This window comes from Streptomyces sp. SX-6, from assembly GCF_059089585.1.
This window is the reverse complement of sequence record NZ_JBTHHU010000034.1, coordinates 1-54445: the sequence shown is the minus strand read 5'-3', so window position 1 is coordinate 54445 and position 54445 is coordinate 1. Positions and strand designations below refer to the sequence as shown.

57 protein-coding genes and 2 pseudogenes (1 of these 59 cut by a window edge) are annotated in these 54445 nt (G+C 71.0%); 34 read left to right on the top strand and 25 right to left on the bottom strand.

Features of this window, described 5'->3' with window-relative positions; genetic code table 11:
• A protein-coding gene (gene msrA, locus ACV530_RS30110; RefSeq protein ID WP_494335811.1) for a peptide-methionine (S)-S-oxide reductase MsrA crosses the window boundary here: on the top strand, positions 1-521 show its 3' portion. 178 nt of this gene lie to the left of the window's left edge; only the last 521 of its 699 coding nucleotides appear in the window; its start codon lies off the left edge, out of view; it ends in the stop codon at positions 519-521.
• 117 nt (positions 522-638) lie between these two features.
• Positions 639-992, top strand: coding sequence for a DUF6247 family protein (locus tag ACV530_RS30105; RefSeq protein WP_494335810.1), 354 nt, complete (start codon positions 639-641; stop codon positions 990-992).
• Positions 993-1130: 138 nt separating this feature from the next.
• Here the strand turns inward: ACV530_RS30105 and ACV530_RS30100 are convergent.
• Together ACV530_RS30100 and ACV530_RS30095 are read right to left on the bottom strand one after the other, a co-directional pair.
• Positions 1131-1253, bottom strand: a pseudogene (locus ACV530_RS30100) (DNA-binding protein); the annotation flags it as partial.
• Between the two features lie 145 nt (positions 1254-1398).
• On the bottom strand, positions 1399-2154 hold the full coding sequence (locus ACV530_RS30095) for a GbsR/MarR family transcriptional regulator (protein ID WP_494335809.1): 756 nt from the start codon (positions 2152-2154) through the stop codon (positions 1399-1401).
• Between the two features lie 262 nt (positions 2155-2416).
• On the opposite strand from ACV530_RS30095, the gene ACV530_RS30090 reads away from it, so the two are divergent.
• The 4 genes and pseudogenes from ACV530_RS30090 (at position 2417) to ACV530_RS30075 (ending at position 5124) form a co-directional block, all read left to right on the top strand.
• A complete protein-coding gene (locus tag ACV530_RS30090; protein WP_494335808.1) occupies positions 2417-3079 on the top strand; it encodes a DUF4097 family beta strand repeat-containing protein in 663 nt (220 codons plus the stop codon).
• 48 nt (positions 3080-3127) lie between these two features.
• Positions 3128-4096, top strand: a pseudogene (locus tag ACV530_RS30085) (serine hydrolase domain-containing protein); the annotation flags it as partial.
• 129 nt (positions 4097-4225) lie between these two features.
• Positions 4226-4729, top strand: a complete 504-nt coding sequence (locus tag ACV530_RS30080; RefSeq protein WP_494335840.1) for a cupin domain-containing protein — start codon at positions 4226-4228, stop codon at positions 4727-4729.
• A complete protein-coding gene (locus ACV530_RS30075; RefSeq protein ID WP_494335807.1) occupies positions 4726-5124 on the top strand; it encodes a VOC family protein in 399 nt (132 codons plus the stop codon). Before ACV530_RS30080 ends, ACV530_RS30075 begins: the two co-directional genes overlap by 4 nt.
• Before the next feature lie 640 nt (positions 5125-5764).
• On the opposite strand, the gene ACV530_RS30070 is transcribed toward ACV530_RS30075, so the two are convergent.
• Positions 5765-7432: an FAD-binding oxidoreductase gene (locus ACV530_RS30070; protein ID WP_494335806.1), complete on the bottom strand. Its 1668-nt coding sequence runs from the start codon at positions 7430-7432 to the stop codon at positions 5765-5767.
• Positions 7433-7517: 85 nt separating this feature from the next.
• Here ACV530_RS30070 and ACV530_RS30065 point away from each other — a divergent pair, with 85 nt between their 5' ends.
• On the top strand, positions 7518-8072 hold the full coding sequence (locus ACV530_RS30065; protein ID WP_494335805.1) for a nitroreductase family protein: 555 nt from the start codon (positions 7518-7520) through the stop codon (positions 8070-8072).
• Entirely contained in the window at positions 8069-8746 is a 678-nt protein-coding gene (locus ACV530_RS30060; RefSeq protein ID WP_494335804.1) for a hypothetical protein, read from the top strand. Before ACV530_RS30065 ends, ACV530_RS30060 begins: the two co-directional genes overlap by 4 nt.
• Here the strand turns inward: ACV530_RS30060 and ACV530_RS30055 are convergent.
• The 3 genes from ACV530_RS30055 to ACV530_RS30045 all read right to left on the bottom strand — a co-directional run bounded on the left by ACV530_RS30055 (position 8703) and on the right by ACV530_RS30045 (position 10934).
• Entirely contained in the window at positions 8703-9365 is a 663-nt protein-coding gene (locus ACV530_RS30055) for a hypothetical protein (RefSeq protein ID WP_494335803.1), read from the bottom strand. The two genes, ACV530_RS30060 and ACV530_RS30055, sit on opposite strands and share 44 nt — an antisense overlap.
• A 166-nt stretch (positions 9366-9531) precedes the next feature.
• Complete coding sequence (locus tag ACV530_RS30050) at positions 9532-9855, bottom strand: nuclear transport factor 2-like protein (RefSeq protein WP_494335802.1); 324 nt, start codon at positions 9853-9855, stop codon at positions 9532-9534.
• Between the two features lie 35 nt (positions 9856-9890).
• A complete protein-coding gene (locus ACV530_RS30045) occupies positions 9891-10934 on the bottom strand; it encodes a glycoside hydrolase family 113 protein (protein WP_494335801.1) in 1044 nt (347 codons plus the stop codon).
• 58 nt (positions 10935-10992) lie between these two features.
• Between ACV530_RS30045 and ACV530_RS30040 the strand changes: the two genes are divergently transcribed.
• Positions 10993-11601 (top strand): TetR/AcrR family transcriptional regulator, encoded by a 609-nt coding sequence (locus ACV530_RS30040; RefSeq protein ID WP_494335800.1) that lies wholly within the window; start codon positions 10993-10995, stop codon positions 11599-11601.
• An 11-nt stretch (positions 11602-11612) separates the two neighbouring features.
• On the opposite strand, the gene ACV530_RS30035 is transcribed toward ACV530_RS30040, so the two are convergent.
• The gene (locus tag ACV530_RS30035) at positions 11613-12170 is read right to left on the bottom strand and encodes a hypothetical protein (RefSeq protein ID WP_494335799.1); all 558 of its coding nucleotides are present in this window, start codon (positions 12168-12170) and stop codon (positions 11613-11615) included.
• A gap of 247 nt (positions 12171-12417) precedes the next feature.
• Here ACV530_RS30035 and ACV530_RS30030 point away from each other — a divergent pair, with 247 nt between their 5' ends.
• Positions 12418-13128 (top strand): hypothetical protein, encoded by a 711-nt coding sequence (locus ACV530_RS30030; protein ID WP_494335798.1) that lies wholly within the window; start codon positions 12418-12420, stop codon positions 13126-13128.
• 60 nt (positions 13129-13188) lie between these two features.
• Here ACV530_RS30030 and ACV530_RS30025 read toward each other — a convergent pair whose 3' ends face one another.
• Positions 13189-13608, bottom strand: coding sequence for a hypothetical protein (locus ACV530_RS30025; protein WP_494335797.1), 420 nt, complete (start codon positions 13606-13608; stop codon positions 13189-13191).
• Positions 13609-13798: 190 nt separating this feature from the next.
• Between ACV530_RS30025 and ACV530_RS30020 the strand changes: the two genes are divergently transcribed.
• The gene (locus tag ACV530_RS30020; RefSeq protein ID WP_494335796.1) at positions 13799-14212 is read left to right on the top strand and encodes a hypothetical protein; all 414 of its coding nucleotides are present in this window, start codon (positions 13799-13801) and stop codon (positions 14210-14212) included.
• Between the two features lie 62 nt (positions 14213-14274).
• The gene (locus ACV530_RS30015; protein ID WP_494335795.1) at positions 14275-14580 is read left to right on the top strand and encodes a cupin domain-containing protein; all 306 of its coding nucleotides are present in this window, start codon (positions 14275-14277) and stop codon (positions 14578-14580) included.
• 5 nt (positions 14581-14585) lie between these two features.
• Here the strand turns inward: ACV530_RS30015 and ACV530_RS30010 are convergent, their stop codons facing one another.
• Together ACV530_RS30010 and ACV530_RS30005 are read right to left on the bottom strand one after the other, a co-directional pair.
• A complete protein-coding gene (locus ACV530_RS30010) occupies positions 14586-15770 on the bottom strand; it encodes a DUF2786 domain-containing protein (RefSeq protein WP_494335794.1) in 1185 nt (394 codons plus the stop codon).
• An 83-nt stretch (positions 15771-15853) separates the two neighbouring features.
• Positions 15854-17119 (bottom strand): L,D-transpeptidase, encoded by a 1266-nt coding sequence (locus tag ACV530_RS30005; RefSeq protein ID WP_494335793.1) that lies wholly within the window; start codon positions 17117-17119, stop codon positions 15854-15856.
• Positions 17120-17378: 259 nt separating this feature from the next.
• Between ACV530_RS30005 and ACV530_RS30000 the strand changes: the two genes are divergently transcribed.
• On the top strand, positions 17379-17657 hold the full coding sequence (locus ACV530_RS30000) for a hypothetical protein (protein ID WP_494335792.1): 279 nt from the start codon (positions 17379-17381) through the stop codon (positions 17655-17657).
• 21 nt (positions 17658-17678) lie between these two features.
• Here ACV530_RS30000 and hutH read toward each other — a convergent pair whose 3' ends face one another.
• The 5 genes from hutH to ACV530_RS29975 form a co-directional block, all read right to left on the bottom strand.
• Entirely contained in the window at positions 17679-19223 is a 1545-nt protein-coding gene (gene hutH, locus ACV530_RS29995; protein WP_494335791.1) for a histidine ammonia-lyase, read from the bottom strand.
• Positions 19224-19578: 355 nt separating this feature from the next.
• Positions 19579-20676 (bottom strand): diguanylate cyclase domain-containing protein, encoded by a 1098-nt coding sequence (locus ACV530_RS29990; protein ID WP_494335839.1) that lies wholly within the window; start codon positions 20674-20676, stop codon positions 19579-19581.
• A 157-nt stretch (positions 20677-20833) separates the two neighbouring features.
• Positions 20834-21628 carry an enoyl-CoA hydratase/isomerase family protein gene (locus ACV530_RS29985; protein WP_494335790.1) on the bottom strand — a complete coding sequence of 265 codons (795 nt, stop codon included), beginning with the start codon at positions 21626-21628 and terminating at the stop codon, positions 20834-20836.
• A 93-nt stretch (positions 21629-21721) separates the two neighbouring features.
• Entirely contained in the window at positions 21722-22786 is a 1065-nt protein-coding gene (locus ACV530_RS29980) for an adenylate/guanylate cyclase domain-containing protein (RefSeq protein ID WP_494335838.1), read from the bottom strand.
• A 136-nt stretch (positions 22787-22922) separates the two neighbouring features.
• A complete protein-coding gene (locus tag ACV530_RS29975) occupies positions 22923-23780 on the bottom strand; it encodes a biotin--[acetyl-CoA-carboxylase] ligase (protein WP_494335789.1) in 858 nt (285 codons plus the stop codon).
• A 143-nt stretch (positions 23781-23923) separates the two neighbouring features.
• Here ACV530_RS29975 and ACV530_RS29970 point away from each other — a divergent pair, with 143 nt between their 5' ends.
• From ACV530_RS29970 to ACV530_RS29950, 5 genes are all read left to right on the top strand, one after another.
• Entirely contained in the window at positions 23924-25522 is a 1599-nt protein-coding gene (locus ACV530_RS29970) for an acyl-CoA carboxylase subunit beta (RefSeq protein ID WP_494335788.1), read from the top strand.
• Positions 25523-25555: 33 nt separating this feature from the next.
• Entirely contained in the window at positions 25556-25762 is a 207-nt protein-coding gene (locus tag ACV530_RS29965) for an acyl-CoA carboxylase epsilon subunit (RefSeq protein ID WP_494335837.1), read from the top strand.
• A 78-nt stretch (positions 25763-25840) separates the two neighbouring features.
• Complete coding sequence (gene mmpB / locus ACV530_RS29960; RefSeq protein WP_494335787.1) at positions 25841-25969, top strand: morphogenic membrane protein MmpB; 129 nt, start codon at positions 25841-25843, stop codon at positions 25967-25969.
• Between the two features lie 102 nt (positions 25970-26071).
• On the top strand, positions 26072-27523 hold the full coding sequence (locus ACV530_RS29955; RefSeq protein WP_494335786.1) for a peptidoglycan D,D-transpeptidase FtsI family protein: 1452 nt from the start codon (positions 26072-26074) through the stop codon (positions 27521-27523).
• Between the two features lie 40 nt (positions 27524-27563).
• Entirely contained in the window at positions 27564-28172 is a 609-nt protein-coding gene (locus ACV530_RS29950) for a nucleoside triphosphate pyrophosphatase (RefSeq protein ID WP_494335785.1), read from the top strand.
• A 6-nt stretch (positions 28173-28178) separates the two neighbouring features.
• Here the strand turns inward: ACV530_RS29950 and ACV530_RS29945 are convergent, their stop codons facing one another.
• Positions 28179-28496, bottom strand: coding sequence for a hypothetical protein (locus tag ACV530_RS29945; RefSeq protein ID WP_494335784.1), 318 nt, complete (start codon positions 28494-28496; stop codon positions 28179-28181).
• Positions 28497-28584: 88 nt separating this feature from the next.
• Here ACV530_RS29945 and ACV530_RS29940 point away from each other — a divergent pair, with 88 nt between their 5' ends.
• The 3 genes from ACV530_RS29940 (at position 28585) to ACV530_RS29930 (ending at position 32147) form a co-directional block, all read left to right on the top strand.
• Positions 28585-29346 carry an IclR family transcriptional regulator gene (locus ACV530_RS29940; RefSeq protein ID WP_494335783.1) on the top strand — a complete coding sequence of 254 codons (762 nt, stop codon included), beginning with the start codon at positions 28585-28587 and terminating at the stop codon, positions 29344-29346.
• Positions 29347-29700: 354 nt separating this feature from the next.
• Positions 29701-31452 (top strand): acetyl/propionyl/methylcrotonyl-CoA carboxylase subunit alpha, encoded by a 1752-nt coding sequence (locus ACV530_RS29935; protein ID WP_494335782.1) that lies wholly within the window; start codon positions 29701-29703, stop codon positions 31450-31452.
• Between the two features lie 104 nt (positions 31453-31556).
• Positions 31557-32147 carry a TetR/AcrR family transcriptional regulator gene (locus ACV530_RS29930; RefSeq protein WP_494335781.1) on the top strand — a complete coding sequence of 197 codons (591 nt, stop codon included), beginning with the start codon at positions 31557-31559 and terminating at the stop codon, positions 32145-32147.
• A gap of 1 nt (position 32148) precedes the next feature.
• Here the strand turns inward: ACV530_RS29930 and ACV530_RS29925 are convergent, their stop codons facing one another.
• Both ACV530_RS29925 and ACV530_RS29920 read right to left on the bottom strand, forming a co-directional pair.
• Positions 32149-33135, bottom strand: a complete 987-nt coding sequence (locus ACV530_RS29925; RefSeq protein WP_494335836.1) for a DeoR/GlpR family DNA-binding transcription regulator — start codon at positions 33133-33135, stop codon at positions 32149-32151.
• 169 nt (positions 33136-33304) lie between these two features.
• Positions 33305-34738, bottom strand: a complete 1434-nt coding sequence (locus ACV530_RS29920; protein WP_494335780.1) for an NAD(P)H-quinone dehydrogenase — start codon at positions 34736-34738, stop codon at positions 33305-33307.
• Positions 34739-34832: 94 nt separating this feature from the next.
• On the opposite strand from ACV530_RS29920, the gene ACV530_RS29915 reads away from it, so the two are divergent.
• The 3 genes from ACV530_RS29915 to ACV530_RS29905 all read left to right on the top strand — a co-directional run bounded on the left by ACV530_RS29915 (position 34833) and on the right by ACV530_RS29905 (position 38137).
• On the top strand, positions 34833-35270 hold the full coding sequence (locus ACV530_RS29915) for a gamma-glutamylcyclotransferase family protein (protein ID WP_494335779.1): 438 nt from the start codon (positions 34833-34835) through the stop codon (positions 35268-35270).
• 90 nt (positions 35271-35360) lie between these two features.
• Positions 35361-36176 carry a purine-nucleoside phosphorylase gene (locus ACV530_RS29910; RefSeq protein WP_494335778.1) on the top strand — a complete coding sequence of 272 codons (816 nt, stop codon included), beginning with the start codon at positions 35361-35363 and terminating at the stop codon, positions 36174-36176.
• 284 nt (positions 36177-36460) lie between these two features.
• Positions 36461-38137: a phospho-sugar mutase gene (locus ACV530_RS29905; protein WP_494335777.1), complete on the top strand. Its 1677-nt coding sequence runs from the start codon at positions 36461-36463 to the stop codon at positions 38135-38137.
• Between the two features lie 40 nt (positions 38138-38177).
• On the opposite strand, the gene ACV530_RS29900 is transcribed toward ACV530_RS29905, so the two are convergent.
• Positions 38178-38807: a PH domain-containing protein gene (locus ACV530_RS29900; RefSeq protein ID WP_494335776.1), complete on the bottom strand. Its 630-nt coding sequence runs from the start codon at positions 38805-38807 to the stop codon at positions 38178-38180.
• A gap of 64 nt (positions 38808-38871) precedes the next feature.
• On the bottom strand, positions 38872-39792 hold the full coding sequence (locus ACV530_RS29895) for a hypothetical protein (protein ID WP_494335775.1): 921 nt from the start codon (positions 39790-39792) through the stop codon (positions 38872-38874).
• A 217-nt stretch (positions 39793-40009) separates the two neighbouring features.
• Between ACV530_RS29895 and deoC the strand changes: the two genes are divergently transcribed.
• From deoC to ACV530_RS29880, 3 genes are read left to right on the top strand one after another with little or no spacing between them, the layout of a single operon-like run.
• Entirely contained in the window at positions 40010-40993 is a 984-nt protein-coding gene (deoC, locus tag ACV530_RS29890) for a deoxyribose-phosphate aldolase (RefSeq protein ID WP_494335835.1), read from the top strand.
• Complete coding sequence (locus ACV530_RS29885; protein WP_494335834.1) at positions 40990-42426, top strand: aldehyde dehydrogenase family protein; 1437 nt, start codon at positions 40990-40992, stop codon at positions 42424-42426. Before deoC ends, ACV530_RS29885 begins: the two co-directional genes overlap by 4 nt.
• Positions 42419-43327 carry an aldehyde dehydrogenase family protein gene (locus ACV530_RS29880; RefSeq protein WP_494335774.1) on the top strand — a complete coding sequence of 303 codons (909 nt, stop codon included), beginning with the start codon at positions 42419-42421 and terminating at the stop codon, positions 43325-43327. The genes ACV530_RS29885 and ACV530_RS29880 overlap by 8 nt, the downstream gene beginning before the upstream one ends.
• 36 nt (positions 43328-43363) lie before the next feature.
• Here ACV530_RS29880 and ACV530_RS29875 read toward each other — a convergent pair whose 3' ends face one another.
• Positions 43364-43780 (bottom strand): hypothetical protein, encoded by a 417-nt coding sequence (locus tag ACV530_RS29875; protein WP_494335773.1) that lies wholly within the window; start codon positions 43778-43780, stop codon positions 43364-43366.
• A 106-nt stretch (positions 43781-43886) separates the two neighbouring features.
• Between ACV530_RS29875 and ACV530_RS29870 the strand changes: the two genes are divergently transcribed.
• Entirely contained in the window at positions 43887-44552 is a 666-nt protein-coding gene (locus tag ACV530_RS29870) for a uridine kinase family protein (protein WP_494335772.1), read from the top strand.
• Positions 44553-44652: 100 nt separating this feature from the next.
• Here the strand turns inward: ACV530_RS29870 and ACV530_RS29865 are convergent, their stop codons facing one another.
• Complete coding sequence (locus tag ACV530_RS29865) at positions 44653-45390, bottom strand: SigE family RNA polymerase sigma factor (protein WP_494335771.1); 738 nt, start codon at positions 45388-45390, stop codon at positions 44653-44655.
• 230 nt (positions 45391-45620) lie between these two features.
• Here ACV530_RS29865 and afsQ1 point away from each other — a divergent pair, with 230 nt between their 5' ends.
• The 4 genes from afsQ1 to ACV530_RS29845 all read left to right on the top strand — a co-directional run bounded on the left by afsQ1 (position 45621) and on the right by ACV530_RS29845 (position 49107).
• The gene (afsQ1, locus tag ACV530_RS29860) at positions 45621-46298 is read left to right on the top strand and encodes a two-component system response regulator AfsQ1 (RefSeq protein WP_494335833.1); all 678 of its coding nucleotides are present in this window, start codon (positions 45621-45623) and stop codon (positions 46296-46298) included.
• Positions 46299-46398: 100 nt separating this feature from the next.
• Positions 46399-47880 carry an ATP-binding protein gene (locus ACV530_RS29855; protein WP_494335770.1) on the top strand — a complete coding sequence of 494 codons (1482 nt, stop codon included), beginning with the start codon at positions 46399-46401 and terminating at the stop codon, positions 47878-47880.
• Between the two features lie 41 nt (positions 47881-47921).
• A complete protein-coding gene (locus ACV530_RS29850) occupies positions 47922-48476 on the top strand; it encodes a hypothetical protein (protein ID WP_494335832.1) in 555 nt (184 codons plus the stop codon).
• A 130-nt stretch (positions 48477-48606) separates the two neighbouring features.
• A complete protein-coding gene (locus ACV530_RS29845) occupies positions 48607-49107 on the top strand; it encodes a VanZ family protein (RefSeq protein ID WP_494335769.1) in 501 nt (166 codons plus the stop codon).
• Between the two features lie 97 nt (positions 49108-49204).
• Here ACV530_RS29845 and ACV530_RS29840 read toward each other — a convergent pair whose 3' ends face one another.
• Together ACV530_RS29840 and ACV530_RS29835 are read right to left on the bottom strand one after the other, a co-directional pair.
• Positions 49205-49750 carry a hypothetical protein gene (locus ACV530_RS29840; RefSeq protein WP_494335768.1) on the bottom strand — a complete coding sequence of 182 codons (546 nt, stop codon included), beginning with the start codon at positions 49748-49750 and terminating at the stop codon, positions 49205-49207.
• A gap of 158 nt (positions 49751-49908) precedes the next feature.
• A complete protein-coding gene (locus ACV530_RS29835; protein WP_494335767.1) occupies positions 49909-51075 on the bottom strand; it encodes an adenosine deaminase in 1167 nt (388 codons plus the stop codon).
• Between the two features lie 104 nt (positions 51076-51179).
• On the opposite strand from ACV530_RS29835, the gene ACV530_RS29830 reads away from it, so the two are divergent.
• The gene (locus tag ACV530_RS29830; protein ID WP_494335766.1) at positions 51180-51932 is read left to right on the top strand and encodes an alpha/beta hydrolase; all 753 of its coding nucleotides are present in this window, start codon (positions 51180-51182) and stop codon (positions 51930-51932) included.
• Here ACV530_RS29830 and ACV530_RS29825 read toward each other — a convergent pair.
• Positions 51918-52913 (bottom strand): LysR family transcriptional regulator, encoded by a 996-nt coding sequence (locus ACV530_RS29825; RefSeq protein WP_494335765.1) that lies wholly within the window; start codon positions 52911-52913, stop codon positions 51918-51920. The genes ACV530_RS29830 and ACV530_RS29825 overlap by 15 nt on opposite strands.
• Before the next feature lie 63 nt (positions 52914-52976).
• Here ACV530_RS29825 and ACV530_RS29820 point away from each other — a divergent pair, with 63 nt between their 5' ends.
• Entirely contained in the window at positions 52977-54263 is a 1287-nt protein-coding gene (locus ACV530_RS29820) for an MFS transporter (protein WP_494335764.1), read from the top strand.
• Positions 54264-54445 lie beyond the last annotated feature (182 nt).

The window sequence follows — 54445 nt, the reverse complement described above, 5'->3', positions numbered from 1 at the left end:
TCTGGCAGGCCCCGGGCGTATGGACGACCCTCGTCGGCTACCAGGGCGGCCACACCCCCAACCCCACCTACGAAGAGGTGTGCAGCGGCCTCACCGGCCACACCGAGGTCGTCCGCGTCGTCTTCGACCCGGCGGTCGTCTCCTACGACGCCCTCCTCAAGCTCTTCTGGGAATCCCACAACCCCACCCAGGGCAACCGCCAGGGCAACGACCGTGGCACGCAGTACCGTTCGGCTGTCTACACCCACTCCACCCAGCAGCAGTCGGCGGCCGAGGCATCGCGGGACGCGTACCAGTCCGTACTGCGCGCCTCGGGCTACGGCGACATCACCACGGAAATCGCCCCGGCGGGACCGCTGTTCGCCGCGGAGGCGTATCACCAGCAGTACCTCGACAAGAACCCCGGCGGGTACTGCGGGATCGGGGGGACAGGGGTCAAGCTGAGTGCCCCGTTCGAGACCAACTGGGGAGCGTCTTGCCCGACTGGCGTCGCGCCCGCCCCGGATGTCACGGACAAGTAGACCGCTCCAGGCGCCGGGTAGCCGTATCGCTTCTCCCTCACTCGTTCGAGCGGTGGGAAAGCACCCATGCCCGATACGCTGATGCATGGGATCAGAATCGCGCCCATGGGAGTAGTCATGACCACCTCCGCCGCCGGGCAACCGCTCATCCCCCAGCCCCCTGCCACGGTTGCCGCGCTGCGGCAGGCCATCAGGCAGATCGCGCCTGCCGCACTACCGGCCTTCACCCGGGAACTGGACCAAGCGGCCGACCAGTCCCGGCAGGGCTCCGACCTGGCGCCGCTCCAGCGGTTCATCGCCCAGTGGGCCGTCTATGTCCACATCCAGCGCCAGCCCGACCTGGCAGCAGACCTCCGCCGCTGGGAGGACACCGCCGAGTCGGGCGACGCACCCCAGGCGCGGCAGGCCGCCTCACAGATCGGGCGGATCCTGGACGAGGCCCACGCAGCCATCGGCCTCCCGACCCGGTGAGCACGGACTGGCACTGGGAGTACGACCCCGACCACGACCATGTGGCAGGCGGCATCCCCGTTCAACCACAGATGCCCTTGGCTGTCATCAGCCCAAGCGCGGCCCGCATCGCCAAGGCGGACGGCTGACGAACTCGTATCACAGCTCTCTGATGATGACGCGACTGCCGCACAGCTTCGACCAGTCGTCGCGGTCGGAGGTCAGGACGACGACGGGAGCCGAGGCGCGGAGGGCCAGTGCAGCGACGAGGGCATCACCAGCTTCGCAGAACTCATGCGCTCCGCTCGGCCCGTCCTCCTCGACCTCGCGGACCTTCACGGCGCTGCCCGGGACTGGCAGCACCGCGTCGACATCCGCATGAAGGATGCGGGCGGGTACCACTGGCTGTGGCCGTCGAGGGGGCTGTCTACGCGCGATCCGAACGTGGCGTGGCAGTGCCGTCCGGGGTCGTTTCGGTTCTGGCGTAGAGGACTTCGCGACCCTGCTCAGCGGCACGGATCAGCCCTTCGCTGACGAAGTCGAGGAAGCGGGCGGCACTCTCCAGACGGGTGGCGGCCGGGGTGCCGCGGCCGAGGACGCCGATGCCCTGCCGTGCGGTCTCGATGAACTGGTCGTTGGCGCGGGCGCTGCGGATCATCGACCGGTACCAGAGGTCGTCATCGACGACGTAGCGCTCGCGGCGGCGCTGGTCGCGTTCCCGGCGGACCAGGTCCAGGCTCTCCAGGAACGTGATCGCCTTGGAGACGGACGCCGGGCTGACCTGGAGGTGCTGGGCGAGTTCGGAGGCGGTGAAGCTGCCGGCGTCGGTGGTGTAGAGGGCGCCCAGCACCCGGGCCATCATCTTGGGCAGCCCCGAGGTCATGAAGACGGTGGTGAGGGTCTCCTCGTAGTCGCGCACGGCCTCGGCGTCGCGTCCGTAGGGCTGCGGGAGCGCCTGCGGCCCCTGGGGCGTGGCCTGCCCGCGCCGGCGAGTGCGTTGTTGGGTGGCGCGCTGGGCCAGGTCGGCGCGGTAGCCGGTGGGGCCGCCGTTGCGCATCACCTCACGCGTGATCGTCGAGGTCGGACGGTCGAGACGGCGGGCGATCTCCGCGTAGGCGAGGTCGTCGGCCAGTCCGGCCGCGATCTGCTGGCGCTCCTGCTGGGTGAGCCTGCCTCCCGGCATCACGACCCCATTCCTGCCCCACGGGTGCCCCATGGTGCTGCTCTGCGTTCCCTGACGCCTCCACCATAGCGTTCACCTTCAGTGCATTGCAATGATCAATCGCTCCGTCGTTGCATTAATCGAGAGATTGTTGCAACGATTCACCTGCTTTCACCTGCGTAAATGTCGCCACAAGGCAAAGATCTTGTTGCCCAACTATGGAAAGCAACGTAGCGTTTCCATCGTTCGAAAGCGAGAAGCCGAAAGCACAAGGGAGAGCACGATGTACACGTTCGACACCCCCGCCCCGATCTCCGCCGTCCTGGACATCCCCGCGGGGCGCGTCCAGTTCATCGCCGCGGACCGGGCCGACACCTCGGTCGAGATCCTGCCGGTGAACACCTCGAAGGGCCGCGATGTGAAGGCGGCGGAGCAGACCGCGGTCCGGTACGCCGACGGGGTCCTGCGGATCGAGAACTCGGCGAAGACCCAGTACCTCGGCCCTTCCGGCTCCATCGAGGTGACGGTCAAGCTGCCCGCCGGTTCCCGCGTCGAGGCCAAGGCGGTCGGCGCCGAGCTCCGGACCGTCGGCCGCCTCGGCGATGTCGCTTTCGAGGGCGCGTACCACCGGATCAAGCTGGACGAGGCCACGAGCCTCCGTCTCACCGCAGTCGACGGCGACATCGAGGTCGGCCGACTGGGCGGGGCCGCGGAGATCAGCACCGCACGGGGCGACATCCGGATCGCCGAGGCCACGGGCGGCGTGGTCCGGCTCAGCACCCAGTCCGGCGACATCACGGTCGCCGCGGCCGCCGGAGTGTCGGCCGCCCTGGATGCCGGCACCGGCTACGGCCGCATCAGCAACGCCCTCAAGAACGACGGCAGCGCCGCTCTCGACATCCGCACCACCACCTCCTACGGCGACATCACCGCCCGCAGCCTCTGACCGCCACACCCCCAGCCATCGCCCACGCATCCCAGAAGGAGCACAACCATGTCCCTCCCCCTCACCGAGCAGAACCGCCCGGAGCTCCAGCGGGCCATCGAGGAGATCGTCGATTCCGGCTTCGCCGGGGTCCAGCTGCGCGTGAACGACGAGCACGGCGAGTGGGTCGGCAGCGCCGGGGTGCGCAAGCTGGGCGAGAGCGCCGAACCACCGACCGACGCACGGTTCCGGATCGGCAGCACCACCAAGACCTTCACCGCGACCTTGGTGCTGCGACTGGTGGCCGAGGGCCGGATCGGCCTGGACAGCCCGGCGGACGACTACCTGCCCCGGTTCGAGCTGGACCGGCGGATCACGGTGCGGATGCTGCTGCAACACACCAGCGGGCTCTTCAACTACACCGGCGAGTACTACGACGACGGCACCGTCGCGCCAGGGATTCCCTGGCAGGGCCAGGAGTACGTGGACAACCAGTTCCACACCTACCAGCCGGAGGAGCTGGTAGGTGTGGCGCTGTCCAAGCCGGCGCGCTTCGAGCCGGGAACGGACTGGAGCTACTCCAACACCAACTACGTCCTGGCCAGGCTGCTGGTCGAGAGCGTCACCGGCCGCTCCTTCGCCGAGGAGATGCACCGCCTGATCCTTGAACCGCTGGGCCTGTCGGGCACCCTGGTGCCGGACGCCTCGCCGGAGATCCCCGAGCCTCACACCCATGGCTACTACCGGTACGAGCACGACGGCCAGTGGAACGTGGTCGACGTCACCCGCTTCAACGTCTCCTGGATCTCCGCCGCCGGCGACATGATCTCGACCACCGAGGACCTCCACACCTTCTTCTCCGCCCTGCTCGGCGGCAAGCTCCTGCCGGAGTCGCTGCTGGATGAGATGCGCACGCCGCACCCCAAGCTCGGCTACGGCCTGGGGCTGTTCGCGGAGGAGACGGAGGGCGGCACCGTCGTCCACCACAACGGCGGCTTCTGGGGCTGGGGGGCACTGATGTACGGCACGCCCGACGGCAGCAGGACCCTGACCGCTTCCCTCACCTGCGGCGACGCCGAACTCGACTTCCTCGCCACGGCCGAGGCCTTCCGGAAGGCGCAGCAGCGGCTCCTCAAGGAGGTGTTCCACAACGCGGCGGCCGAGCCCATGGAATCCCCGATCGATTCCCCGTACGAGCCGGTGCTTACCCGCCACACCGAAGCCGAGACCTGTGCCGACCCCAGCAGCGTGATGACCCTGCTCGCCGACTCCGACCGCACGGCCGACGGCTTCACCAGCTACCGGTCCACCTTCGCCAAGGGAGCAGTCGGCGCCCCCGCGCACTTCCACACCAAGGCGACCGAGCTGTTCTTCGTCATCAGCGGCTCCCTCCAGGTACTGGTGGGCAAGGAGATCACCGTCCTCGACGCCGGCGACTTCCTGGCCGTCCCACCGCACACCCCGCACGCCTTCGCCGCAGCCCCCGGCTGCGAGGCCGACGTCCTGTTCGTCTTCACCCCCGGCATGGGCCGCTTCGACTACCTGCGACTGCTCGGCCGAGTCATGCGCGGCGAGGCCGACCCGAAGGAGATCGCCGAGTCGGCGGAGCGCTTCGACAACCACTACGTCGACAGCCCGCTGTGGCGTGCGGTCCTGGAGGCGTCTGCGTGATCGCCCCCGACGCCCATGTCCGCGTGGCCCGCCCCTCGCGTGACCTCGCAGCCGCCGAACGCTTCTACGTGCACGGCCTCGGCCTGGACGTCCTGTGGCGCACCACCGAGCACGTCCCGGGTGAGCACGACCTGCTGATGGTCGGCCCGAAGGGCGGAGCCTGGCACTTCGAGCTCACGCACGACCCGGAGCGCCCGCTTGAGCCCACCCCCACCGTGGACGACCTGTTCGTGGTCTACCTGGGCAGCCCGGTCGACGAGTCCCTGATCGACCGCCTGATCGCGGCCGGCGGCACCCGCGTCCCCGCACACAATCCGTATTGGGACGAGCACGGAGCAACGATCGCCGATTCGGACGGTTACCGCCTGGTGTTGTGCTCCCGTACCTGGGCCTGAATCGGCGTGGGCACTGCGACAGCCCGATCGCCGGTCCTGTGGTCGACCTGGCACCGCACCACCACTCGCCGGCCCACGAGCCGGAGAACCAAGAGGGAACGGAAGAGCTCGACTCCTCCTGGAGAACTGGTGCCCGGCAGGCGCCCTGCGGCATGACCCCCAGCCCTCGATTTGAACGCGTTCAGTTCCGGCGTAAGGTGTGATCAACTCGCCGGTCGCGCCGTGCTTGCGCGGTGCCTGGCCATGCTGGCCTTGATGGCCGCGCAGGCCACGGGTCTGGCCACCTGGACCGTGCCGAAGGAACAGGTGGTCGGGCACTGGATTGGTCCTCAGGGGGCCGAGTTGACGATGCGGGAGGACGGGACGTTCGAGGCAGTGAAGGTACCGACCGCGCTTCCGGTCACCGGGGAGGAGGACCTGTTCACCGGCAGGGGAAAGTGGCGACTGCGGAAGCCGAGGTCCATGTTCGATGACGAGATCATCGAGCTCACCGACGACAGCAGGCGCAAGAGCCCTCGGGACATGGGGCTGGACACCTTCATGGGGAAGGAACTCTACGCCCGGTTCAATGAGGACACCGGCGAATCCGTCTCCTTCAAGCGGGCCTGGCAGCAAGGCCGTTGCGCCGCCTGCGGCCCCGTCACCCGCCCGCGGGCGGTTCGATCGACAGGGCGTGGTGGAAGACGTTGTGGGGATCCCAGCGGGCCTTCACCCGCTGGAGGCGGGGGTAGTTGTCCCTGTAGTAGAGGGTGTGCCACGGCACGCCGGAGCGGTTCCAGGCGGGGTCGGCGAGGTCGGCGTCCGGGTAGTTGATGTACGAGCCGCCGTTGACCGGGCCCGGCACCGGGACGCCGCCGGTTTCGGCGTACGCGTCGCGGTAGAAGTGGCGCACCCAGGACAGGTTGACCGCGTCGTCGCGTTCGTCGGACCAGATCGCCTGGTACACCGCCTTCAGCACCACGTCCCGCTGGGCGACTGCGGTGGCCCCGGACGGCACCGCGTTGACTTGGCCGCCATATCCGATGAGCAGAATGCCGGAGCCGCTCGAGAGCTGGACGGAGTTCGTCAAGTTCCGGTGTATGGAGTCGAGTTGGGCGTCGGTGAAGGAGCGGCGCAGGTATGCCGCCTTGATCTTGTACCGGCGGGTGAGCACGCTGCCGGGCTCCCCCGAGCCCGGCCAGGTGAGGACGTGCAGCCACGGCGCGGTCTGGTGGTCGACGGACGGTTCGGTGCCCGTGCCCGCGGTGATCTCGTCCAGGAACTCGGCCACCAGGCGTTCCGCGTCGGGGATGCCGGCGTCGGTCTGGACGAACAGCGTGATCCCGTTTCCGGTACTGCGGTGGAAGGACATGAGGATGGCGTACAGGCCGGCGAACCGTGAGCCGGGTGCGCTGTTGCGTTCGTGCCAAGTACCGAAGTTGCGCAGCAGCGTGGTGAACGCCTGCCTGGTCATGCGGCGGTCCCAGGGCCAGTTGACCAGGTACCCGAGCATCTGCTGGGGCGAGGGCGGCAGCAGCCGGGAGGGGTCGGCGCCGTGCGCGCCGGGGGAACGCAGCCAATAGCGGGTGACCACGCCGAAGTTGCCGCCGCCTCCGCCGGTGTGGGCCCACCACAGGTCGCGGTGGGGGTCGCCCTGCTCGCGGGTGGCGATCACGGGACGGACGCCGTACCGGTCGGCCACCACGACCTCCACGCCGTACAGGTGGTCCACCACCGAGCCGTACCGGCGCGACAGCGGCCCGTACCCGCCACCCGCGAAGTGACCGCCGGCGCCCACCTCCGGGCATCCGCCCGCGGGGATCGTCACGCCCCAGCCCTTGAACAGCGTGCGGTACACGTGCCCGAGCGTGGCCCCGGGCTGGACCGCGAACGCCCGCATCCCGGCGTCGTAGCCGACCGCGTCCATGGGCGAGAGGTCCAGCAGCATCCGCACCCCGGGATCGGCGGTGAAGTTCTCGAAGCAGTGTCCTCCGCTGCGCGCCGCGATCCGCCGCCCGGAGCGGACCGCGTCCGACACCGCGCGTACGACCTGCTCGGTGGAGCCGGCCACGCGGATCTCGTCGGGGCGGCCCACGTAGCGGAAGTTGTTGCCCCGCAGGAGGCTGGAGTAGCGGGGGTCGTCCGGGCGGATCGTCACCGGCCCGAGCGCGGGGGCCGTGGTCTCCGCCGCAGCGGCGGGTGCCGGGGCGGCGGCCAGCCCCGCGGCCACGCCTCCGGCCGCGGCGAGGAGCCCTCGGCGGGTCGGTGAGTCGAATCTCGGGCGGTCCGTCACGGTCTCCCCCTCGGCTCCGGCAGCACGTCCTGCCACGCTCCCACGCCTCGCATGCGTATGTGAACGGTCCGATATACGCCTGGCCGGAATACGCCGCTGCCGCGGCCCGTTGCACCGCTACGTGCCTCGTGATCACCAGCCGCCCGCCCGGATCCATCCCCTGCTCGCCGACCGGTTCAGCCCGTACAAGTTCGACCCGTCGGGCCTCGTCGACGACCACGCCCTCGAGCTGCTCCTCGAGGCCGCCCGGTGGTCGCCCTCCGCGGGGAACTCGCAGCCGTGGGGGTTCCTCGCCGTGCGGCCCGGCGAGCCGAGGCACGAGCGGGTGGTGCGGCACCTCGCGCCCAGCTCGGCCCGGTGGGCGGTGGACGCGGGTCTGCTCGTCGTCGCGCTGGCACGCCGCCATGTCGAGGACTCGGACATCCTCTACTCCGAGTTCGCCGACTACGACCTCGGGCAGGCCGTCGCCCATCTGACCGTCCAGGCACAGGCGTTGGGGCTGGCCTCCCACCAGTTCCGGGCCTTCGACCTCGACGCCCTCGCCGAGGAGTTCCGGCCGGCGCCCGGCTGGGCGATCGTCTCCATGATTGCCATCGGCAGGGCGGCCGACGAGGCCCCGGTGGTGCGGGAGCGGCGCAGCACCGCCGATCTCCGCACGGCACCCTGGTCGCCATGAGCTTCGGCATTTACGCCCGCAGGGTGCGGGACAACTCGCTTCCGCCCTGGCGGCGTTACATGGGCCTGCGGTGCGCCGTCGAGCTCTACTGCCCGCTCGGGTTCAACGCGACCTGGGCGTATCTGGAGGCCACGGCCCGGCCCTCCCCGTCCTCCGGCGGCTTCCGACGGGACGAGGCCGCGCTGCTGCGCGCGCTGGACATCCTGGAGTCCAGCCGCGCCGTACGGATCGAGGAACTGGCCGCGTTCGGGGCGCGGCGCAAGGCCGAGAAGGCCGCGGGGCAACGTACGCTCCGGAAGGCCGACGTGCGGTTCCTCCGCGGGTACCGCTGGCCGGACCGTCAACCTCCCGCGCGTCACGGCCTGGTGGCCGCGGTCGCGAACCACCACGCGCGCTCCTGCCGGGTGCCTCCGCCGGACGACATCGCCGAGGCGGCGGCGCAGGTGCGCGCCCTCGCCGAGCAATACCTCGCCGCGAACGGCTACTTGGACGGGGCGCCACGCCAGGCGCTGGCCACGGCCTCCCGTGAGCTGCGCCTGGCGCTGCGGCCCGGCTGGTCACCGCTGAACTCGGACATCGCCGCGTGGTTGCGGCTGTCCACGTTCCTCGAGTTCGCCGCGGCGGCGGAGGTCAGCGAATGCCGAGCCGCTTCAGGGCCGTCGTCCAGTCGGTGACGATGGCCTGCTGGGCCGGCCGGAGCTGGACCTGGCCGGAGCAGATGGCGGCGTGGAGCTTGCTCTCCACGACGTCCTTGGGGTTGTTCGGGCCGCCACCGGGCTCGTGACCGGGGGACGGCGGCTCGACCCACAGGTTGCGGGGGTCGTTCGGGTCGCCGCCCAGCTCCAGGCTGACCAGGTGGTCGTACTCGGCGTCGTGCAGGTCACCCGTGTAGCCGTAGGAACGGGCGTTGGCCACCTTCTCCTTGCCGGTGATGGTGAAGGGCGGGCGGATGCTCTTGGTGTAGCCGGACGGGCGGCAGATCGTGCTCGAGAGCGTGGCCTGGGTGACCTTCGGGTTCAGTGCGCCGGGCGTGCACTTGAGGTCGGGCAGCGGCTGCTTGTCGCGCGTGTAGCGGACGTGGCAGGTCCCGGGCGCGGGCTGCTTCTGGACGGTGTAGTGCTGCTGCGGGCCGGGACCGACCGGAATGGTGGTGCCGACGGTCTTGGCGACCGACTGGGCGTGCAGGTCCTGGGACGCGGCCGAGGTGTGGGCCGAGGCGCCGGCGCACCCGGTCAGGGACAGGGCCAGAAGGGCCCCTGCGGCTGCGGTTATTCGGGCATGGCGGACATGCATGGCTGTGCTCCCCCGTTGACGTTGCGGCGATGTCAAGGGGAGGTTAAGCCGGAGGCCGTGCCCAACCCGGCTCCGGCCCAGGCTTGTTGGGCCGAGTATGGAGAGATCTTGACGGTGGCTTGAACGACGCTTTCAGAGCGTCACCGTCATGAACGCACTGTTCGGGTCAGGCCTGCCCGGTCTCGAACCGGCTGACCTTTCCACCGTCCACCGTGAAGCGCCAGGCGGTGCGCATCTCGCCCCAGGTGTCGTTGCGGTAGTCGGCTACCAGGCCGCGCCCGTCGGCGGTCTGCGACACGACGTCCATGTGGCCGCCGGAGGAGAAGATCTCCCGCTCGGTCCAGTCGGTGACGTCGCGATCGCTCCCGTCGTCGGACATGGTGGCGCCGGGCGTGAGCGCCGCCGAGAATGCCTGGCGGTCGCCTGCGTTGAGCGCGGCGACGAAGGCCCGTACGGCCGGTTCGGTCAGCTTGTCGAGAGCGATGCCCACGGTGTCTCCAGAGGTATGGGTACAGGGCCCCCTCGTCAGCACACCGCACGCCCGGGCACCCCGCCACCGGTGGGCGTCCGGTCTCGGTAATGGGCGGCGAGCGCGTGGAACGCCTCCTTCGGCTCCCACGGCACGCCGGGGTACGTACGCGTGGAGCCGGCTTCGAGGAGCTTGACGATGCTGTACGCGGCCACGTCCAAGTCCTCGGCGGGGTCCCGGCGGTGCGGGGCGTAGTACGCGGCGAAACTGAACCAGAAGACCGTATCGACGCCCTCCTCGTCGAAGACGGGCAGGAGGTCGTCGAGGTAGCGGACCTGTTCGCCCTCGTCACGCACCAGGTCCGGCTTGAGGGTGACCCCGTCCGGCTCCATGGCGATGTACCAGCCCGCGCCGCCGTAGTCGCCCGCGCCCCGGAACGTGCAGCAGCCGGCCTCCATGATCGCGACCGGCTTGCCGTGGCGGAGCTCCTTGCGCAGGTCGTCGCGGAAGGTGGCGGCGTTGCGCAGGCTCCGGTACGCGTCCAGGCCGACGATGTCGAACGGGGTCCAGTCCACGCCGTCGATCGGGCAGGAGGCGTAGCTGAGGGGGCCGCCGAAGACGGGGCGTACGGCCTGTACGACCTCGCCGAGGAAGGCGTTGACGCGGTCGGGGATGTCCTTGAGCACCGTCTCGCGGTCGGGGCCTGCCAGTACGGGCATGCGGTCGTCGAAGGTGTCGCCGGGCAGGTATCCGCGGGCGAACACACTCAGCTCGCAGCCGGTGACGAAGACGACGTCGGCGCCGTCGCGGCGCAGCCGTTCGGCGCGCCGGGCGCCGTCGACGAGGTAGGGCAGCATCTCATCGTTCGTCATCTCGCAGGGGAACGGCGAGTACCAGACCTCCAGGCCCGCGGCCGCGGCATGCCGGGCCGCGATGTCGATGCGGTCGGGGTCGCCGCCGGTGATGCGGATCGCCGAGCAGTGCAGGTCCTCGGCGATGATCCGTATCTCTCGTTCCACGACGCGGGGGTCGAAGTCGGGACGGGTGGACCGGCCGCCGGGGAACGTACCGGTGTCGTAGTGGATGCCCTTGCCGCGCATGACAACGCCTCCAATAAGAGTCACTGTGCATCTTATGGTGGCGCTTAAGATACATGACGTGTCTGAAGAGTCAACGCGCAGGCGTCGCCGGGGAATCGAGCTGGAGCAAGCCCTCCTGCGGGCGGCCTGGGACGAGTTGACCGCCGTCGGGTACGAACAGCTGACGTACGAGGCGGTGGCCACCCGCGCCGGCACGAGCCGTCCGGTGCTCTACCGTCGCTGGCCGACGAAGCAGGAGCTGGTACTGGCCGCACTGCGGCACCACGCCCCGCCGCTGCCGGACGGGCCGCCCGACACCGGCGAGCTGCGCGGCGACGTACTGGCCTTGCTGCGCGGGGTCGTTCAACGAATGGAGGAGCTCGCGCCCGTCCGCGAGGTGCTCGTCGCGGAGCAGGGGCGTGGGCAGGAGAAGGGCCGGGGGCAGGACACGGAGCTGTCCGCCTACCTGGCTTCCCGCAACCGCGGTCCGGGCCAGGACTGGATGCGTACCGCCCTGGAACGGGCGGCCGGGCGCGGCGAGATCGACCCGGAGGCCGTGATCCCGGACCGGGTCGTCACGCTGCCGGTGGTCCTGGTCCTGCACGAACTCTTCATGGCCCGCCGCACGCCCTCGGACGCCGATCTGGAGGAGATCGTGGACGTGCTGTTCCTGCCATTGGTCAGGTGAGCCACGGGAGTTCAGCTTCTGTCGCGCAGGGTGTAGCCGCCTTCGACCACGGCTGCGTCAGTGGCCGACGCCATGCACTTCGTCAGCATCGGCTGCCCCTTCGGGGTCGGAGCCGCCAGCCCTATGCGGCTGGGGCCGCCGCCCTTGGGAGCGATGTAGAAACTCACGCCCATGCGGGCGTGCTCGGGGAACGCTGTGCGCCAGGGGTGCCCGGGGCTGGTGCGGACGAGGGTGCCGGTCACGACCGCGGTGGGGCCGCCGGTACGGAGGCAGTCGACCTTGAAGTCTCCCCAGAGGACCTTGGCGTGCTTCCCTGTGCCGTACTGGTGGGAGAGGCGGAACGTACCCCAGGACTTGCTGGGGAGGTAGGGGCTGTTTCCGTAGGCGGAGTGGGCGTCGACGGTCAGGCGGACGGCCTCCGTGGTCACGGGATACTCCATGCGCCCCGAGCCCTGCACCGCGGACGTCGGCGCGCGGCCGGCCGACGTCGCGGCGTCGGCGACGCCGGTCGTGGCGGTCGCCGTGAGGGCCAGGGCAAGGAGGGCGGCGGTGCGAAGGGTCTTGTTCATCGGTACTCCGACGGTAGTGGCGGGCGAACACCACGATCTTGGCCGGGAGTTGCACCCTCGCTCGTCAGCCTCGAGGCCTGCCCCTCCCCGCCGCACGACTGAAGCCGCGTACGCCCCGAGGCCGACCCATCTGTGTCCTGCGTCACAGCGATATCGGGTTGCCGAACGTTAATGCGGAGCCATAGCTTCCGCATAGGGATTGCAAACGACGTCCCCCACCGGCACATCCTCACCCCCGGGAGCGCCCATGCGTCCGTCCTCCCTCACCAGAATCGGCCTCGGCCTGACGACCTCCATAGCCATCCTCACCGCGACCGCCCTGCCCGCCTCCGCCGCGAGCACGCCCGCTGCCGCTGCCGCACCGAAGCAAGCCGTGAAATCCGTGCAGACCACGAAGGACTCGGTCGGCGTCGGCTGGCTGAGCGACGCCGAGCGCAAGGCGCTGGCGCCGTTCGTGAAGTACGGCACCGACGGCTACAAGCTGGACGCCAAGGGCGCCGAGGCCGCGGGCGTGAGCCGGCAGGCGATCGACACGGTCGGCACCGCCATCGCGCGGATGAACGGGCTCCTCGGCAAGAGCGTCGCCGTCGCGAAGGACGGCGAGGGCGTGACCGTCGACCCCTCGGCGGCGGGCGTCGGCCTGCGCAGCGCGGCGGAGGAGACGCAGATCGTCCAGGGCATCAGCGTCAAGGTCACCTGGTTCGGGCTGCTGATCCACCTGGACCCGTTCGTGACCGGCAAGGTCCAGACGGGGGTGGACATCACCAAGGACCTCGTCCAGGTCGTCACGAGCGTCGCGTCGATCGCCTCCCTGGGCAGCCTGCTCCCCGCGGCCATGCTCGCCTCCGCGCTGGCCGACCTCGGCTCCAAGGCGGTGTCGTTCTGCACGACACGGAAGGGCGAGCTGTACACCTACATCACCTGGGTCGGCGTTCCCGTCTGCAATCCCCTTGCGTGACACGGGCGAATGTCAGGGCCGGTGCCGCCCCTCGCGGCTCCGGCCCTCACACAGGCGCACTCAGTAGCAGGTGATCACCAGCGAGAACGGCCGGTCGTCGTCGACGCTCTGGCTCGACGGGGTAGCCGTGCGGACGAACAAGGTGTTCCAACCGACCTTGCCCACCAGGATCGACGAGGTGCCGGGGCCGGGATCGCCGCCGCCGTTCGTGTTGAGGGTGCCGGTCAGGGCGCAGTCGGCCAGGTCGAAGTTCGTGTAGAGGTTGTAGCGGCCGTTGCCGAACTTGTTCACGCCCGTGATGCCCCAGCCGCTGAGCAGCACCCCACTCGCACTGACCTTGGCCCAGCCCGCCGTGGTCCCCGCCGCCGTGGTGCGTACGTGCGGCTTGGACACGGCCGTCGCCGACGACGCGACGAATCCGCCGCCCGCAGCGAGCACGAGGGCCACCACTCCCGCCGCCAGCTTCCCGGATCTGTTCATCGGTCCTCCGTTCCGGAAGTTCACCGAAGTTCACCGAAGCCGAGGATGTCGGGGCAGCACGCGGAGGGGAAGACCTGGTCCGCTCAGCGGACCGTCCCTTCCGGGATCCATGGCCGTATCGCGCCTCTTGCGCGGCCATCCGTACGTCCTGTCCGTGGCACGAGGGGGCGGCGGCTCACATCATGTCCGTATGGACGCTCATGGTGACGGCAGACCGCAGTGGACCCATCACGAACACATGGAACACCTGACCCGGCTCCGCAAGCGCCCCCGTATGTACGGGCTGCCGGACGGCAGCTTCCGCTCGTACGTCACCTATCTCTCGGGCTTCGACAACGGGGCCCGGGGCGCGCTCCTGCGCGGGTTCCGGGAGTGGCTGGTCCTGCGGGTCGGTGACGGCAACAACCTGGTGTGGCCCGCGCTGGTCATGCGGCTCGCCGCGGACGACGAAGAGGCCGTGGTCGAGGCGCTGTTCACGTCGCTCGCCGAGTTCCTGGCCCACCGCGACGGGCACCGTGACGGGCTGCGCAGGATCCAGGACGAGTACGCCAACTGGCTGGAGAAGCAGCCCTGGTCACGGCTCACCGCATCACAGGAGGCCTGACCTGACCGAACGGGATCACTTCCTTTGCCCGACGGTCGACAAGCCACGGCTAGCGTCGCCGCATGAGCCTTGTGAACCTGAACGACACCGCCAACGCCCTCCCCCACGCCTGGCGGTCGCACCCTCTCGCCGGCATAGGCGGCGCACGCGTCAAGGTGCAGCGCATGGGCGGTCTGCCGATCGCCGAGGAGAGCCACCCCACCGCCGAGGTGCTGCTCGTCCTCGACGGCCGTCTCGAACTCGAGGTCGGGGGACGGCCGGTGACCGTCCGCGCGGGTGAGCTGTACACCGTCCCGGCGGATACGGTGCACGCGGTACGGCCGGGAAGTACGGGGACGCTGGTGATCGTGGACGCAGAGGCGGCCTGATTCCGTTACCGCAGTCGCGCCGCGTCCGCCGCCTCGACGCCCTGGGCCCAGCCCTCCGCGTCACGCCCCTTCAGGCGGTGAGCGGTCGTCTCCGGGAAGAGCCGGTCCGCGGTCTCGCCGACCGCGACCTCGCGGGCGGCCAGGACGGGCAGGGCGTCGGTCTCGTGTGCCGTCACCTCGCGGACGGCCGTGGTGAGGCGGTCGGCGATGCGGCCCGCGTACGCGATGAGGAACGACTCGCGGAAGTCGCGCGTGCGGCGGGAGCGTCCGCTCGCATGGTGCGCGTCGCCGGCGCTGCGCATGGCGGCGGTGGCCTGCACCAGCAGCGAGGTGTACAGCAACTCGGCCAGTTCCAGGTCGGATTCGAAGCCGACGAGTGTGGAGAAGCCGAGGTCGGACGACCACACGGCCCGGCAGTGGTTGGCGGTGGCGACCGCGTCCAGCAGCAGGGCCTTCGCGGACTCGTACGGGCGGTCGACGCCGAGCCGGCGGGCGGCGGGGCCGGCCACCGGCTCGGCGGAGGCGGCGGCCAGCAGCGCCTCGTCCAGCGAGTGCCGGGCCATCAGTTCCTGCGCCTTCGCGGAGAGCGCCTCGGCTTCCTCCGCGAACTGCGTGGACTCCGCCTTGGCCAGCAGCGCCCGGATCCGGGCCAGGGCCTTGGGCGGGACGGCGACCGTACGCTCCCCCGCGACCGGGGTGCCGGGCAGGGGGCCGACGGCGTCGATGCGCGGCAGTGTGTCGACCAGGCGCAGCGCGGTGAGCGCGCACGCGACCGTCTCGAAGCGGCTGAGCCGCTCGCGGCGGGCGAACCGCTCCAGGTCGAGCGGTTCGCCGTCCAGCGCGGCCAGTTGCGCCGACCAGCGTGCGTCGAGGGTGTCCGGCGCGTACCGCCGCGCCTCGGCGGCGATGGCGTCGGCGCAGAACCGGGCCTCGGCAGGCGTCAGTTCGCGCCCGGCGAGGCGCATGACGTCGGCGGGCTGCCAGCCGCGCTCCCAGGCACGCCGCAGGGCCGCTTCGGCAGCGCCCCGTACCGCGCCGGCGACGGCCTCGCTGCCGGCGGGGGCGGCGGCGAGGGCCGAGGCGGCGGGGTAGACGGCGTCGTCGAGCGCGTCCCGGGGGACGGCCCGCAGGCCGCGTACGGCGGTCTCGACGGCCGCCAGGAGCTCGGCGTCCATAGTCACTTTCTCCATTTCAGCGCCGCCTCCATTCAACGCCGTCGGGGGGGGGGCGGCACCTCACGGTGCGGCCGCCGCCCGGCGGGGACAGTCAGAGATCAGGCGCCGGTGGCGCTGCCCTTGACCCACTCGTTCCAGTCCATGTTCCAGCCGTTGAGGCCGTTGTCCGGCTGGACCGTCTTGTCGTCGGAGTTCTTCACGACGACGACGTCACCGAGGATGGACTGGTTGAAGAACCAGGCACCCTGCGTGGACGGGTCGCCCGCGCCCCGCGCGTCCTGGAGGCCCACACAGCCGTGGCTGGTGTTCTCGACGCCGAAGACGCCGCTGCCCCAGTAGTTACCGTGGATGAACGTGCCCGAGGTGGACAGGCGCATGGCGTGCGGCACGTCCGGGATGTCGTACTCGCCCTTGCCGTCGCCCTTGGTGAAGCCGACGGTGGAGCCGTCCATCCGGGTCTCGGTGAACTTCTCGGAGATCACCATCCGGCCGTTGTACGTGGGGTTCGACGGGCTGCCGGCCGAGATCGGGATGGTCCTGATGACCTTGCCGTCCCGCACCACGGTCATCTGGTGGGTCTTGGCGTCGACCGTGGAAACCTGCGAGCGGCCGACGGTGAACTTCATCGTCTTCTTCTGGACGCCCTTGATGCCCGGGGCGCCCTCGACGCCGTCGAGGTCCATCTTCAACGTGACCTCGGAGTTGGCCTTCCAGTAGTCCTGGGGGCGGAAGTCGAGGCGCTGGTCGTCGAACCAGTGGCCCACGACCTTCTGGCCACTGGTGGAGGTGACCTCGAGGTGCGACTGGACGGCCTTGCGGTCCTTGATCGGCTTGTCGAAGTTGATGGACACCGGCATGCCGACGCCGACGGTCGAGCCGTCCTCCGGCGTGAAGGAGCCGATGAAGCTGTTGGCCGGCGAGACGGTGGAGAAGGACGAATTGGCGAAGGCCTTGCGGTCCTTGTCGTCCTTGGCCTCGGCGGCGATCTTGTACTTCGTCGAGCGCTCGAGCTGGTTCTTCGGCTTCCAGGACTTCTTGTCCGGGGAGATCGAACCCTCGACCGGGGTGCCCTTCTCGGTCGTCATCTTGACGGAGGTGAGCTCGCCGTCACTGACGGTGACCTGGACGGCATCGGTGGTGATGCCCGCGTTGGCGGTGCCGCCCTTGGGCGTGATCTTGATCTGTGCCGAGGAGGCGTCCTTGGCAGCCGCGGCGTCCACCTTGCTCTGCGACTTGTCCTTGCCGGAGTCGCTACCGCCGCCGTCACCGTTGCAGGCGGCGAGAGTGAGCACACCACCGAGCACGGCGGCCGCGGCCGCCAGGGCCTTGCGGCGCTTGCCGTCCTTCATCACACGCTTCTCCATTGCTCTGGACCCCGAATCCCCGAACCGAACCGCTGGGCGTGCGTATTCCGGTTACGCATAAGGAACGCGGGCACCTTTTCGCCCGTTCCACCCCTGAGGAAAGTGTGGGGAAGACCACCCAGTAAAGACCCTCCGGCCACCCGGGCCCAAGCCGGGGTCCGGTAGGGGCCCCTGGCCGCACAACTTCCCACCGGCGCGCACATGTCACTACCATCAGCTCGTCGCCTCAACCTCCGTCACAGCGAAGGGGATTCATCCTGTGACCGCACGCCGTCCGCTGCTGACCGCTGTCGCCGCCGGATCGGTGCTGTGCGCGGTGTGGCTCGTACCGACCGCGAACGCCACGACCGAGCGTCCCGAGCACGCGGCGAAGCACGCCGCGCCCCGGCAAGTCGCTCCCCAGGCCCAGGAGACGAACCTCGCGGACACCGGCAGCGTGGACACCACGCCCTATCTCATCGGCGGCATCGCGTTCGTGGGGGCGGGCGGCGCGCTCGTCACCGGTGCCGTGCGCAGGTCGCGCACGGCACCGCGGTAACGGCCTGAGGGGGTAACGGCCTCAGGCCAGTTCGCCGGTGACGGCCTCGGCGGCCTCGATCAGTCCGCCGCTGCGGACGAACGCCTCGGCCGCGGCCAGGTCGGGGGCGAGGAAACGGTCCTCCCCGGGGCCCTCCACACCGGCCTCGCGCACCGCCTTCAGCACCGTGCGGGTCGCCTCCGACGGGGTGAGCTCCGTGCGCAGCTCGATCGCGCGCGTGGCGGCGACGAGTTCGACGGCGACGACCCGGGCGAGGGCGTCGAGCGCGGTCCGCAGCTTGCGCGCCGCCGACCAGCCCATGGAGACGTGGTCCTCCTGCATCGCGGAGGACGGGATCGAGTCCACGGACGCCGGGACGGCCAGCCGCTTCATCTCGCTGACCAGGGCGGCCTGCGTGTACTGAGCGATCATCAGGCCCGAGTCGACGCCCGGGTCCCCGGCCAGGAACGGCGGCAGCCCGTGCGAGCGGCTCTTGTCGAGCAGCCGGTCGGTGCGGCGCTCGGCGATCGAGCCGAGGTCGGCGGCGGCGATGGCGAGGAAGTCGAGGACGTACGCGACGGGCGCGCCGTGGAAGTTGCCGTTGGACTCGACGCGGCCATCGGGCAGGACGACGGGGTTGTCCACGGCGGCCGCCAGTTCGCGGTCGGCGACCAGCCGGGCGTGCGCGAGGGTGTCCCGGCCGGCGCCCGCGACCTGCGGGGCGCAGCGGATCGAGTACGCGTCCTGGACGCGCGGCGCGTCGTCCTGGTGGTGCCCGGTCAGCCCCGAACCGGCGAGTACGCGCAGCATGTTGGCGGCGCTGGCGCCCTGTCCGGGGTGCGGGCGGATGGCATGCAGTTCGGGGGCGAGGACCTTCTCGGAGCCGAGCAGCGCCTCGAGGGAGATCGCGGCGGTGATGTCGGCGGAGGTGATCAGACGGGCGAGGTCGGCGCAGGCCATGACGAGCATGCCGAGCATGCCGTCGGTGCCGTTGAGGAGCGCGAGCCCCTCCTTCTCCCGCAGTTCGACGGGCTCGATGCCGTGCTCGGCGAGCAGTTCGGCCGCCGGGCGGATCTCGCCGTCGGGGCCCTCGGCGTCACCCTCGCCCATGAGGGTCAGGGCGCAGTGGGACAGCGGCGCGAGGTCGCCGGAGCAGCCGAGGGAGCCGTACTCGTGGACGGTGGGGGTGATCCCGGCGTTGAGCAGGGCGGCCATGGTCTCGACGACGACGGGGCGCACGCCGGTGCGGCCCGAGGCGAGCGTCTTGAGGCGCAGGAACATCAGCGCGCGGACCACCTCGCGCTCCACGTGCGGGCCCATGCCGGCGGCGTGCGACCGCACGATGTTGCGCTGGAGTTGGGTGCGGAGTTCGGGGCTGATGTGACGTACGGCGAGGGCGCCGAAGCCGGTGGAGACGCCGTAGACGGGGTCGGGCTTGGCGGCGAGGTCGTCGATGATCTGCCGTGAGGCGGCGACGGCGTCGAGCGCCTCCTGCGCCACGGCGACGTGCGCGTCGCCGCGGGCGACGGCGATCACGTCGGCTGCGGTCGTGCCGGAGGTTCCGACGCGGACGATCTGCATATCCATATTCAGGCACCCTAGAGACTGAATCGCTGGCTGTCACCACCTGTTTGTTACAACGTGCGGGGTGGGGTGTGGCATGCCGCGGGGTGATCTTTGCCCCTGCCCCGCCCTTTCGCCGTTTCCCCGGGGCTCCGCCCCGGACCCCGAACCGCGCTCCGCGCGGTGTCCGGGGGCTACGCCCCCTGGGCCCCCGCAACGCGGCTCCGCCGCGTTGGTCCTCAAACGCCGGACGGGCTGGATTGTGCCGGGCCGGGCACTATCAAGCCCGGCCGGCGATTGAGGCCGAGCGGCGAAGCCGCGACAAGGGGGTCTGGGGCGCAGCCCCAGGAGATGGTGAGAGGGCGGGACCGGGGCACCCTCACCCCCCGCGCCCCCGGAAGCGGCGGCGCTCCGCGGGGAGCGGGGTGGGCGGGCGGTCGGCCAGGCGGACCACCGGGTCCTGACGGCCCCCGTCGCGCCCCGCGACGACCGGCTTCGCCGCCCCCGCCGCCTTCGCCCGGTACTGCGCCGCGTCCGCGAGACGGAACAGCCGCCGTGCCGTCCGCACGGGCCCGATCGGATCCCCCGTCGAAGCCACTCCGCACGCGACGCCCTCGCCCAGCTCCAGCCCGGCGGCCCGGCGGCACAGCTCATCGGCGACCCGCACCACCTCGTCCGCCGAGGGCCCGACGCTCACCAGGCAGAACTCGTCCCCGCCCAGCCGCGCGACCAGCGCACCCGGCAGCTGCGCGCCGCACAGCGACAGCACCGAGCCGAAGCGTTCGAGCAGCCGGTCGCCCACCGCGTGCCCGAGGGTGTCGTTGACCCGCTTCAGCCCGTTCAGGTCGCAGACCACGAGGCTGACGACCGCGCCGTCGGCCAGGTGGCGTTCCATGGCCTCGTCGAGCCGGGCGTCGACCGCCCGCCGGTTGGCGAGGCCGGTGAGCGGGTCGGTGTAGGCGAGCCTGCGCACTTCCTCCAGCCGCTCGGTCTGCGCTATCCCCGCGGCCGTCACGGCGGCGAGCACGGACGCGAAGTCCGCCTCCGTGCGCCCGAAGACGGGCGCCCCCGCAGGCCGTGCGACGTACAGCTCGCCCCACGCACGGCCGTGCAGGACGATCGGCGCGACCACGCAACTGCCGCGCCCGCGCCGCCGCAGCACCTCCACCCGACGCCCGGCATTCGCATCCGCATCCGCATGCGGGGCATCGGCCCGCTCCACCCACGCGTGCGGGTGCCCGCCCGTCCACTCCTCGTGGAGGTACTCCGTGACCTCGGGGTAGGCGTGCACCGGGTACGACTCCCCCTCCGGGAACCGCTCCTCGTCGCCGGCCAGCTCGCCGGTGTTCACCAGTACACGCAGCCGGCCGTGCTCGCGCTCCCAGACCGATATCGCGGCGAAGCTGCCCTCGAGCGCGCGCATCGCCCCGTCGGCCGCGGCGGCCACACCCTCGAGCGGGGTGGGCGCGGCGGCCATCCCCTGTGCCAGATCCACCACGGCGCACAGGCGGTCGTCGCGCTCCCCGTCTTCGGACACCCGAGCCTCACATTCCGTCACTGTGCGCAGTTCTGCACTCCAGCGTAAGAATGTCGCACCCATTCCGCCTTACGAGTGTCCCGGTACCACGATCTGGTCATTCACCGGGCCAGTCCGGCTTCCGCTTCTCGTTGAACGCGGCCACGCCCTCCTTGCGGTCGCCGGAGAAGGCCACGGAGCGCCAGGCGGCGTCCTCCACCTCGAGCCCGGCCCTCAGGTCGAGGCCGTGGCCGAGCCGCAGGGCGCGCTTCGCCGCCCGCAGCCCGACGGGCGAGTTGGCGGCGATCCGCCCGGCCAGGGCCAGTGCCTCGGCGCGGTCCTCGCCTTCCGGCACCAGGATGTCGACGAGCCCCAGCTCCCGTGCCTCGGCGGCCTCGACCCGCCGCGCGCTGAAGATCAGCTCGGCCGCGCGGGCCGCCCCGACCCGGCGCGGCAGCAGCTGGGTGCCGCCCCCGCCGGGGATCACCCCGACCGACACCTCGGGCAGGCCCACCACGGCCGTACGGTCCGCGACGATCACGTCGCAGGACAGCGCCAGTTCGAAGCCGCCGCCGAGGGCGAAGCCGTGCACCGCGGCAACGGTCGGCACGGGCAGTTCCAGCACCCCGGTGTAGGCGGCACGGGCCAGCGGGCGCTGGCGCAGGAGTTCGGCGTCGGTGAAGGAGTTGCGCTCCTTCAGGTCCGCGCCGACGCAGAAGGCGCGCTCGTGCGTGGAGGTGAACACGACGACGCGGACGTCCTGGTCGGCGGCGAGGGCTGAGGCCGCCTCCGCGATCGAGCGGCCCATCTCGGTGGAGATGGCGTTCATGGCCTTGGGCCGGTCCAGGGCCAGTTCGGCCACATGACCGTGGCGGTGGACCGCGACCCACTCCCCGAAGCGCTGTTCGCTCACGCGTGTCACCCTCTTCGTCGGCGTCAACCTGTCGGGGCGATCAAACGCCGGAGGGGCCGGAAAATCCAGCCCCCTACACGTCGTCGTCCAGCCTTACGCGTCGTCGGCCGACCGGCGGCTCAGGAGCCACGGTTCGACCACGCCGAGGCCGCGCACCGGCCGCTGCCACATCGGCTGGAGCGCGAACCGGTACGCCTGCGGCCCCTCCGCGGCGGCCGCCTCCGCCTCGGACTTGGGCGCGTCACCGGCGCGCGCCAGTTCCTCCGCGATCGCGCTGTCGACGAGGACCGCGTCCTTGGGCGCTATCGAGGTCAGCCGGCTGGCCAGGTTGACCGTCGTGCCGAACACGTCGCCCATGCGCGTCGTGACCGTGCCGAAGGCGATGCCGACGCGCAGCTCCGGCATCGTCTCGTCGTGGCTCAGGGTCTCGATCAGGCGCAGCCCGATCTCGGCGGCGGTGCCGGCCTCGTCGGCCGCGTAGAGCACCTCGTCGCCCAGGGTCTTGATCAGCCGGCCGCCGTGCGCGGCGACCAGGTCGGCCGCGGTGGTCTCGAACGCCTCGACCAGCTCGCCGAGTTCCTCCTCCTCGAGGCGGCGGGTGAGCCGGGTGAAGCCGACGAGGTCGGCGAAGCCGACCGCGAGGCGGCGGTCGACCATCTCCGCGTCGTCCTGCGCCTGGACGACGCGGCCGGTGGCGGCGGCGAGCTGCCGCCGCCAGACGTAGACGAGAAACTCCTCGAGCTCCGGCAGCAGCAGTTCGACCAGCGGATAGGTGATCTCCGCACGGGTCAGGCCCGGTTCCTGGGGCTCGGTCAGCCCCTCGAGGAAGGAGTCGATCTGCCAGTCGGCGAGCCGTGCGGTGGTCTGCCCGGTGGAGCGCGCCACCTGGACGGCCATGGGCTCGCTCAGCAGCCCCGCCTCGACCAGGCCCGCGAGCCGCCGCAGGGCGAGCACGTCCGCCTCGGTGAGCGCCTTGGCCTGGCCGATGTCGGCGAAGCCCATGGCCCGCCAGAACCGGGAGGCCAGGTCCATCGACACACCTGCCGCGCGGGCGGCCTGAAAGGGTGTGTACCGGCGCTCGGCGCCGAGGATGAGCGCCTCCAGCCGGAGTGCGAGCGGGTCGGCGCCCTCCTCCGCCTCGCCGAAGGCCCCCTCGATCTCGTCGGGGACATGTTCATGGGTGGCCCCACCGTCGGCGGTCACCGTCCGCCCCCTGTCCGATCCGTGCGCAATGCCCTGCCGATCGCTGCTCGCCCAGTTGCCGGGCACAACGATACGGCAGGTGTGCCCTAGCTCACTCTCCGGACGACGCCGGCCGCAGATGGACGATGTCACCGGCACCCACCGGCTGCTGCACCCCGTCGGCGGTCGCCAGCACCAGCCGGCCGTCCCCGTCCACGGCCACGGCCTCGCCGGTCAGCGCGTTCCCGCCGGGCAGTTCGGCCCGTACGGTCCGGCCGAGCGTGGCGCAGCCGGCGGTGTACGCCTCCTGGAGGCGGGACTCCGCGGGGTCGCCGCCGGCGCTCCGCCAGCGCTCGTACCACTCCTCCAGGGAACGGAGCACGGCGCGCAGCAGGGGGTCGCGGTCGGTCGTCCTCGCCCCGGCGAGCGCGAGCGAGCCCGCGGTGGGGACGGGCAGTTCGTCCTGGCGGAGGGAGACGTTGAGGCCGATGCCGACGACGACGGAGTCGCCCGCGCGTTCGGCGAGGATGCCGCCCGCCTTGCGCTCGGCGCCGTCGACCTGGACGAGCAGGTCGTTGGGCCACTTCAGCGCGGTGTCGACGCCGGCCGCACGGGCCAGGGCGGTGGCGGTGGCGACACCGGCGAGCAGCGGGAGCCATCCCCAGCGGTCGGCCGGTACGCCCTCGCCCGGGGTGAGCCGGACGGAGAAGAACAGCCCGGAGCGCGGCGGTGCCGACCAGGTGCGGTCCAGTCGTCCGCGCCCGGCCGACTGCTCCTCGGCGACGAGCACCGCGCCCTCCGGTCCGCCGGAGGAGGCCAGGTCGGTGTTGGTGGAGCCGGTGCGGGCCACCACGTCCAGGGACGTCCACAGCCCGCCGGGCCGCAGGAGGGCGCGGCGCAGCGCGGTGGCGTTCAGGGGCGGCCGGTCCAGGTCGGACCAGCGGTTGGCGGAGCTGTCGGAGGGCGTCATGGCTGCCACCTTAGGAGCGGTCCGGGTGTGGCCAACGACGCAGTGCCGTAGCGCATCCGCGCCGATACGCTACGGACCGGTAGCCACAGTCAGTCCCTTTCCTCATCGCCCTTCCCAGGAACGAGCAGCAGGAGCCGCAGCCGATGCCTGAGCGTGACCCCGATGGAATCGACATCCACACGACCGCGGGCAAGCTCGCGGATCTGAGGCGCAGGATCGAGGAGGCCACGCACGCGGGTTCGGAGCGGGCCGTCGAGAAGCAGCACGCGAAGGGCAAGCTGACGGCCCGTGAACGCATCGAACTGCTGCTGGACGAGGGGTCATTCGTCGAGCTGGACGAGTTCGCGCAGCACCGCTCCACCAGCTTCGGCATGGAGAAGAACCGCCCGTACGGGGACGGCGTCGTCACCGGCTACGGCACGGTCGACGGCCGCCCGGTCGCCGTGTTCTCGCAGGACTTCACCGTGCTCGGCGGTTCGCTGGGCGAGGTCTTCGGCCAGAAGATCATGAAGGTGATGGACTTCGCGCTGAGGACGGGCTGTCCGGTCGTCGGCATCAACGACTCCGGCGGCGCCCGTATCCAGGAGGGGGTGATGGCGCTCGGCATGTACGGCGAGATCTTCCGCCGCAACACCCTTGCCTCGGGCGTCGTTCCGCAGATCTCGCTGGTCGTCGGCCCGGCCGCGGGCGGTGCGGTCTACTCCCCCGCGATCACGGACTTCACGGTGATGGTGGATCAGACGTCGCACATGTTCATCACCGGCCCGGACGTCATCAAGACGGTCACCGGCGAGGACGTGGGCTTCGAGGAGCTGGGCGGCGCCCGGACGCACAACACGACGTCGGGCGTGGCCCATCACATGGCGGCCGACGAGAAGGACGCCATCGAGTACGTCAAGGCGCTGCTGTCCTACCTGCCGTCGAACAACCTCTCCGAGCCCCCGGCCTTCCCGGAGGAGGCGGACCTCGAGGTCTCGGCCGACGACCGGGAACTGGACGTACTGATCCCGGACTCGGCGAACCAGCCGTACGACATGCACGCGGTCATCGAGCATGTGCTGGACGACGGGGAGTTCCTGGAGACCCAGGCGCTGTTCGCGCCGAACATCCTCACCGGCTTCGGCCGGGTCGAGGGCCGCCCGGTGGGCGTCGTCGCGAACCAGCCGCTGCAGTTCGCCGGGTGTCTGGACATCAACGCGAGCGAGAAGGCGGCGCGGTTCGTCCGTACCTGCGACGCCTTCAACATCCCGGTGCTGACCTTCGTGGACGTCCCGGGCTTCCTTCCGGGCACCGACCAGGAGTACAACGGCATCATCCGGCGCGGTGCCAAGCTGATCTACGCCTACGCCGAGGCCACGGTGCCGCTGATCACCGTGATCACCCGCAAGGCGTTCGGCGGCGCGTACGACGTCATGGGCTCCAAGCACCTGGGCGCGGACCTCAACCTCGCCTGGCCCACGGCGCAGATCGCCGTCATGGGCGCGCAGGGCGCGGTCAACATCCTGCACCGCGGCACGCTGGCGACGGCCGAGACGCCGGAGGCGCAGGAGGAGCTGCGGGCCCGGCTGATCACCGAGTACGAGGACGCGCTGTTCAACCCGTACGTGGCCGCCGAGCGCGGCTACGTGGACGCGGTGATCATGCCGTCGGACACGCGCGGCCACATCGTGCGCGGGCTGCGGGCGCTGCGCGAGAAGCGCGAGGCGCTGCCGCCCAAGAAGCACGGGAACATCCCGCTGTAAGGCTTCGGAACCGGGCAGAAAGGGAGCGTGAAGTTGATCAGGGTCGTACGGGGCAACCCCACGCCGGAGGAGCTGGCCGCCGCACTGGCGGTGGTCCAGGCCCGCGCGGCGGCAGGCACCGCCGCCGCGCCCGGCGCCGAGGACCGCGCCGAGTGGGCCGACCCGGCCCGGCTGGCCTGGGGCCGGCGCACCCCGCGCCCCGGGCCGAGGGCCTGGCGCACGACGTACTGGCCGGCCTAGCTCAGGAGACACCCGTCACATCCCTGCCTGAGTACGCGTACTCAGGCAGGGCGGGCGCGACAGCCGGACCATGGGGGCGTGCTGTGGTCCGAACCGCCCGACGAACCGCCCGATGACCTGCGGGAAGCGCAGGTCATGCTGCGGCGCGCGGCCGTACTGCTGGCGGTCGTCATGGTGCTGGCGTTCTGTGCGCTGGGCCCCTACTGATCGTTTTCACAGGTTTCACAGCTTTCGCGCCACTGCAACCACACCTGTCCCGTTTCACGTCATCCCCAGGGAAATGCCGCGAACCGGGGAGTGTGCCTCACCATGAACAAACCCGTGCGCCGGATAGCGATCTTCACCGGGCTGCTCGTCTTCGCCCTGCTCGCCCGGGCGACGTGGGTCCAGTTCGTCCGTGCCGACGAGCTGGCGAACGACGAGCACAACCGCCGCGTCGCGATGGCGAGCTACTCCCAGCCGCGCGGCAACATCATCGTCGGCGGGCAGGCGATCACCGGTTCCGTGGCGACCGACGGCGACCTGAAGTACAAGCGCACCTACAAGGACGGCAAGATGTACGCCCCCATCACGGGCTACTTGTCGCAGGCGTACGGCGCGTCCTACCTCGAGGGCGTCGAGGGCAAGCTGCTCAACGGCACCGACAACCGGCTCTTCCTCCAGCACACCACCGACATGATCACCGGCAAGAAGCCGCGTGGCGGCGATGTCGTGACGACCATCGACCCCAAGGCGCAGAAGGCCGCCTACGAGGGGCTCGGCGACAAGAAGGGCGCCGTGGTCGCCCTCGACCCGCGCACCGGCAAGATCCTGGCCCTGGCCTCCACGCCCTCGTACGACCCCTCGGTGTTCGCGGGCAGCGGCAAGAAGGACCAGGCCGCCTGGGACAAGCTCCAGGCGGACAAGGACAAGCCGATGAACAACCGGGCGTTGCGCGAGGTCTACCCGCCCGGCTCCACGTTCAAGATCGTGACCGCGTCCGCGGCCCTGGAGAACGGCCTCTACTCCGACATCGACGGCAAGACCGACTCCCCCGACCCGTGGATCATGCCGGGCACCACCACCAGGCTGCCCAACCAGAACCCCACGGCCCCCTGCACGAACGCCACGCTCAACGTGGCCATGCAGCACTCCTGCAACAACGTCTACGGCAAGGTCGCTTCCGACCTCGGCAAGGACAAGATGCGCGAGACGGCCCAGAAGTTCGGGTTCAACCAGGAGCTCTTCGTCCCGGTCCGCAGCAGCAAGAGCACCTTCCCCGACAACATCAACTCCTCGCAGACCGCCCTCGCCGGCATCGGCCAGGGCAGCCTCACCGCCACCCCGCTCCAGGTCGCCACGATGGTGGCGGGCATCGCCAACGACGGCAAGGTCATGAAGCCGTACCTGGTCGACGAGCTGCGCGGGCCGGACCTGTCGTCGGTCGAGAAGCACAAGCCGGAGGAGCTCGACCAGGCGGTCTCGCCCGAGACGGCGAAGAAGGTCCAGCAGATGATGGAGGACACCGCGAAGAAGGGCACCGGCCAGGCCGCGCTCATCGACGGCGTCACCGTCGGCGGCAAGACCGGCACCGCCGAGCGCGGCAAGGGCCAGCAGAACCTCGCCTGGTTCATCTCCTACGCCAAGACCGCGGACGGCTCTCCCGTGGCCGTGGCCGTCATGGTCGACCCCGACGACGACGTGCCCCAGCAGGACATCTCCGGCGGCAAGCTGGCCGGCCCGATCGCCAAGAAGGTCATGCAGGCGGTCCTGAACAAGTGACCGGACAAGTGACCCGTACGGCCACCGTAGGCTGGCCCGTATGACCCGTACTCCCGCGCGCCGCCTCGTCCTCGCCTCCCAGTCCCCCGCCCGCCTCGGCCTGCTGCGCCAGGCCGGGCTGGCCCCCGAGGTGATCGTGAGCGGCGTGGACGAGGACGGACATGACGCCCCGACGCCGGCCGAGCTGGCCCTGGTCCTCGCCGAGGCGAAGGCCGCCGCGGTGGCCGGTCTGGCCGGGGCGGCCGGGGCTCTGGTCGTCGGCTGCGACTCCGTTCTGGAGCTGGACGGCCAGGCGCTCGGCAAGCCGGCGGACGCCGAGGAGGCGACCGCGCGCTGGAAGTCCATGCGCGGACGCTCGGGGGTGCTGCGCACCGGCCACTGTGTGATCGACACGTCGACCGGCCGCCGTGCCTCCGCGACCGCCTCGACGACGGTCCGCTTCGGCGAACCGTCCGACGCCGAGATCGCCGCCTACGTGGCCTCGGGCGAACCGCTGTACGTGGCGGGGGCCTTCACGCTCGACGGCCGCTCCGCCCCCTTCGTCGAGGGCATCGACGGCGACCCCGGGAACGTGATTGGCCTGTCGCTCCCGCTGCTCCGCGAGCTCCTCGCGAAGCTGGACGTCGCGATCACCGACCTGTGGACCTGAGCGGCCTCAGAGCGGCAGCGCCTTCGTGACCTGTCCGACCTTGTTCAGCTGGTTGAGCTGGTTGAGCTTGCCGAGCTCCTCGACGGCGCCGGGGTAGAGGCTGGTCGTCGGCCCCTTCGGCGGGAGGCCCTTCGGCGGGGCGGTGGTCCTGATCCTGCCCGCGTTCGAGGTCGGCTGCGACGATTCGTCCGCGGACACCGGCGCCGCCTTCGGCCCGGACGGCTGCGGCAGCGGTGCGGCGAAGGCCGGCGACGCCGCGACGGCGGAGGTGACGGAGAGGGCGGCGGAGGCCAGAGCGGCGGCCGCTGCGATGCGCTTGATCATGACATCTTCAACGAAGTCATGGCATATCGGTCACCCGAACTCCCCTGATATTGCCGGGAATTCGCACACCGACTCGGAAGGAGTCCCCATGCCCCAGTCTGTCGACCGGGCCCTGGACGTGCTGGACGCCGTCGCCTCCTCCGACGGCCCGGTGCCCGCGAAGGCCCTGGCCCGCCGGCTGGGCTGCGGGCTGTCCACCGTGTACGAGCTGCTGGGCACCCTCACCGCGCGCGGCCACCTCGTCCGTACGCCCGCGGGCTACGCCCTGGGCCATCACATCCCCGCCCTGCACCACGCCTTCCGGCGGCAGATGCGGCTGGACGACGAGGTGCACGGGCTCCTCGCCCAGGTGCGCCGGACCGCGGGCGCGGACACGTACTTCAGCACCTACCGGAACGGCACCGTCGCCGTCCTCGCCGGAGCCGCCTCCGCCGTCCCCACCGGCGGCTTCGGCCTCGGCCGGGACGCCGCCGCCCACGCCACCGCGCACGGGAAGGTGCTGCTGGCCGCCCTGCCCCGGGCCGCCCGGCAGCGCTACCTCGCCGCGTCCGGGATGCGGGCGGTCACCCCGCACACGATCACCTCGCCGGAGCGGCTGGACGCCCAGCTGCTGCGGGTGCGGCGGGAGGGGGTCGCGGCGGAGGTCGAGGAGTCCGTGCCGGGGGTGGCCTGCGTGGCCGTACCCGTTCCCGTACGAAACGGAACCCCGATGACGGCACTGTCGGCGGTCTCGGCGGCGCTTCCGCTGCGGGAGTTCCGGCTGCGACGGCGCGAGGTGATCGAGGCGATCCGCCATGTCGCCATGGAGGCCGGGGAGTTGGGGGCATCTCACCCACTTCCGTCGCATTGACCCGGTTACGTCGGCATTGAACCCGCTACTCACGGGTAAATCATGGGAACCGGGCTCCACCCCCTATGCACCCCTTCTCCGCCGCGGCACTGGGGGCGCAAACTTTGTGTCACCCATTCGTAGGGACCCCACAAATATTTGACACCGCCGCCCTCGGATATCGCTCGAGAACGGGACCCCTCCCGCACCCGTCCGGCACCCCCGGAAACCCGGCGTACCGTGGGAGATCAGCGGACTTCGGCCCCGGCCCGGACCGCTGTTCACGGCTCATGTGGGCAAGGTCACGCCGGAAGTCGGGTCGGCACAAGGTGTCGCCAGTACCTAAACTCGCCTTGTTTCAAGGAGGGAGCCATCGTGCGCAAGGTGCTCATCGCCAACCGTGGCGAAATCGCTGTCCGCGTCGCTCGTGCATGCCGGGACGCCGGGATCGGAAGTGTGGCGGTCTACGCCGATCCGGACCGTGACGCGCTGCATGTCCGTGTGGCCGACGAGGCGTACGCGCTGGGTGGTGACACCCCTGCGACGAGCTACCTCGACATCTCCAAGGTGCTGGCCGCCGCCGCCGAGTCCGGCGCGGACGCGATCCACCCCGGGTACGGCTTCCTCTCCGAGAACGCCGAGTTCGCCCAGGCCGTCATCGACGCCGGGCTGACCTGGATCGGCCCGCCGCCGCAGGCCATCCGCGACCTCGGCGACAAGGTGGCGGCGCGTCACATCGCCCAGCGCGCGGGTGCGCCGCTGGTCGCCGGCACCCCGGACCCGGTCTCCGGTGCCGACGAGGTCGTCGCCTTCGCCGAGGAGCACGGCCTGCCGATCGCGATCAAGGCCGCCTTCGGCGGCGGCGGACGCGGCCTGAAGGTCGCCCGCACCCTCGAGGAGGTGCCGGAGCTCTACGAGTCCGCCGTCCGCGAGGCCGTCGCCGCCTTCGGCCGCGGCGAGTGCTTCGTCGAGCGCTACCTGGACCGCCCCCGGCACGTCGAGACCCAGTGCCTGGCCGACAAGCACGGCAACGTGGTCGTCGTCTCCACCCGTGACTGCTCGCTCCAGCGCCGTCACCAGAAGCTGGTCGAGGAGGCCCCGGCCCCCTTCCTGAGCGACGAGCAGAACGCGGAGCTGTACCGCGCCTCGAAGGCGATCCTCCGTGAGGCCGCCTACGAGGGCGCGGGCACCTGCGAGTTCCTCGTCGGCCAGGACGGCACGATCTCCTTCCTCGAGGTCAACACCCGTCTGCAGGTGGAGCACCCGGTCACCGAGGAGGTCACCGGCATCGACCTGGTCCGCGAGATGTTCCGCATCGCGGACGGCGAGGAGCTCGGCTACGACGACCCGCCGCTGCGCGGCCACTCGTTCGAGTTCCGCATCAACGGCGAGGACCCGGGCCGCAACTTCCTTCCCGCGCCCGGCACCGTCACCCGCTTCGTCCCGCCGACCGGCCCCGGTGTCCGCCTGGACGCCGGTGTCGAGTCCGGCTCGGTCATCGGCCCCGCCTGGGACTCCCTGCTCGCCAAGCTGATCGTCACCGGCGCCACCCGCGAGCAGGCGCTCCAGCGCGCGGCCCGCGCCCTGGCGGAGTTCGACGTCGAGGGCATGGCCACGGCGATCCCCTTCCACCGGGCCGTCGTCGCCGACCCCGCCTTCACCTCCGACCCGTTCCACGTCCACACCCGCTGGATCGAGACGGAGTTCGCCAACACCATCCCGCCGTTCGCCGGTGCGGCGGACGAGGAGGAGGAACTGCCGGGCCGCGAGACGGTGGTCGTCGAGGTCGGCGGCAAGCGCCTCGAGGTGTCCCTGCCGTCCTCGCTCGGCATGACCATCGCCCGTACCGCCGCCGCGGGCGGCGCCAAGCCCAAGCGCCGCGCGGCGAAGAAGGCGGGCGCGACCGCCTCCGGCGACTCGCTCACCTCCCCGATGCAGGGCACGATCGTGAAGGTCGCGGCCGAGGAGGGCCAGCAGGTCAACGCCGGCGACCTGATCGTGGTCCTGGAGGCCATGAAGATGGAGCAGCCGATCAACGCGCACCGTGCGGGCACGGTCAAGGGCATCACCGCCGAGGTCGGCGCGTCGATCTCCTCGGGCGCGGTCATCTGCGAGATCAAGGACTGACGTCCGCAGCCGTCGAGGGCCCCGGCCGGGTGATCCGGCCGGGGCCCCGCGCATGTTGATGGCATCCTTGACTCGCGGGGGAGCGAGCGGGAGGACGGACGTACATGACGACCGATACGGCGCAGACGTCACCACGGCCCATGCGTGCGGATGCGCGGCGCAACTACGAACGGCTGCTCACCGAGGCACGTACGGCCTTCACCGAGCACGGCACCGACGCCTCGCTGGAGGACATCGCCCGGCGCGCGGAGGTCGGCATCGGGACGCTGTACCGGCACTTCCCCAACCGCACGGCGCTGATGAGCGCGGTCTTCCAGGGCGAGGTGGACAGCCTGCTCGCACGCTCGCGCGAACTGCTGGCCTCGCCCGAGCCCTGCCGGGCGCTCGTGGACTGGCTGCGCGCCATCGTCACGCACGCCAGCACCTACCGGGGGCTGTCGAGGGCACTGATGGCCGCCCAGAGCGACGAGGCCTCCGCGCTGTCCCGGTGCAGCACCCCGATGCGCGCGGCGGGCAGCACCCTGCTGGCCCGGGCGCAGCAGGCCGGCGCGGTGCGCCCGGACGTGGACATCGCCGACCTGATGCAGCTGACCAATGCCATTTCCCTGGCGGTCGAACAGTCCCCGGAGGACCCGGAGTTGGCCGACCGCCTGCTGATGCTGACTCTCAGGGGCATCAAGGGGGAGAAGGACTGACCTAGCGGCGGCGGGGGGCCAGATCCGCCACACGCGCCGTCGGCTGGTCCCCCAGCGGGAGCGCGCTGCGCAACTGCGCCCCGGGCGGGCCGCCCTGCGCGGGGCCGGGGTACTGCTGCCCGGGCTGGCCGTGGTGGCCGTGCCGGGCGTCCCCGAGGGGGTGACTGCGGCGCTGTCCGGGCAGCGGCGGCATGTCCCGCCGCCGCGCGGACGAGACCTCCCCAGGAACCCCCGACCCCGCTCCCGGTCCGGCGACCGAGATGTGCACGCCCTGGTCGGCGAGTGCCTGGAGTTCCGTCGCGGCGCGGTCGTCGTGCCCCGAGGGCTCGTCGGTCACGAGTCTGGTGATGACGTCGGTCGGCACCGTCTGGAACATCGTGTCGGTGCCCAGCTTGGTGTGGTCGGCGAGCACGACCACCTCGGCCGCCGCCTGCACGAGCGCCCGGTCCACGCTCGCGGAGAGCATGTTGGACGTGGACAGCCCACGCTCGGCGGTCAGTCCGCTCCCGGACAGGAAGGCCCGGCTCACCCGCAGCCCCTGGAGGGACTGCTCGGCGCCGCTGCCGACGAGCGCGTAGTTCGATCCGCGCAGGGTGCCGCCGGTCATCACGACCTCGACGCGGTTGGCATGGGCCAACGCCTGGGCGACGAGCAGGGAGTTGGTGACCACGGTCAGGCCGGGTACCCGCGCGAGTCGGCGGGCCAGCTCCTGCGTGGTGGTACCGGCGCCGACGACGACGGCCTCGCCCTCTTCGACGAAGCTCGCCGCGAGATCGGCGATGGCCGTCTTCTCGGCGGTCGCTAGATGGGATTTCTGCGGGAAGCCGGACTCCCGGGTGAAACCGCCCGGCAGCACCGCGCCGCCGTGCCGGCGGTCGAGCAGTCCTTCCGCTTCCAGTGCCCGCACGTCACGCCGCACGGTCACTTCGGAGGTCTGGACAACACGGGCGAGCTCCCGGAGCGAAACCGCCCCGTTGGCGCGCACCATTTCGAGGATCAATTGACGACGTTCTGCAGCGAACACGAAACCGACAGTAACGCCAACGACCATCTGTTTTCAGCAGGTTGCAGCAATTAACGGAAGTTGTCCGCTGGGCAACCCAAGAAGTGGTATAGGGAACCGGAAGGGGAGACACCCCCTCCGGCACCCCCGGGGCTCAGGCCTCCCGCTGTGTCTTCCTGGTGTGCAACTGCCGTGCCACCTCGGCGATCGAGCCGGACAGCGACGGGTACACGGTGAAAGCGTTCGCGATCTGTTCCACTGTCAGATTGTTGTCGACCGCGATCGAGATCGGATGAATCAGCTCGCTGGCCCGCGGCGAGACCACCACACCGCCCACCACGATGCCCGTACCGGGACGGCAGAACATCTTTACGAAACCGTCGCGAATACCCTGCATCTTCGCGCGCGGATTGCGCAGCAGCGGCAGCTTCACGACCCGGGCGTCAATCCGCCCGCTGTCCACATCGGCCTGGGTGTACCCGACCGTGGCAATCTCCGGATCCGTAAATACGTTCGCGGATACCGCCTTGAGATTGAGCGGCGCCACCGCGTCGCCCAGGAAGTGGTACATGGCGATACGGCCCTGCATCGCCGCGACCGACGCGAGAGCGAGCACGCCCGTACAGTCACCGGCGGCGTACACACCCGGAGCACTGGTGCGCGACACCTTGTCCGTCCAGATGTGCCCGGACTCCTTCAGCCGGACCCCGGCCTCCTCCAGGCCTATCCCGGCCGTGTTGGGGATCGACCCCACGGCCATCAGGCAGTGCGTACCGGAGATGACCCGCCCGTCGGACAGCGTCACCTCGACCCGGTCCCCCACTCGTTTGGCGGACTGGGCACGCGACCGTGCCATGACGTTCATCCCACGCCGCCGGAAGACGTCCTCGAGAACCGCAGCAGCATCAGGGTCTTCCCCCGGCAGCACACGATCCCGCGAGGACACCAGCGTCACCTCGGACCCAAGAGCCTGGTAAGCACCGGCGAACTCGGCGCCGGTGACACCGGAGCCCACCACGATGAGCTCCTCGGGCAGCGCGTCCAGGTCGTAGACCTGGGTCCAGTTCAGAATGCGCTCACCATCGGGCTGCGCGTCCGGGATCTCCCGCGGATGCGCACCCGTGGCAACCAGCACGGCATCGGCAACCAGCGTCTCCTCGGCACCATCAGCACCGCGCACGACAACCCGCCGCGACCCATCGGTACCCTGCTGCGGCTCCAGCCGCCCGCGCCCCCGCAGCACACGCCCGCCGGCACGCGTCACGGAAGCCGTGATGTCATGCGACTGCGCGATGGCGAGCCGCTTGACCCGCCGGTTGACCTTCCCCAGATCAACCCCTACGACAGCCCCGTTGTCACCGTCATCGACGGTGATCCCGAGCTCCTCGTACGAGGAGTCGAAGTTGGTCTTCACCTCGGCCGTCGCGATGAGAGTCTTCGAGGGCACGCAGTCGGTGAGCACCGACGCCCCGCCCAGACCGTCGCAGTCGACGACGGTCACCTCCGCGCCGAGCTGAGCGGCGACCAGCGCCGCCTCATAGCCGCCGGGTCCGCCACCGATGATCACGATCCGAGTCACGTACTCCATTGTCCCGTACCCATCACAGCGACTCCCTCCGGGTCCCTCCCCCGAGCCTGCCACCCCAAATGCGGTCCCGCCTCACTCCCGTACCCTCAGAACCATGTCGCTCTACGCCGCCTACGCCGGCAACCTCGACGCGCGGCTGATGACGCGCCGCGCACCCCACTCACCGCTGCGCGGCACCGGCTGGCTCGCCGGCTGGCGGCTGACCTTCGGCGGGGAGCAGATGGGCTGGGAGGGGGCGCTCGCCACGGTCGTCGAGGACCCGGCCTCCCAGGTCTTCGTCGCCCTCTACGACATCGCTCCGATGGACGAGGAGTCGATGGACCGTTGGGAGGGTGTGGGCCTGGAGATCTACCGCCGCCTCAAGATCCGCGTCCACACGCTGGACGGCGAGGAGACGGCCTGGATCTACGTGCTCAACGGCTACGAGGGCGGCCTGCCCTCCGCCCGCTACCTCGGCGAGGTCGCCGACGCCGCGGAATCCGCCGGAGCCCCCCACGACTACGTCATGGAACTGCGCAAGCGCCCCTGCTGACGCTCCTGGCACATCGCACGAACCGACAGCTGCAAGACCGTAACCTGCGACATCTACGCGCGTAGGCACTGACCGGTTACCCTCGTCCGCGTGAACGCATCAGTTACCCCCCAGACCGACCCGTACGCCGCGGCCGACGCCGCCGCCGCCCGCCTGCGCGAGCTCACGGGCGCCGAGACCCACGACGTCGCCCTGGTCATGGGCTCCGGATGGGTTCCCGCCACCGAGGCCCTCGGTACCCCCGAGGCCGAGTTCTCCGTCACCGAGCTCCCCGGCTTCACCGCCGCCGCGGTCGCCGGCCACGCGGGCACGATCCGCTCGTACAAGGTCAACGACAAGCGCGCGCTCGTCTTCCTCGGCCGTACGCACTACTACGAGGGCCGCGGCGTCGCCGCCGTCGTCCACGGTGTCCGCACGTCCGTCGCCGCGGGCTGCAAGACCGTCGTCCTGACCAACGGCTGCGGCGGTCTCCGTGACGGCATGCGCCCGGGTCAGCCGGTGCTGATCAGCGACCACATCAACCTCACGGCCACCTCCCCGATCGTCGGCGCGAACTTCGTCGACCTGACGGACCTCTACTCGAACCGCCTGCGCACCCTCTGCAAGGAGGTCGACGCCACCCTCGAGGAGGGCGTCTACGCGCAGTTCCCCGGCCCGCACTACGAGACCCCGGCCGAGGTCCGTATGGCCCGTACGCTCGGCGCGGACCTGGTCGGCATGTCCACCACCCTCGAGGCGATCGCCGCCCGCGAAGCAGGCGCCGAGGTCCTGGGCATCTCGCTCGTGACGAACCTCGCCGCAGGCATGACCGGTGAGCCCCTGAACCACGAAGAGGTCCTCCAGGCCGGCCGCGACTCCGCCGCCCGCATGGGTGACCTGCTGGCCCAGGTGCTCCCCCGCCTGTAACCAGCACACTCCCGAGGGCGCGTGTCCACATACGGCTACCCAGCCGTACACGGACCCGCGCCTTCGGCGCGTAGTGGAACCCACCCGCACCCGCCAACGCTCCGAAGGGGGCGGGCCGGGACGGGGCCTGGCAGGGGCGTAAGGGTTATTTGCGGCGGCAGTTCGGGGCACCAATGCGCCTGAGCGCACCCGCCGTAAATAATCCAGCCCCAGAAGGCCCCGTCCCGGCCCGCCCCCGACCCGCAACGCACCCGAAGCGCACCCACAGACCCCCGGAGGACACCGTGGACCTCATCGCCCAGGCCAAGGCATGGCTCGCCGAGGACCCCGACCCCGACACCCGCGCCGAGCTCGCCGAGCTCATCGACGCCGAAAACCTCGCTGAACTGGAGAACCGCTTCGCCGGCACCCTCCAGTTCGGCACCGCCGGCCTCCGCGGCGAACTCGGCGCCGGCCCCATGCGCATGAACCGCGCGGTCGTCATCCGCGCGGCCGCAGGCCTCGCCGCGTACCTGAAGAAGCAAGGCCACACCAACGGCACCGTCGTCATCGGCTACGACGCCCGCCACAAGAGCGCCGACTTCGCCCGGGACACGGCCGCCGTCATGGTGGGCGCCGGCCTCAAGGCCGCCGTCCTCCCGCGCCCGCTCCCCACCCCCGTGCTCGCGTTCGCGATCCGCCACCTCGGCGCGGTCGCCGGTGTCGAGGTGACGGCCAGCCACAACCCGCCGCGTGACAACGGCTACAAGGTCTACCTCGGCGACGGCTCGCAGATCGTCCCCCCGTCGGACGCCGCGATCGCCACCGAAATCGCGGCGATCAAGTCCCTCACCGACGTCCCCCTCCCGGACACCGGCTGGGAGACCCTGGACGACACCGTCCTGAACGCCTACCTGGAGCGCACGGACGCCGTCCTCACCGGTGGCTCGGCCCGCGACGTCCGCGTGGTCTACACGCCGATGCACGGCGTCGGCCGCACCGTCCTCACCGCGGCCTTCGAGCGCGCCGGCTTCCCGGCCCCGCTCGTGGTCGCCGAGCAGGCGGACCCGGACCCGGAGTTCCCCACGGTCGCCTTCCCCAACCCGGAGGAGCCGGGCGCGATGGACCTCTCCTTCGCCACGGCCCGCGACGCGGCCGCCCGGGGCGAGGAGCCGGACATCATCATCGCCAACGACCCGGACGCCGACCGCTGCGCCGTCGCGATCCCGGCCCCGGAGACCGTCGAGGGCTGGCGCATGCTGCGCGGCGACGAGGTCGGCGCGCTGCTGGCCGAGCACCTCGTGCACAAGAACGCGAGCGGCACCTTCGCCACGACGATCGTCTCCTCCACCCTCCTCTCCCGGATCGCCGCCGCGAGCACCGGCACCCCGTACGAGGAGACGCTCACCGGCTTCAAGTGGCTCGCCCGCGTGGACGGCCTGCGCTACGCGTACGAGGAGGCGCTGGGCTACTGCGTCGACCCCGAGGGCGTCCGCGACAAGGACGGCATCACCGCCGCCCTGCTGGTCGCCGAGCTGGCGGCCGAGCTCAAGGAGAAGGGCCGCACCCTCGCCGACCTGCTCGACGACCTCGCCGTGGAGCACGGCCTGCACGCCACCGACCAGCTGTCGGTGCGCGTCGAGGACCTGTCCCTGATCGCGGCCGCGATGCGCAAGCTGCGCGAGGAGCCGCCGGTGATGCTGGCGGGCCTGCACGTGTCCTCGGCCGAGGACCTGGCCAAGGGCACGGAGTCGCTGCCGCCGACGGACGGCCTGCGCTACCAGCTGGCGGGCGACGAGGCGGGCGAGGTCTCCGCCGCCCGGGTGATCGTGCGCCCGAGCGGTACGGAGCCGAAGCTCAAGTGCTACCTGGAGGTCGTCGTCCCGGTGGCGTCCGCCGCGGCTCTCGCCGACGCACGCACTCGTGCCGCCGAGGTCCTCGCGGCGATCAAGACGGACCTGTCCCGCGCAGCGGGCATCTGACACGAAGAGGCCCTGGCCATCCCGGCCAGGGCCTCTCCCGTCACATGACGGCGTACAGCACCACGAACAACACCAACCCCACCACCGAGGGCGCGATCAGCTCGTACGCCCACCGCACCGTGGGCGCGCCCTGCGCGCCGTCCCGCCCGGCACACCGCTCCGCGAGGTCACGGAGGTCCTCGATCGCCTGGTCGGAGGGCGACCGCATCGGCTGATCCGACGCGCCCCGCGTGACCGACGTACGGCCCGTGACGTCCTCCGCGGCCGCCCGCTGCTGCCGCCGTGCGGCCTGCTTGCGCTTGCGCAGGGACACCGGGATGGCCCAGAGCTGGTACTTCGCGTCGCCCGCGAACACCTCGCTGGAGTAACTGGCCCGTACGCCCGAGACGCTCGCCCACGGCAGGGCGATGGTGCGGAAGGGGTTCCGCACCAGCAGCCGGTCCTCACCGGCCCACACCGCCGGCCGCACGGTGAACGCGATCACCAGCGGCACCGCACACAGCAGCCCGGCCAGCGCGAGCCACGGCGTACGGCCTTCACCGCGCACGATCGCGTCCCCGCCCAGCCACGCGGCCAGCGCCAGCAGCAGGACGCCACTGGCGATGCCGGCGGAGGAGCGGTAGCAGCGCTCGGCGTATTCCGGTGCCTCGGGTGAGGGGGAGCTCGTCATGCGCCCGATTCTGCCGGACGGTTCGAACACCGCAGGTTGCGATACGGCAACGCGGCCGGGTGGATCACTTCACGTGGTTCACGACCACGCAGCCCTTGGCGAGCTTCGGGAAGAGCGTGGTGCCGTAGGGGGCGCCCCCGCCTTCCACCTTGGTGACGAGCTTCGGCTGCGCGGTGTTGATGTCGGTGATCTTCGCGATGATGCCGGCCGACTTCGGCAGGGACGGGTGCTTGCGGTCCAGGCGCGGGAGGATCTCCTTGCCCTTCTGGTCGCCCATGTCCTTGAAGACGACCTGGGGGCCGTCCTTGAGCGAGTTGGTCAGGATCGCGAGGGTGCCCGCGCCGATGTCCTGCTTCTTCTCCGCGAAGCACACGGGGGTGACCTTGCCCTGGCCGTGGCTGCCCTTGTCCTTCAGCGCGGTGACCTGGCCGGTGCGGGCGTTGAGGCGGACGAGGTAGTTGCCGTGCTTGCCGGCCAGCACGGTCGGGCGCGCGCCGTTGAGGAGCTTCACGAACTTTCCGTTCGAGACGACATAGGCCGTGAACACGTGCGGCGACTGCCGGTACACGACGGCGCGGATGCCGTCCGCGAGCACCCGGTTGCCGATGTACAGGCCACGGGTGTAGCGATTGCCCTGGTCCTTGCCCAGGCCGAGGTTCTTCTGCTCGACCCAGGTGACCCTGCCGTTGCGGGGGTCCATCTCGACGAACAGGTTGTGCACGGTCGCGTACGGCCGCTTGTCGTCGAGGATGGCGAGCATGATGTCGCCCTTGGAGATGACCACCTGGAAGTGGCCGGCCTTCGGCTCGTGAACGCTGGCCCGGCTGCCGTCCGGGAGCTTGTACGTGCGCACCGGGCCGGACTTGTGGGCGGCGGCCACCGACGAGGTCTGCGGCGCCGCAAAGGCGGACGAGACCGGGGCGAGGACCGCACCCGCCACGGCGGCGGAGACGAGGACGGTACGCAGGGTGTGACGACGAGACATGCGTGGCTCTCCTGATTACGAGCACTGAGGTGGACGATCCGCATGCCGCTTTTCTCAAGCGTGTGGGGCCGGTGAGTCAGGCGGTGCTGTTGAGAAAGAATTTATTGATCATTTGTCATCGCAAGATCATTCGAATGTCACTAAACGCCCACAGCAAACGGAACTACCCCAACCGCTTCCCATGCGCTACGCGCGTAGATATGCTCATCCGGTGACCATGCCCACTGTTCCTTCCCACGGCAACGAAGCCGCGGAGCGACTGGCGTCGATGGCAGATGTGACCGCCTCCGACAGTGCGCTGCGCCGCTTCCTGCACGGCCTGCCCGGTGTCGACACTGTCGGCCTCGAGGCCCGCGCCGCTTCGCTCGGCACCCGTTCGATCAAGACCACGGCGAAGGCTTACGCCATCGACCTGGCGATCTCGATGATCGACCTGACGACCCTGGAGGGCGCGGACACCCCGGGCAAGGTCCGGGCTCTGTGCGCCAAGGCCCTCAATCCCGACCCCACCGACCGCGACCGCGAGACCCCCCGCACGGCGGCTGTCTGCGTCTACCCCGACATGGTGGCCACGGCCGCCGAGGCCGTCGCGGGCTCGGACGTCAAGGTGGCGTCCGTCGCCACCGCGTTCCCCGCGGGCCGCGCCGCGCTGCCGGTCAAGCTGGCCGACACGCGGGACGCCGTCGCCGCGGGCGCGCACGAGATCGACATGGTGATCGACCGCGGCGCCTTCCTCTCCGGCCGTTACCTGTCCGTCTTCGAGGAGATCAAGGCCGTCAAGCAGGTCTGCGGCAACGCACGCCTCAAGGTCATCTTCGAGACGGGCGAGCTGTCGACGTACGACAACATCCGCCGCGCCTCCTGGCTCGGCATGCTCGCCGGTGCCGACTTCATCAAGACCTCGACCGGCAAGGTCGCGGTGAACGCCACCCCGGCCAACACGCTGCTGATGCTGGAGGCCGTCCGCGACTTCCGCGCCGCGACCGGGGTACAGGTCGGAGTGAAGCCCGCCGGAGGCATCCGCACCACCAAGGACGCACTGAAGTTCCTGGTGCTGGTCAACGAGACCGTGGGCGAGGAGTGGCTGACCAACCACTGGTTCCGCTTCGGCGCCTCCAGCCTCCTCAACGACCTGCTGATGCAGCGCCAGAAGCTGAGCACCGGGCGCTACTCCGGTCCCGACTATGTGACGGTGGACTGACCATGGCCTTCGAATACGCACCGGCTCCCGAATCGCGCGCGGTCGTCGACATCGCCCCGTCCTACGGGCTGTTCATCGACGGCGAGTTCCGCGAGGCCTCGGACGGCAAGGTCTTCAAGACGGTCTCGCCCTCCTCCGAGGAGGTCCTCTCCGAGGTCGCGCAGGCGAGCGCCGAGGACGTGGACGCGGCGGTCAGGGCCGCCCGCAAGGCATTCGAGAAGTGGTCGGCCCTGCCCGGCTCCGAGCGCGCCAAGTACCTCTTCCGTATCGCGCGGATCATCCAGGAGCGCAGCCGCGAGCTCGCCGTCCTCGAGACCCTCGACAACGGCAAGCCGATCAAGGAGACGCGCGACGCGGACCTCCCCCTCGTCGCCGCGCACTTCTTCTACTACGCGGGCTGGGCCGACAAGCTGGAGCACGCGGGCTTCGGCACGAACCCGCGCCCGCTGGGCGTCGCGGGCCAGGTCATCCCGTGGAACTTCCCGCTGCTGATGCTGGCGTGGAAGATCGCCCCGGCGCTGGCCGCGGGCAACACGGTCGTCCTCAAGCCGGCCGAGACGACCCCCCTCTCCGCCCTGTTCTTCGCGGACATCTGCCGCCAGGCGGGCCTGCCGAAGGGTGTCGTCAACATCCTCACCGGCGACGGCTCCACAGGTGCCGCGCTGGTCGCGCACGAGGGCATCGACAAGGTGGCCTTCACCGGCTCCACGGCCGTCGGCAAGCAGATCGCCCGCACCGTCGCCGGTACGGACAAGAAGCTCACCCTCGAACTGGGCGGCAAGGGCGCGAACATCGTCTTCGACGACGCCCCGATCGACCAGGCCGTCGAGGGCATCGTCAACGGCATCTTCTTCAACCAGGGCCAGGTCTGCTGCGCGGGCTCGCGCCTCCTCGTCCAGGAGTCGATCCAGGACGAGCTTCTGGACGCGCTCAAGCGCCGGATGTCCACGCTGCGCGTGGGCGACCCGCTGGACAAGAACACGGACGTCGGCGCGATCAACTCGGCCGAGCAGCTGGCCCGTATCACGGCCCTCGCCGACAGCGGCGAGGCCGAGGGCGCCGAGCGCTGGGCGCCGGCCTGCGAACTGCCCGCCTCCGGCTACTGGTTCGCGCCGACGCTGTTCACGAACGTCACCCAGGCCCACCGGATCGCCCGCGAGGAGATCTTCGGCCCGGTCCTGTCGGTCCTGACCTTCCGCACCCCGGCCGAGGCCGTGGCCAAGGCCAACAACTCGCAGTACGGCCTGTCGGCGGGCATCTGGACCGAGAAGGGCTCGCGGATGCTCGCGGTCGCGGACAAGCTCCGCGCCGGTGTCGTCTGGGCCAACACGTTCAACAAGTTCGACCCGACCTCGCCGTTCGGCGGCTACAAGGAGTCGGGCTTCGGCCGCGAGGGCGGCCGTCACGGTCTGGAGGCCTACCTCGATGTCTGAGCGTCTCAGTGTCCTTAAGACCTACAAGCTGTTCGTCGGGGGCAAGTTCCCCCGGTCCGAGAGCGGGCGGGTGTACGAGGTGACCGCTGGAACATCAGCCGCTGGCGCGGCGGGCAAGGGCAACTGGCTGGCCAACGCGCCGCTGTCGTCCCGCAAGGACGCGCGTGACGCCGTCGTCGCCGCGCGCAAGGCGTTCGGCGCCTGGTCCGGTGCGACCGCGTACAACCGCGGCCAGATCCTCTACCGCATCGCCGAGATGCTGGAGGGCCGCCGCGACCAGTTCGTCGCCGAGGTCGCGGACGCGGAGGGGCTGTCGAAGTCCAAGGCCGCCGCGCAGGTGGACGCCGCGATCGACCGCTGGGTCTGGTACGCGGGCTGGACCGACAAGATCGCCCAGGTCGCCGGGGGCACCAACCCGGTCGCGGGGCCGTTCTTCAACGTCTCGACCCCCGAACCGACCGGTGTGGTGGCCGTCGTGGCCCCGCAGGAGTCGTCGTTCCTCGGCCTGGTCTCCGTGATCGCGCCGGTGATCGCCACGGGCAGCACCGCCGTGGTGATCGCCTCGCAGAACGCGCCGCTGCCGGCGCTGTCGCTCGGCGAGGTGCTGGCCACGTCCGACCTGCCGGGCGGTGTCGTCAACGTGCTGTCCGGCAAGGCCGCGGAGATCGCTCCGTCGCTCGCCGCGCACCAGGACGTCAACGCGATCGACCTGGCCGGCGCGGACGCCGAGCTGGCCAAGGCGCTGGAGATCGCCGCGGCCGACAACCTCAAGCGCGCACTTCGTCCACAGGCTGTGGACTGGTTCGCGGCACCGGGTACGGACCGGCTGACGGCCTTCCTGGAGACGAAGACCGTCTGGCACCCCACGGGTTCGCTGGGCGCGGGGGGCTCGTCCTACTGAGTCCCCCGCCGTGGGGGACGGGCGGGCGCCCGTCCCCTACGGCAGCAGCTGCTGGAGTGCGCCGCCCACCACCGGCAGGTTCTGCACCTTGCCGCCCTCGACCGACAGTGGGCCGGTCAGCGTCTGCGTGCTCGCCGGCTTGAAGTCGGCGACCTGGGTGCCCACCGAGTTGTTCAGCGGGTCGACGCCGGTGTGGGCCAGCGGGTTGACCGGGAGCGTCCTCAGCACCGGGGACAGGCCCGCGACCGACTTCTGGAGTGCCGTGTGCGTCCCGTCGACGGCCGCCATCACATCCGTGCGGCCGAAGGATGCGTGGGGTGCCGCGACCGCGTGTGCCTCCACCGCGGCGCCGGCGACCAGGGCCGCGCCCGCGGACGCGGTCAGCCCGGCGCGCATGAGGGAGCGCGGAAGACGTGGGGAGGACGAACGGGCGTGACGTGCGTACGAGGCCATGACCACCTGCCGTGGTGTGAGAGAGCTGGGATTTGAGGGGGATCCAGCGACGCAGCGTAGTTGAGCCATGACGCTTCGCGCACATCTCGACCCGGGGGGATCCCCCATGCGGCCCAATGCGTCAGACTGGTGTTCCGTGACTGCCTCCTGCCATACGCGCGTGATCCTGCTGACCGGTCCGTCCGGTTCCGGAAAGTCGTCCCTAGCGGCCCGTACCGGGCTGCCCGTCCTCAACCTGGACGACTTCTACAAGGAGGAGACCGACCCGACGCTGCCACAGCTCGCGGACGGTTCGGGCGCCGACTGGGACTCACCACTGTCGTGGGACGCCGAGGCGGCCGTCGCGGCGATCGACAGCCTGTGCCGTACGTCCCGTACCGACGTGCCGGTGTACGACATCGCCACCAGCTCGATCGCGGGACGCAGCACGCTGGACATCGGCCGTACCCCGCTGTTCATCGCGGAGGGGATCTTCGCCGCGGACATCATCGACCGCTGCCGTGAACTGGGCCGCCTCGCCGACGCGTTGTGCCTGCGCGGCCGTCCCGCGACGACCTTCCGCCGCCGTTTCCTGCGCGATCTGCGCGAGGCCCGCAAGCCGGTGCCGTATCTGCTCCGCCGCGGCCTGCGGCTGATGCGCACCGAGCGCGACATCGTGGCCCGCCAGACCGCGCTCGGCGCGTACGCCTGTGGCAAGGGCACCGCGATGGGCCGGATAGCCGCCGCGGCGGCCGGACGGCGCGAGAGCGTGACCGTCGCCGCGAGCGCGTAGGAGAACACGAGAGCGGGCGGACAGACCCCCCGGCTGTCCGCCCGCTCCGCTTTTCCCCCGTGTTCCCCCCCTGTGTATCCCCCGTATCCCCCCGAGCCGTTCAGGCCACCAGCTCGCCGAACGACTCCTCGACGCCCCGGCCGCAGCCGATGGCCTCGTCCTCGCGCAGCCGGCGCAGCGAGCGCCAGATGCTGCTCTTGACCGTGCCGACGCTGATGTCGAGGATCTCCGCGATCTCCGGGTCCGTACGGCCCTCGTAGTAGCGGAGCACGAGCATCGTGCGCTGGAGCTCGGGCAGCCGGGCGAGGGCCTGCCAGAGCACGGCGCGGAGTTCGGTGCCGCGCATCGCGTCCTGTTCGCCGACCGTCTCGGGGAGTTCCTCGGTCGGGTACTCGTTGAGCTTGCGGCGACGCCAGGCGCTGATGTGCAGGTTGGTCATCGTGCGGCGCAGATAGCCGCCGACGGCCGCCTTGTCGGTGATCCGGTCCCAGGCGCGGTACGTGGAGAACAGCGCGCTCTGCAGCAGGTCCTCTGCCTCGTGCCGGTCACCGGTCAGGTGGTAGGCGGTCGCGTACAGGGAGGCGCGGCGCTCCTGGACGTAGGCGGTGAATTCCGCCTCGGTCCGCGACGCGCTGTCGTCACGCTGCTCCGCGTCCGACGACTCCCCGTACGTGATCGCGTCGATCGCCGTCAGGTAGATCCCCTGCCGGCGTCCGGCGCCACGAGCGCACCCCCGTCCGCTCGTGGCCCCGGACTTCTCGAGACTCAGAGTCCGGCCGGCATCGTGCAGACGAGTGCGCACTGCGGCGCCGGTCGTGGTGCTGTGCAGTGTGGTCATGTCGCGCCCCCCGTCGTGGAAGCCAGTCGGTCCGGTGTGGTTCCGGACCTTCCTGCTGCCCGGTGACCACAAGACTGCCGGGCCAGTTTCATGACGCTGTCCGCCGACTGTCACAGCCGTGCAACAGAGCTGGCAGGAGTGTTGGAATCAAGGCGGGAGCAGGTGCCGACGGCCGGGAACGCAGCAGGGGAAGTCGAACTACCGGCCTGTCGTAGGCCAGAATGGCCACTGTGCCTTTCCTGTTGCTGATCGAGGATGACGACGCCATCCGCACGGCCCTCGAGTTCTCCCTGTCCCGCCAGGGTCACCGCGTGGTGACCGCGGCGTCGGGCGAGGAGGGCCTGAAGATGCTGCGCGAGCAGCGGCCGGACCTGATCGTGCTGGACGTCATGCTCCCGGGCATCGACGGCTTCGAGGTGTGCCGCCGGATCCGGCGCACGGACCAGTTGCCGATCATCCTGCTCACCGCGCGCAGCGACGACATCGACGTCGTGGTCGGCCTGGAATCGGGTGCGGACGACTATGTGGTCAAGCCCGTGCAGGGCCGGGTGCTGGACGCCCGGATCCGTGCGGTGCTGCGCCGCGGCGAGCGGGAGTCGAACGACTCGGCGACCTTCGGTTCACTGGTGATCGACCGCTCGGCGATGACGGTGACGAAGAACGGCGAGGATCTCCAGCTGACCCCGACCGAGCTGCGGCTGCTGCTGGAGCTCAGCCGCCGGCCGGGCCAGGCGCTGTCGCGGCAGCAGTTGCTCAGACTGGTGTGGGAGCACGACTACCTCGGCGACTCGCGGCTGGTGGACGCCTGTGTCCAGCGGCTGCGGGCGAAGGTGGAGGACGTGCCGTCCTCCCCCACCCTGATCCGTACGGTCCGCGGGGTCGGCTACCGCCTTGACTCCCCGCAGTGAAGCAGAGCGCAGTGAAGCAGAGCACAGAGAGCGCACAGTGACCGAAGAGCCCGGTCGGGTACGGGGCTGGGCAGCGGCCGGGAACGTCATGAAACTCAGCATGCGATGGATCAGCCTGCGGCTGCGGCTGATGCTCGTCTTCGCGTTGGTGGCCCTGGCGGCCGCCGTGTCGGCATCCGCGATCGCGTACTGGCTCAACCGCGACGCCGTTCTCACCCGCACGCAGAACGCGGCCCTGGACGACTTCCGCAAGTCCCTTCAGGACAACACCGGTTCGCTGCCCCTGAAGCCGACCTGCGCCGAACTCCTGGAGGCCGCGGACCGGATGGCGGCGACCTCGCAGAAGTACGAGGTGCTGCTGATCGGCAAGGTCGCCGACGGCAGTGAGTGCGCGGCGCCCTCGGACCGCGATCTGTTCACGCTCAAGGTCGTGCCGCAGACGCTGGTCACGGCGGTCAACCGGCAGCGCCGGGTCGACGAGTCGAACCCCTACCCGTATCACCTGTACTGGCAGCGGATCACGCTCGACGGCAAGCCGTACCTGGTCGGCGGCGCCAAGGTGATCGGCGGCGGGCCGACGGGCTATCTGCTCAAGTCCCTGGAGAACGAGCGGGCGGACCTCAACTCCCTCGCCTGGTCGCTCGGTATCGCCACGGGTCTGGCGCTGATCGGTTCCGCGCTGCTCGCGCAGGCCGCCGCCTCCACGGTGCTGCGGCCCGTGCAGCGGCTCGGCGACGCGGCGCGCAGGCTGGGCGAGGGCAAGCTGGACACCCGGCTCCAGGTGTCGGGGACGGACGAACTGGCCGAGCTGTCGCGGACGTTCAACAAGACCGCCGAGTCGCTGGAGAAGCGGGTCGAGGAACTGAGCGCGCGGGAGTCCGCGAGCCGGCGCTTCGTCGCCGACATGTCCCACGAGCTGCGCACCCCGCTCACCGCGATCACGGCCGTGACCGAGGTGCTGGAGGACGAGGCCGACTCGCTCGACCCGATGATCGCGCCTGCGGTGCACCTGGTGTGCAGCGAGACCCGGCGGCTGAACGACCTGGTGGAGAATCTGATGGAGGTCACCCGCTTCGACGCGGGCACGGCCCGGCTCGTCCTGGACTACGTGGACGTCGCGGACCAAGTGACCGCCTGCATGGACGCCCGGGCCTGGCTCGACGCCGTCGAACTGGACGCGGAGCGCGGCATCATGGCGCGGCTCGACCCGCGCCGCCTGGACGTCATCCTCGCCAACCTGGTCGGCAACGCGCTCAAGCACGGCGGCTCGCCGGTGCGGGTGTCCGTGCGTCCCGTGGACGACCGGCTGGTCATCGAGGTGCACGACCACGGCCCGGGCATCCCCGAGGACGTGCTACCGCACGTCTTCGACCGCTTCTACAAGGCCAGTGCCTCCCGGCCGCGTTCCGAGGGCAGCGGCCTGGGCCTGTCGATCGCGCTGGAGAACGCCCACATCCACGACGGCGAGATCACCGCGGCCAACTCCCCCGAGGGCGGCGCGGTCTTCACGCTCACCCTCCCCCGCGACGCGTCCGCCGTCGCCGAGAACGGCGACGGCCCGGCCGAAGGGGGCGCGCAGTGAGGCGCATTCTTCACCGACCAGTGCGTGGTGCGGTCGTGGCGATGGCGCTGTGCGCGCTCGCCGGGTGCGGTATCCGGGGCACCGCCGTGCCGGTGGACGCCGGGAGCGCGCCCTCGCGGGCGACGTGCAAGGTGCGCCCCGGCGTACAGGCCACTCCGTCGGCGGGCAGCGTCACGATGTCCGTCCAGCTCGTGTGCACCACGCAGTTGCTCCCCGTGACGCGGGCCGTCTCCCTCGCGAGCCACAGCGACGCCCTGGGCGTGGCCCGGGCGCTGCTCGACGAGCTGCGGCGGCAGCCGTCGCCCGCCGAGGACGAGGCGGGCTTCTCGACCGACGTCCCGCAGCGGCTGAGCGTCGCGGGCCCGCGCCGGGGCGACCCCGCCGGCACCCTGCGCCTGAGCACGCCGCCGGACGAGCTGCCGCCGGTCGCCCTGGCGCAGATCGTGTGCACGTACGCGGACGCCGCCCCGGCCGGCAAAGGACGCCCGGTGATCCTCGGCGGTCCGGGCGACGACGGCCCGAAGAGCTATGTGTGCACGGACGAGGTACGGGCCCACCCCGAGAACCTCCAGGGCAGCGGCACTCCGGCGTCCTGAACCGCACCGGCGGTCCGGCCGCTGACGCTGCGTGCCCGGAGGCGGAACCGCGCGCCCCGCGCGCCGCGTCCTGAGGTGCGTGCAGCGTCATGGTTATGGCGGTACGCCCGCCCTCCGATACCGCTATCGCGTGGCGGGCCGCGTGCTTCTCGCGGTCCATCTCCTCGTGGTGGGCTGGCTGGCCCTGCGCCCGCTGACCGCACCGTGGGTGACGCCCGCGCACATGGAGCCGTTCGCCACGCTCCGTGCCGACCTGGCTCTCGGCCCCTGGCAGGCGGCGCGCGCGATCGGCGCCGGGGTGCTGCCGTTCGCGCCCCTGGGGGTGCTGCTGCCCTGGGCGGGCGGGCGCGTCGCGGTCTCGCCGCTGGGGTCGCTGGCCCGGACGGTCTTCACCAGCGCGATGATCTCGCTGGTGCTCCAGGCCGTGCGCAGCGGGGTGGTGGGCCAGGTCCTGGACCTGGACGCGCTGCTGCTGAACATCACGGGCGTGACGCTCGCATACCTGGCCGTCGTCCCGGCCGTACGGAACCGGCTGCGCCGCGGGGAGGAGTTGCCCGCCCCGCGAGTCCCGCGCCGGGAGGAGTCGGCCACGGGACTGACCCCGATCCCCAGGATCAAGGTCGCCCCGTAAGGCCGCTCCGCCCGGCGGGGCCCCGAGCACACGACGGCCGCGCACCCCTCGCAGGGTGCGCGGCCGTTGTCATGCGTACATGAACGCGTACGCGCCGTCAGTGGCCGCCGCCGGTGCCGATGGGGGCGGAGATGCCGTTGGTGGGGAGGCCGATCGGGAGCTTCCCCAGGGGGGCGAGCAGGCCGCCGTTGCCCTTGGAGTCGGCCGGTGCGGCCTTGGCCGCCGGAGCGGCCTCGGGGGCCTTGGATTCAGGGGCCTTGGATTCGGGAGCTGCCTCGGTGGCGGGGGCCTCCTTGGTCTCCGGGGCCTCCTTGGTCTCCGACGGGGTCTGCTCGGTCGTGGTGCTCGAACCCGCCTTGGTGGTCCTGGTGACTCTGTGGGACTTGTTGACCAGGGCCCGGTCGAGCGCCTGCGCCGCGCTCTTGAAGGCCGTCGAGCCGATGGTCCGGTTCGTGGCCAGCAGCACCGGACCGCCCGGCACCACGGGGGCGACTTCCTCGATGGGGAGCTGGTGTGTCAGGGACTGGGCTGTGGTGGCCGCCTGCTCGGTCGGGCCGGCCGCCTCTGCGCTGCCGGCCGCACCGGCGGCGATGACGGCACCGAGGGCGGCGATGCCGAGAGACTTGATGGTTCCCTGCTTCATATGGAATCTGTCCTCAGTGACGGGGTCGGTGTCTGTGAATTACGCGGCTTTGCAACCTAGTCACGAGAACGATGCGCGCCGGACAATGACACGCAATGAACACGGCCGGGACTCCTTGAGTCCCGGCCGTGTTCACGATATTCACCGCAGTGTGTGCGTCATGCGCCTTCGTTGCCGGAAGCGCTGGTCACCGTGGTCGTGGTGGACGTCTGACGGAACAGCCACTCCGACTTCAACTCCGCATATCCGGGCTTGATCACGTCATTGATCATGGCCAGACGTTCATCGAATGGGATGAAGGCGGACTTCATCGCATTGACGGAGAACCACTGCATGTCGTCCAGCGTGTAGCCGAACGTCTTGACCAGGTGCTCGAATTCGAGACTCATGCTGGTCCCGCTCATCAGACGATTATCGGTGTTTACCGTCAGCCGGAAATGCAGCTTGCGCAGCAGGCCGATCGGGTGCTCCTCGTAGGAACTCGCCGCGCCCGTCTGGAGGTTGGAGGTGGGGCACATCTCCAGTGGAATGCGCTTGTCGCGCACATAGGAGGCCAGCCGCCCGAGGCGGACGGAGCCGTCCTCGGCGACCTCGATGTCGTCGATGATGCGCACACCGTGGCCGAGCCGGTCGGCGCCGCACCACTGGAGGGCCTGCCAGATCGACGGCAGGCCGAACGCCTCGCCGGCGTGAATGGTGAAGTGGTTGTTCTCGCGCTTGAGGTACTCGAAGGCGTCGAGGTGGCGGGTGGGAGGGAAGCCCGCTTCCGCACCCGCGATGTCGAAGCCCACGACGCCCGAGTCGCGGTAGCGGTTGGCCAGTTCGGCGATCTCCAGGGCGCGGGCCGCGTGCCGCATCGCGGTGAGCAGCGCGCCGACCCGGATGCGGTGGCCGTTGGCCTTGGCCCGCCGCTCACCCTCCCGGAAGCCCTGGTTGACGGCCTCGACGACCTCTTCGAGGGTGAGCCCGGCCTCGAGGTGCTGCTCGGGGGCGTAGCGCACCTCGGCGTAGACGACGCCGTCGGCGGCCAGGTCCTCGGCGCACTCGGCGGCAACCCGGAACAGGGCGTCGCGGGTCTGCATGACGGCGCAGGTGTGGGCGAAGGTCTCGAGATAGCGCTCGAGCGAACCGGAGTCGGCGGCCTCGCGGAACCAGACGCCCAGCTTGTCGGGGTCGGTCTCGGGCAGCCGGTCGTAGCCGGCCTCGCGGGCGAGTTCGACGACAGTGCCGGGGCGCAGGCCGCCGTCGAGGTGGTCGTGGAGCAGCACCTTGGGCGCGCGGCGGATCTGCTCCGGAGTCGGTTGTGCGGTGGTCTCGCTCGTCATTTCGGCACTGTAGCCCCTACGCGCGTAGATGTCGGCGAACGATACGGAACGGTGACCCGTCGACGGGGTGGACTACCCGCGCCGTTCTGCCATCGTTGTCTGCCATGGCTGAGCAAGCGACGCCGCGTCTGGGAAAACCGCTCGGTGCCGGGCATCCCGGGACGGCCGTGCACGGTGTGGTGCTCCTCCTGCCCGGCGGCCACGCCGCCGGCCGGCGGCGCCCTTCGCGCCTGGCCGCCGCCACGGGACGGCCCCTGGCCCGGCGGCTGATCCGGGCGGGTGCGGGGGACGGACTGGCCGCCCACACCGTCCATTACCGCTTTCGCGGGTGGAACGGTTCCTCCGCCCACCCCGCGCAGGACGCCGCGTGGGCGGTGGACGAGGTGGTGCGGCGCTACGGCGACGTACCGGTGTGCCTGATCGGTACGGGTATGGGTGCCCGGGCCGCGCTGCGTGCCGCCGGGCACCCGGCCGTCACCTGCGTCCTGGCCATCGCCCCGTGGCTGCCCGAGCCGGAGGCCGTGCTCGACCCGGACCCGGTGCGCCAGCTGACGGGGCGGCGCGTGCTGCTCGTCCACGGCACCAACGACCAGCGTACGGACCCGGATCTGTCCTACCGGCTGGCCGAGCGGGCCAAGAAGATCAACCGGGACGTGTGCCGCTTCGAGGTGCACTCGGACGGGCACGGGCTGCGCCAGCACCGGTCCGAAGTCCTGGCGCTCGCCGTGGACTTCGTCCGGGGCTCCCTCTTCGGCCACCCCTACGCCCGTCCGGTGGCCGACGCGCTGGCGGCGCCGCCGCCGCTGGGGCTGCGGATGCCGCTGGCCGCCGGGTTCGGGGCGTCACTCGACCACTGAGCGCAGCAGCTGTCCGCGCCGCGAGATCAGGAACCGTTTGAACGCCGCCACCGGCGGGGTGTCCGGCTGCCCGGCCGGCCAGGCGACGCCGATCTCGCGCACCGCCCGCGGTGCGGTCACGGTGAGCTCCACAACTCCCGGCCGCGGTACGGGCGGTGGCGGCAGCAGCGCCACGCCCAGGCCCGCGGCCACCAGTCCGCGCAGCGTCTCGGCCTCCTCGCCCTCGAAGGCCACGCGCGGGGTGAACCCCGCCTCCGCGCACACCGCGTCGGTGATCCGCCGCAGCCCGTAGCCCGGTTCGAGGGTGACGAACCACTCCGAGGCGGCCTCCGCGAGTCGTACCCTCTTGCGGCCCGCGAGCCGGTGGTCCTCCGGCACGACGAGCCTCAGCTTCTGCTCGTCGAGCCGGCGCGCGACGAGGTCGGGCGCGTCGGGTACGGGCGAGGTGAGGCACAGGTCGAGCTCTCCGGAGCGCAGCCGCGCGAGCATCGCCTCGCCGTAGTTCTGCACGAGTTGGAACCGTACGCGGGGGTGGTCGGTCCTAAAGGCCCGGATGAGTTCGGGTACGGTCTCCGAGCCCAGCGTGTGCAGGAACCCGAACGCGACCTTGCCGCCCGCCGGGTCGGCGTCGGCCCGTACGGACTCCGCGGCGCGGTCGACCTCGGCCAGCGCGCGTTCGACGGAGCCGAGGAAGGCGCGGCCCGCGGGGGTGAGCGAGACCGTACGCCCGCGCCGCGCGAACAGCTCGACGCCCAGGTCCTGTTCGAGCCGGACCATCGACCGGCTGAGCGTGGACTGCGGCATCCCGAGCCGCCCGGCGGCCCGGGTGACGTGCTCGTGCCGGGCGACCGCGACGAACTGCGCGAGCCGGGGCGTAAGGGTCGCCGCCCAGGAATCGGCCTCGATATCGGGTGTAACCGGCATGTCTTTTTCGTTGCCAAGCGGTGACACGGACCGCCCTGACCTGTATTGATGCACCATAGGATGGATTATGGCCAATCCATGCATTGGACGCATCAGATGCAGCCTGCATACGGTTTGGTCATGCCTCCTGCCGATACCGGGGCATCCGCCGTCATCGTGCGCGCGGATGCCTCCGCCTCGTCGTCCCCCGACTCCGACTCCCGCCTGCGGCCCGGCGATTCGGCCTTCCGCCGGATGAGCTTCGCGCTCTTCGCCGCCGGCGTCGCCACGTTCGCGCTGCTCTACTCCACGCAGGCCCTGCTCCCCGCGATCTCCGGCGGACTCGGCGTGACGCCCGACCAGGCGTCCTGGACGGTCTCCGCCGCGACCGGCGGTCTGGCCCTGGCCGTGGTCCCGGTGAGCGCGCTCTCCGAGCGCTTCGGGCGCCGCGCGACGATGACCGCGGCACTGTGTGTGGCCGCGCTGGTGGGGCTGCTGGTGCCCTTCGCCCCGGACCTCGGCTGGCTCGTCGCGCTGCGCGCGGTACAGGGTGCGGCACTCGCGGGAGTGCCCGCCTCGGCGATGGCGTACCTGGCGGAGGAGGTACGACCCAAGGCCCTGGTCGGCGCGGTCGGCCTGTTCGTCGCGGGCAACGCCATCGGCGGCATGTCCGGCCGGATCCTGGCCGGCTGGATCAGCCAGGCCTGGGGCTGGCGCGCCGGGCTCTGCGCGGTCGGCGCACTGGCCGTGCTCTGCGCCGCGGTCTTCCGCGTACTGATTCCCAAGGCCCGCCACTTCACGGCGAGTCCGGTCTCGCCGCGGTCCCTGGCCCGCACCCTGCGCGGGCACCTCTCCGATCCGCTGATGCTGCGCCTGTACGCGATCGGCGCGCTCTTTATGACCGTCTTCGGCGCGGTCTACACGGTGATCGGCTACCGTCTGGCGGACCGCCCCTTCTCCCTCCCCCAGGGCGTGGTCGGCTCGGTCTTCCTGGTCTACCTGGTGGGTACGGCCTCCTCGGCCACGGCCGGCAAGCTGGTCGGCCGCCTCGGCCGGCGCGGGGCGCTCTACCTGGCGATGGGCACCACCACGCTGGGCCTGCTGCTCTCCCTGGCCGACTCCCTGCTGTCGGTGGTGCTCGGCCTGGTCCTCATCACGGCCGGCTTCTTCGCGGGCCACGCGGTGGCGAGTTCGTCGGTGAGCCGCACGGCGACGACGGGGCGCGCGCAGGCGTCGGCGCTCTACCAGACCGCGTACTACGCGGGCAGTTCGGTGGGCGGTGCGGTCGGTGCGATGGCCTTCCGCAGCGGGGGCTGGTCCGGCACGGTCGTCCTGGGCCTGGCGGCGATGGTGGCCGCCGCGTCCATCACGCTGTACGCGACCCGGCAGGCCCTCCTGGCCCGCCGCACCGCAACGGCCCGCGCATAGCGCGGCCTTGAGACCCGAAGGGGCCGTCCCGCCACCTGTCCTGGCGGGACGGCCCCTTCGCCGTCGGCTGCGGCAACCGGGGGTTGTGCCCCGGTCCCGCCCTTTCACCGTTTCCTCCGGGGGCGAAGCCCCCGGGCCCCCGGGACCCGCGCTCCCCTCTATTTTTTCTGGGGGCTTTTCCC

Coding starts and splice junctions, on each gene's coding strand:
- ACV530_RS30010 (WP_494335794.1), bottom strand. CDS start 15,770: ATGGAGAAAGTGACTATGGACGCCGAGCTCCTGGCGGCCGTCGAGACC.
- ACV530_RS29955 (WP_494335786.1), top strand. CDS start 26,072: ATGAACAAACCCGTGCGCCGGATAGCGATCTTCACCGGGCTGCTCGTC.
- ACV530_RS29970 (WP_494335788.1), top strand. CDS start 23,924: ATGCCTGAGCGTGACCCCGATGGAATCGACATCCACACGACCGCGGGC.
- ACV530_RS30060 (WP_494335804.1), top strand. CDS start 8,069: ATGAGCTTCGGCATTTACGCCCGCAGGGTGCGGGACAACTCGCTTCCG.
- ACV530_RS30105 (WP_494335810.1), top strand. CDS start 639: ATGACCACCTCCGCCGCCGGGCAACCGCTCATCCCCCAGCCCCCTGCC.
- ACV530_RS29820 (WP_494335764.1), top strand. CDS start 52,977: ATGCCTCCTGCCGATACCGGGGCATCCGCCGTCATCGTGCGCGCGGAT.
- ACV530_RS30025 (WP_494335797.1), bottom strand. CDS start 13,608: ATGAACAGATCCGGGAAGCTGGCGGCGGGAGTGGTGGCCCTCGTGCTC.
- ACV530_RS30055 (WP_494335803.1), bottom strand. CDS start 9,365: ATGCATGTCCGCCATGCCCGAATAACCGCAGCCGCAGGGGCCCTTCTG.
- ACV530_RS29925 (WP_494335836.1), bottom strand. CDS start 33,135: ATGGTGCGCGCCAACGGGGCGGTTTCGCTCCGGGAGCTCGCCCGTGTT.
- ACV530_RS30090 (WP_494335808.1), top strand. CDS start 2,417: ATGTACACGTTCGACACCCCCGCCCCGATCTCCGCCGTCCTGGACATC.
- ACV530_RS29990 (WP_494335839.1), bottom strand. CDS start 20,676: ATGGCCGCCGCGCCCACCCCGCTCGAGGGTGTGGCCGCCGCGGCCGAC.
- ACV530_RS29880 (WP_494335774.1), top strand. CDS start 42,419: ATGTCTGAGCGTCTCAGTGTCCTTAAGACCTACAAGCTGTTCGTCGGG.
- deoC (WP_494335835.1), top strand. CDS start 40,010: ATGCCCACTGTTCCTTCCCACGGCAACGAAGCCGCGGAGCGACTGGCG.
- ACV530_RS30035 (WP_494335799.1), bottom strand. CDS start 12,170: ATGAACAAGACCCTTCGCACCGCCGCCCTCCTTGCCCTGGCCCTCACG.
- ACV530_RS29875 (WP_494335773.1), bottom strand. CDS start 43,780: ATGGCCTCGTACGCACGTCACGCCCGTTCGTCCTCCCCACGTCTTCCG.
- ACV530_RS29940 (WP_494335783.1), top strand. CDS start 28,585: ATGCCCCAGTCTGTCGACCGGGCCCTGGACGTGCTGGACGCCGTCGCC.
- ACV530_RS29835 (WP_494335767.1), bottom strand. CDS start 51,075: ATGACGAGCGAGACCACCGCACAACCGACTCCGGAGCAGATCCGCCGC.
- hutH (WP_494335791.1), bottom strand. CDS start 19,223: ATGGATATGCAGATCGTCCGCGTCGGAACCTCCGGCACGACCGCAGCC.
- ACV530_RS29865 (WP_494335771.1), bottom strand. CDS start 45,390: ATGACCACACTGCACAGCACCACGACCGGCGCCGCAGTGCGCACTCGT.
- ACV530_RS29850 (WP_494335832.1), top strand. CDS start 47,922: ATGGCGCTGTGCGCGCTCGCCGGGTGCGGTATCCGGGGCACCGCCGTG.
- ACV530_RS30030 (WP_494335798.1), top strand. CDS start 12,418: ATGCGTCCGTCCTCCCTCACCAGAATCGGCCTCGGCCTGACGACCTCC.
- ACV530_RS29840 (WP_494335768.1), bottom strand. CDS start 49,750: ATGAAGCAGGGAACCATCAAGTCTCTCGGCATCGCCGCCCTCGGTGCC.
- ACV530_RS29975 (WP_494335789.1), bottom strand. CDS start 23,780: ATGACGCCCTCCGACAGCTCCGCCAACCGCTGGTCCGACCTGGACCGG.
- ACV530_RS30080 (WP_494335840.1), top strand. CDS start 4,226: ATGGAATCCCCGATCGATTCCCCGTACGAGCCGGTGCTTACCCGCCAC.
- ACV530_RS29825 (WP_494335765.1), bottom strand. CDS start 52,913: ATGGTGCATCAATACAGGTCAGGGCGGTCCGTGTCACCGCTTGGCAAC.
- ACV530_RS29830 (WP_494335766.1), top strand. CDS start 51,180: ATGGCTGAGCAAGCGACGCCGCGTCTGGGAAAACCGCTCGGTGCCGGG.
- ACV530_RS30020 (WP_494335796.1), top strand. CDS start 13,799: ATGGACGCTCATGGTGACGGCAGACCGCAGTGGACCCATCACGAACAC.
- ACV530_RS29915 (WP_494335779.1), top strand. CDS start 34,833: ATGTCGCTCTACGCCGCCTACGCCGGCAACCTCGACGCGCGGCTGATG.
- ACV530_RS30045 (WP_494335801.1), bottom strand. CDS start 10,934: ATGCGCGGCAAGGGCATCCACTACGACACCGGTACGTTCCCCGGCGGC.
- ACV530_RS29855 (WP_494335770.1), top strand. CDS start 46,399: ATGCGATGGATCAGCCTGCGGCTGCGGCTGATGCTCGTCTTCGCGTTG.
- ACV530_RS29900 (WP_494335776.1), bottom strand. CDS start 38,807: ATGACGAGCTCCCCCTCACCCGAGGCACCGGAATACGCCGAGCGCTGC.
- ACV530_RS30005 (WP_494335793.1), bottom strand. CDS start 17,119: ATGGAGAAGCGTGTGATGAAGGACGGCAAGCGCCGCAAGGCCCTGGCG.
- ACV530_RS29945 (WP_494335784.1), bottom strand. CDS start 28,496: ATGATCAAGCGCATCGCAGCGGCCGCCGCTCTGGCCTCCGCCGCCCTC.
- ACV530_RS30015 (WP_494335795.1), top strand. CDS start 14,275: ATGAGCCTTGTGAACCTGAACGACACCGCCAACGCCCTCCCCCACGCC.
- ACV530_RS29950 (WP_494335785.1), top strand. CDS start 27,564: ATGACCCGTACTCCCGCGCGCCGCCTCGTCCTCGCCTCCCAGTCCCCC.
- ACV530_RS29870 (WP_494335772.1), top strand. CDS start 43,887: ATGCGGCCCAATGCGTCAGACTGGTGTTCCGTGACTGCCTCCTGCCAT.
- ACV530_RS29920 (WP_494335780.1), bottom strand. CDS start 34,738: ATGGAGTACGTGACTCGGATCGTGATCATCGGTGGCGGACCCGGCGGC.
- ACV530_RS30095 (WP_494335809.1), bottom strand. CDS start 2,154: ATGCCGGGAGGCAGGCTCACCCAGCAGGAGCGCCAGCAGATCGCGGCC.
- ACV530_RS29930 (WP_494335781.1), top strand. CDS start 31,557: ATGACGACCGATACGGCGCAGACGTCACCACGGCCCATGCGTGCGGAT.
- ACV530_RS29895 (WP_494335775.1), bottom strand. CDS start 39,792: ATGTCTCGTCGTCACACCCTGCGTACCGTCCTCGTCTCCGCCGCCGTG.